Genomic DNA, 56,731 nt, shown 5'->3' on the forward strand with positions numbered 1-56,731 from the left:
GCGCTGGCGGTGCACAAGCAGATGGGCTGGGACACGTCGAAGGTGAACGTGAACGGCGGGGCGATCGCGATCGGTCATCCGATCGGCGCGTCGGGCTGCCGGATCCTGGTGACGCTGCTGCACGAGATGGTCAAGCGCGATGCGAAGCGCGGGCTGGCGTCGCTGTGCATCGGCGGCGGGATGGGCGTCGCGCTCGCGGTCGAGCGTCCGTGATCGGCCAACCGTGATCGGCGGTTCGTAACCGGCCGTTCGCCACAGGCGAACCGGATCCGTGCGCCGGCCGATTGCAGCTTCGGCCGGCGTCACGTGAAGTCAGAGGGGGCCTTCGGCAGCTCTCGAAACCAAAAATGGAGTGAGATTTATGTCTCAGCGAATTGCGTACGTAACGGGCGGGATGGGCGGCATCGGCACCAGCATCTGCCAGCGCCTGTCGAAAGACGGCTTCAAGGTGGTCGCAGGGTGTGGCCCGAACTCGCCGCGCCGGGTGAAATGGCTCGAGGACCAGAAGGCGCTCGGGTACGACTTCATCGCGTCGGAAGGCAACGTCGGCGACTGGGACTCGACCAAGGAAGCGTTCGACAAGGTCAAGGCGGAAGTCGGCGAGATCGACGTGCTGGTCAACAACGCGGGCATCACGCGCGACGTCGTGTTCCGCAAGATGACGCATGAAGACTGGACCGCCGTGATCGACACCAACCTGACGAGCCTGTTCAACGTGACGAAGCAGGTGATCGACGGAATGGTCGAACGTGGCTGGGGCCGCATCATCAACATTTCGTCGGTGAACGGCCAGAAGGGGCAGTTCGGCCAGACCAACTATTCGACCGCGAAGGCCGGCATTCACGGCTTCACGATGGCGCTCGCGCAGGAAGTCGCGACGAAGGGCGTGACGGTCAATACCGTGTCGCCCGGCTACATCGGCACGGACATGGTGAAGGCGATCCGTCCGGACGTGCTCGAGAAGATCGTCGCGACGATTCCGGTGCGGCGTCTCGGCGCGCCGGAGGAAATCGGCTCGATCGTCGCGTGGCTCGCATCGAACGATTCGGGCTTCGCGACGGGCGCCGACTTCTCGCTGAACGGCGGCCTGCACATGGGCTGAGCGCCCGGGCTGCGCGGGCCGGATGCCGCGCAGCCGGGCGTTTTCCGAAGGCCCCCGCCTCCCGGACCCGGGAGGCGGGGATTCGTCACTTGCGCTACGCTGCACTCAAAGGCGTTACATGACTACTACAAAGAAGACGGCCGAACGGCTCATCAAGAAGTACCCGAACCGCCGGCTCTACGATACCGAGACAAGCACGTACATTACGCTCACCGACGTGAAGCAGCTCGTGCTCGAGCAGGAGGATTTCAAGGTCGTCGACGCGAAATCCAACGAAGACCTGACGCGCAGCATCCTCCTGCAGATCATCCTCGAGGAGGAGAGCGGTGGCGTGCCGATGTTCTCGTCGTCGATGCTGTCGCAGATCATCCGTTTCTACGGTCATGCGATGCAGGGCATGATGGGCACGTACCTGGAAAAGAACATCCAGGCATTCATCGACATCCAGAACAAGCTCGCGGATCAATCGAAGAACCTCTACGAAGGCAACGCGATGAATCCGGAAGTCTGGTCGCAGTTCATGAACATGCAGGCGCCGATGATGCAAGGGATGATGACGAGCTACATCGAGCAGTCGAAGAACATGTTCGTGCAGATGCAGGAGCAGATGCAGAACCAGGCGAAGTCGATGTTCAGCACGTTCCCGTTCAAGCAGCCCGGCGCATCGGAGCCCGAAAAGAAGTAACGGAATCGCGGCAGGCCGGCCGGGGCGGCGCGAGCCGTCGGGGCGTCGGCGCCGCGAAGCGGGCGGCCGGTCGCTATCGTGCATTCGGCCAGGACGAAGCGTGGCTGCCGCTTGCCGGAAAAGATGGCCGACGGTCGTCCGGGATCGTCGGCACCGAATGCCCGTGCCGGGCAGGCACGGACATCGTCGTCGTCCAGTCGATCGAGATCCCGTCCATACGAATGAAAGCCAGGTCGCACCGCGCGTGACGGTGCGCGTTCGTGCCCGCGCGGACGCTTGCCTGGCGTACCATAAGCGGCGCTGCACGGCGATGCGCGAAATGCGCTGGCGGTTCCCGCGCATGGTGAGAGGTCCGATGCCGCATCGATGCGGGCGGCCGAGAAAAACAAACCGACTGAGAGAGAGCATGCGAGGGATTCGAACGGCATCGACCGGCAGGCTGGCCGGTCTTGCTGCGATGTTTATGATGGGTGTCGGCCTGGCCGTGCCGGGCTTTGCGATGGATTGCGCGAAAGCCGTCCAGCCGATCGAGAAGCGCATTTGCGCGAGCCCCGCGCTGCGCGCGGCCGATGCGCGGATGAATGCGGCCTATGCGGGCGTGCTACAGGCCGCGCCGGACGCCGCCGTCCGCGACATGCTGGTGCGCAGCCAGCGCCGCTGGCTCGCCGCGCGCAACAAACGACTCGATACCGATTACGACGGCCATCGGCTGGCAGTCGACGAAGTGCGCAAGGCCTTCGATCGGCGCACCGCCGTGCTGGCCGACCGATCGGATGAAGGGCTGATCGCGCGCGCACTGGCCGAGCGGCAGTGGCTCGCGAAATACAGCGGCGGCCCGCTGGCCGGCTTCGATGCCAATTGCGATTTCATTCCCGACGATGCGAGCGGCGCGCATGTTTCTTATGCGTGTTTCGGCGCGATTCATGTGCAACATCATGCGCGGGTGTGCAGCCAAAGCGAGGACTGGGCGACCGGCGCGGTCTATCAGTACCGCCTGGTGAGCGCGGCCGACGACGGGAAGGTGCATCCGGTGGCGTTCTGCGAAGCGCAAGGCACGCATGCATGCGACAGCGGCAGCGCGCAGGCGGGATGGGTGCGGGCTGCGGCGTCCGGTGGCGAGAACCGTACGCCGGCGCCGGTGGCGGGCCTGCCGCAGCTCGACGCCGAATTGTGGCCGCTCGGAGAGGGCGGCGATGCCGCGTGGTTCGATCGGTGTCTGAAGGCGCCGGTGTTTCCGGATGCGGATGCGCACTGACGCGCGGCGTTTCGAGTTCGGGTACGACCTGCTATCCGAATCGACGGGCTGGGTGCTGCGGCGCCGGGGACTGGCGCCGCAGGGTCATCGGTGCGGGTGACCGCGACGCGTTCCGTCGTTGCTCAGTGTGCCGAACCGAAATCCTGATCGTCGTCCGACGGAGGAAGGTCGAGCACGAGCTTGACGGCACTGTAGTTCGCTTTAAGTGAAAACACGCGACCGATCACGAGAAATGTCTGGCGCGAGTTATCGAGTTCGACGAAATCGCCGGGTTGCGGCACGTGTGCGCCTTGGTCGTAGGAAAAGCTGGTGCTGGTCTGCTCGCCGATGGCTTCTGCGGCGTGCTCGGTGAATTCGATTGTGATGTGGGTGGTCATGCGAGGCCCGTTGGGTCGATTGGGGAGAGCGGATGCCGCATTTTCGCATAGCGGCTGCGCTAATTCGGGGCGATTCTTGTAGGATTGCGCGCGCGCCCCTGTCCGACGTGCCGCCGATGGTAAGCAGACGACCGGTCGGCCCGGAGTGAAAGGGACGCATCAAGCGCCCCGTCTTTGTCGGCTGTCCATCGAGCTGCATGCTCGAACTGCCGATCGACGTTGCCCGCTGGTCGCTCATTTTGGCTCGCCGCCCCTAAATCGCTGTAAACTCACGCTTTTGCTGCCACGCCCCCACATTCCAGATGTCCCAATCCCCCAAAGTAGGGTTCGTATCCCTCGGGTGCCCGAAAGCGCTCGTCGATTCCGAACAGATCATCACGCAACTGCGCGCCGAAGGTTATGAAATCTCCGGCACCTACGACGGCGCCGACCTCGTCGTCGTGAACACCTGCGGCTTCATCGACGAAGCGGTGCAGGAAAGCCTCGACGCGATCGGCGAAGCGCTGACCGAGAACGGCAAGGTGATCGTCACCGGCTGCCTCGGCGCGAAGTCGAGTGCCAGCGGCTCGAACCTGATCGAGGAAGTCCACCCGAAGGTGCTCGCCGTCACCGGCCCGCACGCGGTGGGCGAAGTGATGCAGGCCGTGCATTCGCACCTGCCGAAGCCGCACGACCCGTTCGTCGACCTCGTGCCCGCGGCCGGCATCAAGCTCACGCCGCGTCACTACGCATACCTGAAGATCTCCGAAGGCTGCAACCACCGTTGCACGTTCTGCATCATCCCGTCGATGCGCGGCGACCTCGTGTCGCGCCCGGTCGCCGAAGTGATGCTGGAAGCCGAGAACCTGTTCAAGTCGGGCGTGAAGGAACTGCTCGTGATCTCGCAGGACACGAGCGCTTACGGCGTCGACGTGAAGTACCGCACGGGCTTCTGGAACGGCAAGCCGATCAAGACGCGCATGACCGACCTGGTCGCCGCGCTCGGCGAACTCGCCGCGCAGTACGGCGCGTGGGTGCGGCTGCACTACGTGTATCCGTATCCGAGCGTCGACGAAGTGATTCCGCTGATGGCCGAAGGTCCGTTCAAGGGCCACGTGCTGCCGTATCTCGACGTGCCGTTCCAGCACGCGCACCCGGAAGTGCTGAAGCGCATGAAGCGTCCGGCGAACGCCGAGAAGGTGCTCGAGCGCGTGCAGAAGTGGCGCGAGATCTGCCCGGACCTGACGATCCGCAGCACGTTCATCGCGGGCTTCCCCGGCGAGACGGAAGCGCAGTTCGAGACGCTGCTCGACTTCGTCCGCGAAGCGGAGCTCGATCGCGTCGGCTGTTTCGCGTATTCGCCGGTCGAAGGCGCGACCGCGAACGACCTGGACGGCGCGTTGCCGGACGAGGTCCGCGAGGAACGTCGCGCGCGCTTCATGGAAGTGGCCGAGGAAGTGTCGGCGAACCGCATGCGGCGCAAGGTCGGCAAGACGCTCAAGGTGCTGATCGACGAAGTCGGCGAAGAAGGCGGCATCGGCCGTACGGCAGCCGATGCGCCGGAGATCGACGGTGTCGTCTATGTCGAGCCGGCGGCGAAGGCATCGAAGCGCTACAAGGTCGGCGATTTCGTGTCCGTGAAGATCACGGGCGCCGACGGCCACGATCTGTGGGGCGAGGTGTAAGCGATGGCCGCTGCATTTCCGGAGATCCTCGCGCTCGGCGAGGCGATGATCGAATTCAACCAGTCGCAGCCGGGGCGCCCTGAATTCCTGCAGGGCTTCGGCGGCGACACGTCGAACTTCTGCATCGCAGCGGCGCGCCAGGGCGCGTCGACGGGCTTCGTGTCGGCGATCGGCGATGATCCGTTCGGCCGCCTGCTGGCCGACATGTGGGCGGCGGAGCAGGTCGACACGACGTACGTACGCATCGACCGCACGGCGCCGACCGGCGTGTATTTCGTCACGCACGGCATCGATGGCCACCAGTTCGACTATCTGCGTGCGGGCTCGGCTGCGAGCCGCTATGCGGTGGGCGACCTGCCGCTCGACGCGCTCGCGGCCGCGAAGGCCGTGCACTTGTCGGGCATCAGTCTTGCGATCGGCACGGCCCCGTGCGACGCGGCATTCGCGGCGATCGACCACGCGCGTCGCCACGGCGCGAAGGTCAGCTTCGACACGAACCTGCGCCTGAAGCTGTGGCCGCTGCCGCGTGCCCGCGCGGTGATGCGCGAGGCGCTGCGCCAGACGGACATCTGTCTGCCGAGCTGGGACGACGTCACGGCGCTCACGGGCGCGAACGATCGCGACGCGATCGTCGACGCGATGCTCGAGCACGGGCCGCAGGTCGTCGCGCTGAAGCTCGGCAAGGAAGGCGCATATGTCGCGACGCCGCATGAGCGGCGCGTCGTGCCGGGCTTCGCGGTCGATGCCGTCGACGCGACCGGCGCCGGTGACTGTTTCGGCGGCGCGTTCGTCGCGCGGATCGTCGCCGGCGACGATCCGTTCGCGGCCGCGCGTTATGCGAACGCGGCGGCGGCGCTGTCGACGACCGGTTACGGCGCGGTCGCGCCGATTCCGCACCGCGCTGCGGTGGAAAGCCTGATGCAGGGCTGACGCGAAACGCGTACGCCGACGACGCAGTCGCAGCGCAGGCTTGCGCGGCGACGCAAGAGCCGGGTTGCGACCTGGCACGGTCCGCGATGGTCGGGCGAATCTGAAGCAAGGAGCAACACAAGGTGGGTCGATATTCGGAATGGCAACGGGCGCTCGTCGTCGCGGGTGCGCTGTTAGCGGGCATCGCGATGCCGGCGGCGGTCGAGGCGCAGGGGGTTGCACCCGGCGTGCAGCAGGATGAACCGGCGCCGGCGCGGCCGCTGAAGCCGAATCCCGAGTTCGCCCGCCTGCCGCGCTACGAAGGCACGCTCGGCGACCGGCCGATCGTCGTGCATCTCGGCCCCAAGACGGACGAGGAAGGCGTGCACGGCGAATACCAGTTCGCCGACACGGGCGAGGTCGTGCTGCTCGCGGGCGACCGCGACGGCGATACGCTCGAGATCGAGGAGTCGAACGACGGCACGAACATCACCGGCGTGTGGATCGGCCGTTTCGACGCGACGGGCGACCTGAAGGCCGACCGGATGAATTCGGACGAATCGGATCCGCAACCGGTCGTGCTGCGTCTGGCGCCGGGCAAACGCGCGGCGCTGCAGGTGCGCGACGGCCGCGTGCACGAAATCGAGACGGTGGGCGGCATCGTCAATCTGCGCACCGACGACTGAGCGCACGCTGGCTTGGTGTGCGCGGCGCGCACTGTACCGGGCCAAGCGCGCCGATTTTGGCTACTCTAGCGACATATTCCGCAACCGAACGGCCTCGTGCCCGGCCTCCAGTCATGACCGCATCCACTCCCAAGCGCGCGCTGCAAACCCGCATCGTTCAACCCGACGACGTCATTCCGGAAGGCTTTCGTTCGTTCGTGCCGCCGGTCGCGCGCGCGTCGACGGTCGTGTTCCCCGATCTCGCGACGATGCGCGCGCTGGTCTGGCACGACGACAACCAGTGGCGCTACGGGCTGCACGCGACGCCGACGTCGCTCGCGCTCGCGCAGCGGCTCGCCGAGATCGAGGGCGGCACGCACGCGCTGCTGCAGCCGTCGGGCCTCGCGGCGATCATGAACGTCTATTTCGGGATCGTGAAAGCGGGCGACGACGTGCTGATTCCGCACAACGTGTACGGCCCGAACGCCGATTTCGGCAAGTGGCTGGCGCACGATTTCGGCATCACCGCGCGTTTTTACGACCCGTTGATCGGCGCCGGCATCGCCGAGCTGATCCAGCCGAACACGCGGCTGATCTGGATCGAGGCGCCGGGCTCGGTGACGATGGAAGTGCCCGACGTGCAGGCGATCACGGCGGCCGCGAAGGCGCGCGGCATCGTCACCGCGATCGACAACACCTTTTCGGCGGGCCTCGCGTTCAAGCCGTTCGAGCACGGCGTCGACATTTCGGTGCAGGCGCTGACCAAGTACCAGTCGGGCGGCAGCGACGTGCTGATGGGCGCGACGATCACCGCGAACGCGGAGCTGCACGCGAAGCTGAAGCTCGCGCGGATGCGCTGCGGGATCGGCGTGTCGGTCGACGATTGCTCGCTCGTGCTGCGCAGCCTGCCGAGCATGCAGGTGCGCTTCGACGCGCACGGCAAGAGCGCGCTCGCGCTCGCGCAATGGCTGAAGGCGCGGCCGGAGATTGCGGCGGTGCTGCATCCGCAGATCGCCGACTGCCCGGGGCACGCGTCGTTCATGCGCGATTTCACCGGCGCGGGCGGGCTGTTCTCGGTGGTGTTCGACGCACGCTACAGCGCGGAGCAGGTCGACCGTTTCGTCGAGTCGCTCGAGCTGTTCGCGATCGGCTGGAGCTGGGGCGGCGCGTGCAGCCTCGCGATGCCTTACGACGTCGCGTCGATGCGTCCGGACTGGCCGCATCGCGGCACGCTGGTGCGTTTCTACGTCGGTCTGGAAGACGAAACCGATTTGCGTGCGGACATCGAGCGCGCGATGCAGGCCGCACTCGGCTGATCGCCGGCCGGCAACGTCCGGCGCAAAAACGAAACGCCGGCGCGATGCCTTGTCGCGCCGGCGTTTCTCATTGACGGTGCGGCCGGATCAGAACAGTCGCAGCAGCCCGTCGAGGCCGACATGGTCGAACGCGACCGTCGCCGCATCGCGCACGACGGGCTTCGCGTGGAACGCGACCGACAGCCCGGCTTCGGCCATCATCTTCAGATCGTTCGAGCCGTCGCCCATCGCGATCGCGCGGCGCGGCTCGAGGCCGAGCGACGCGCACGTCTCGCGCAGCAGGCGCGCCTTCACGTCGGCGTTGACGATCTCGCCGAGCACCTTGCCGGTGAGCTTGCCGTCGACGATCTCGAGCGTGTTCGCATGCGCGTAGTCGATGCCGAGGCGCGCCTTCAGCCGCTCGGTGAAGAACGTGAAGCCGCCCGACACGAGCAGCGTCTTCATGCCGGCAGCCTTCACGCCGGCCAGCATCGTCTCGGCGCCCGGCGACAGTTGCAGCCGTTCTTCGTACACGCGCTCGAGCGCGTGCGCGTCGAGCCCGGCCAGCAGCGCGACGCGGCGCGTGAGGCTTTCGTTGAAATCGCGGATCTCGCCGCGCATCGACGCTTCGGTGATCTCCGCGACCTGCGTTTTCAGCCCGCAGAAATCGGCGATCTCGTCGATGCATTCGATCGTGATCAGCGTCGAATCCATGTCCATCACCGCGAGCCCGAAATCGCCGAGCGTGAGGCCGGCCTCGACGAACCCGAAGTCGAGCGCATGCGTGCCGCAGTACGCGTCGATGTCGAGGCGCTGCGCCGGGCTCGCGTTTTCGACGCGCAACGCGTGATCGTCGGTCTGCACGATGCGGGTGCCGCGCGACAGCGCGAGCAGCGGTTTGTGGTGGGCGTCCGACAGCGGCGCAAGACTCTGGATGACGAGATTGTGGGTCATGACGAGTGGTTGGAAGACGAATGAATGACGTGCGCGGCCCGCGGGCGGCCGCCTGCGAACGCGGCCCCGTGCGGCTGCAGGCCGTTGCGTCGCGAACGCGCCATTGTAGCCGGTTGGCCGGGACGGGCGATCGCGGCAGGGACGAATCCTGAGGCCGGACTCGAACCGGCACGCCCGCAGCGCGAACCGGACGCCGCCGACTATCGTCCGTTCGCGCGATCCCAGTACGGCGGATCGCCGAAATGCTCGGCCAGGAATGCGATGAACGCGAGCGTTTTCAGCGGCACGTGTGCGCGGCTCGGATAGACGGCCCAGATCGCGACGTCTTCCGCGAACGGGTAATCGTCGAGCACGGTGACGAGCACGCCGTTCGCGAGCAGCGGGCCGACGTCCCAGGTCGACTTGATCGCGATCCCGAAGCCGTCGACGAGCGCTTCGCGGATCGCTTCGCCGTTGCTCGCGGCGAGCCGGCCGCCGACCCGCACCGTGAGCGGACCTTGCGGCGTCGCGAACGACCAGTCGCGCTGGTCGCCGAGGATCACGCATTCGTGCTGCGTCAGGTCGGTCGGGTGGCGCGGCGTGCCGCGTTCGGCGAGATAGGCGGGCGAGCAGCACAGCACGCGGCGGTTGGCGGCGAGCTTGCGGGCGACGAGCGTCGAATCCTTCAGCGCGCCGAGGCGGACCGCGACGTCGTAGCCGTCGTCGACCAGATCGACGATCTCGTCGGACAGCCGCAGATCGAGCGACACGGACGGATAGCGGCGCAGGAACGCCGGAATCACCGGCGCGACGTGCTGGCGGCCGAACGACGACGACATCGACACCTTCAGCCGCCCGTACGGCTCGCTGCGGCCGCGGCCGACCGACGCACGCGCGGCATCGGCGGCCGCGAGCAGCGCGTCGGCGCGCGCCATGAAGACTTCGCCGTCCTGCGTGAGGCTGATGCGGCGCGTGGTGCGGTGCAGCAGCCGCGCACCGAGCTGGCGTTCGAGCTGCGCGATGCGTGCGCTCGCGACGGCGGCCGACACGCCGAATTCGCGCCCGGCCGCGCTGACGTTCGCGAGCAGTGCCGCGCGCACGAACAGCGCGACGTCGAGCAGGTCGAGCGGCTTGTCGGGCGCCGAAATGGGAGCAGACGTCATTATTCTGGAATTCCTGAAAATGTTTCAGGAAATATAGCGGTTTTCTCGAATGATCGGGTTGCCTACGATGGCACGCATGGAGGTTGCGCCGCAGCCTGCCGGATTTCCTGAAAGGAGTATCGAGATGAAAGCCGTTGGATTGACCCGTTATCTGCCGATCGACGACCCGCAAGCGCTGCTCGACGTCGAACTGCCGCAGCCCGTGCCGGGCCCGCGCGATCTGCTCGTGAAGGTCGAGGCGATTTCCGTGAACCCGGTCGACACCAAGGTGCGTGCGCCGAAGCCGCAGATCGAGGAGACGCCGCGCGTGCTCGGCTGGGATGCGGCCGGCACGGTCGTCGCGGTCGGCGCCGACGTCACGCTGTTCCGGCCCGGCGACGAAGTGTTCTACGCGGGCAGCATCACGCGGCCCGGCGCGAACAGCGAATTTCACGCGGTCGACGAGCGGATCGCCGCGCTGAAGCCGCGCACGCTCGACTTCGCGGCGGCGGCCGCGCTGCCGCTCACCGCACTGACCGCGTGGGAAGCGCTGTTCGACCGGTTGCGCGTGTCGCCGCAGGGCGCGGACGCGGGCAAGTCGGTGCTGATCATCGGCGGCGCGGGCGGTGTGGGCTCGATTGCGATCCAGCTCGCGAAGACGCTCGGCAAGCTGCACGTGATCGCGACCGCTTCGCGGCCGGCGTCGGCCGAATGGGTGCGCGCGCTGGGCGCGGACGCGGTGGTCGACCATTTCGGCGATCTGCCGGCACAATTGCGCGAGGTCGGCCATCCGAGCGTCGACTACGTGCTGATCTTCAACGACACCGACCATCATTTCCCGGCCGCCGCGGAAGTCATCCGGCCGCAGGGCGGCATTTGCACGATCGTCGAGAACGCGAAGCCGGTGCCGGTCGAATTGCTGAAGGCGAAGAGCGCCGCGTTTCACTGGGAATTCATGTTCACGCGTGCGATGTTCGAGACGCCGGACATGATCGAGCAGCACAAGATCCTGAGCGAGGTGGCGCGGCTCGTCGACGGCGGCACGCTGCGCACGACGCTCGGCGAACAGCTCGGCACGATCAATGCCGAGAACGTGCGGCGCGCGCACCGGATGCTCGAGGGCGGGCGCGCGATCGGCAAGCTCGTATTGAGCGGGTTCTGAGCCGGCGGGACGCGTAAGGTTGCGGCGCCGCGAACGCAAGCGGGGTAACACCCGATGCGTTTGCGGCGCATTGCATCCCGCTTGGCGGTAGACTGGCAGCGCATCATGCATCGAAAACCGCGCGGCACGCGCGTGCCGCCGCATTACAAGGAGGTCAGCATGAGCCAACGCAGCTTGTCGGTTGCCGCATCGTGGTCGGTCGTGTTCGCGGCGGCGTGCGTCAGCGCGAGCGTATTCGCGGCGCCGCCGGTCAAGGGCAGCCTGAAGGGCGGCGGTACGGGACAGCTCGAATACACCGTCAAGGTCGACTCGAAGACCTTCGGCAATACGCAGGAGACCCGCAAGATCCGCTCGGGCGAGACGGACGATTTCAACTGGAAGTCGGTGCCGCCGAGCGGTGCCGTTGCGATGCCGGACGGCTGCCCGAACGCCGACAACCTGCCGCGCGACGCGAACGGCGCGATGGTGCGGCAGACCCAGGTGCGGCTCGCGCCGTCGGTCGACGCAAAGGGTGTCGCCAACGTGCAGTTGAGCTTCCAGGCGGCCGCGCCGAAGGGCACGCGCAGCGTGACGGCCGGCGGCAAGTCGCTGCAGTGCCCGGACGTCGCGTCGGTGAGCCAGGTGAAGTGGGTGTCGATTCCGACCAATGGCGGGTCGAAGTCCGTGACGATGAGCGACGGCACCAAGGTGACGGTGTCGATCAAGCATTGAGCGGCGCGCGCGGGCCGGCGTTTCGTCCGGTGCGCGCGCAACCGGTTCGACGGGCGGAACGAGCAGGGCGGCACGCGAGCAGCTCCGCCGTGCCGCCGTTGCAATGTATCCGCTGCCGGCTCCGAGGCGCGGCGCCGCGACCGTGCAACGGCGACGCGTGGCGTCATGCGGATGTCACGTCATGCTCGCGCGCATCCTGTCCGTCCGGTCATGACATCCCGGTGAAAACTTCGCATGCGCGCGCTGCCGCCGCGCGTCAGTGCGTGCGCTCTTCGAGCCGCGACGCGAGAAAGCGGTGATCGGCCGAGAACAGCCGGCGATAGGTCATCAGCACCGCGCCGACGGTGCCGAGCGCGGACGCCGCGGCGATCAGGAACATGATCACGATCTGGTAGCGCACGGCCTGCAGCGGCGATTGGCCGGCCAGCACCTGGCCCGTCATCATGCCCGGCAGGCTCACGACGCCGACTACCGCCATCTGGTTCAGCGTCGGCAGCATGCCCGCGCGCACGGCCTGGCGGGCGGCGTCCTGCGCGGCTTCCCAGCGCGTCGCGCCCAGCGCGAGCGCGGTTTCGACACGATCGCGGCGCGCGGTGAGTTCCTCCATCATCCGCTCGACGCCGAGCGAGACGCCCGTCAGCGTATTGCCGAGAATCATCCCGAGGATCGGGATCGCGTATTGCGGCGCGAACCACGGATGGATGCGGATCACGACGAACAGGCCGACCGCCGCGACGAACCAGCTGCTGAACCAGATCGACGCGATGCTGTCGATGCGTTGGCCGCGGTACGTGCGCTTGCCGCGCCCCGCGCCGGCGAAACCGGCGATCAGCGTCATCAGCGCGGTGAGCGGCAGCACGACGTACCAGTGCGGATGGCCGAACACCCAGCCGAGCACGTAGCCGATCGCGAGCAACTGCACGACGGTGCGCACCGCCGCGAGCGCGAGCTTGCGGCCGAGGCCGAGCGACAGCGCCGCCGAGATCGCGCCGTTGACGGCGACGAGCGCGGCGGCGATGCCGACGTCCACCAGACTCAGGTCCTGAAGGGCGGGGCTCATCGCGCGATCTCCGTCGGGTTGGCCGCGTGCAATACGCCGGCCTGCATCACGAGCCGTGTCGTGCCGATCCGCGCGGCTTGGGCCGGATCGTGCGAGATCCACATGTATGCGCGTGCGTCGGGCGCCGCGTCGAACCACGCGCCGACGAGCGCTTCGATCGCGCGTGCCGATTCGGGATCGAGCGCGGAGGTCGGCTCGTCGAGCAGCAGCACGTCGGGATCGAGCTGCAGCACGCGCAACAGCGCGGCGATCTGCGCCTCGCCGCCGGACAGGTCGCTCGCGCGTTTGTCGAGAAAGCCGGCGCCGCGGCCGGCCTGCGCGGCGAGCGCTTCGGCGCGCGCGCGATCGAACGCGACGTCGCGATAGATCGCGAGCGAGTACGGGTAGCGCAACTGCGACTCGACGGTGCCGTCCATTTGCGCGGGGCGCTGGCGGACATAGGCGACGCTGCGCCGGTAGCGCGGAATCGCGCTGCGCCGGATCCGGCGGCCACGCCACAGGAGGTGGCCGCCGTCGAGCGGATCGAGTAGCGCGAGGGCGCGCAGCAACACGCTCTTGCCCGATCCGGAGGGTCCGGTGACAGCAATTCGCGATCCCGCGGCGAGGCTGAGATCGGTGGGGGCGAGCAGCGTCTTGCCGCTGCTGGCGTCGCGCCGCGTGATGTGCTGCGCGTCGATGAGGCCGGTGGGGGAGGTCATGTCACAAATGAAAAAAAGCGTTAATGGCGCCGAAAGGCCGCCATGTCGTGCGTCATAATACCGATCGAAAAGCCGCAGCTGTCGTGCGCCGTTCGTCCACGCAAGCGGCCCGGCATGGTGTGGCAACACTTCAGAACAACAACGGAACCGCCATGACGCTAACCCGAGCCATCGGCAAATCGGCTGCATGGGTCGTCGGTATCGTCGCGGTGCTCATCGCGGCGGCCGGCGTCTTTCTTTTCACGTTCGACTGGAACCGCGCGAAACCGTGGGTCAACGAACAGGTGAGTGCCGCACTCGGCCGCCCGTTCGCGATCAACGGCGATCTCAAGGTCGGCTGGCGTCGCCCCGATGGCGAAACCGGCTGGCGCGCATGGGTGCCCTGGCCGAGCTTCTCCGCCACGCAACTCGAGATCGGCAATCCCGACTGGGCGAAGGCGCCCAAGTTCGTCACGCTCGATGCCGCGCACTTCGATCTCGCGATCCTGCCGCTGCTTGCGCATGAAATCGTCATCCCGTCGATCGACGTCGTGAATCCCGCCGTCGATCTCGAGCGGCGCGCGGACGGCAGCAATACGTGGACCTTCCAGTTCAAGCAGTCGTCGCAGCCTTCGCGGTGGAAGGTGCGGCTCGACAGCTTCGGGTTCGCGAAGGGCACCGTCACGTATCGCGACGCGATCACGAAGGCCGATCTGACCGTCGCGATCGATACGCTCGGTCAGCCGATCCCGCTCGGCGACGTGCTGAAGGAACAGGAACAGACGTCGCGCGCGGCGTCGGCGCAGCGCGTGGGCAAGCATGGCGCGGCGCAACTGGGCGCGAAGGCCGATGCGCAAGCCGCGTCGGGGGCGAGCGCGGCCGCGGCCTCGGGCGCGTCGGCCGCGCGTGTCGTTGTGTCGGCCGCTTCCGGTTCGTCGGGGTTGCCCGCTGCGTCCGCGCCTGCCACGCCTTCCGCTTCGGCGGCCGCTGCCGCGTCCGGCGCCAGCGGCGCGACGGCACCCGCGAAGCCGTCCGGCCCGACCTATGCCTTCGGGCTGAAGGTCGACGGCCGTTACAAGAACGTGCCGATCAGCGGCACCGGCAAGGTCGGCGGCGTGCTCGCGATCCAGGATGCGTCGCGGCCGTTCCCGCTGCAGGCCGACGTGAAGGCCGGCGATACGCGGCTCGCGATCGTCGGCACACTGACCGATCCGATGCATCTCGCGGCGCTCGACCTGCGGCTGTGGCTGCAGGGCACGTCGATGTCGCATCTTTATCAGCTCACCGGCATCACGCTGCCCGATACGCCGCCTTACGCAACCGAAGGGCGCTTGATCGGCAACTTCAAGCCGCATGCGAGCACCTTCCGCTACGAGAACTTCAACGGCCGCGTCGGCGGCAGCGACCTCGGCGGCACGCTCGTCTGGGCGCAGCGCGCGCCGCGGCCGAAGCTGTCGGGCGAACTCGTGTCGAACCTGCTGCAGTTCTCCGATCTCGCGCCCGTGATCGGTGCGGATACGGCCGCGAGCAAGGCGAAGCGCGGCGACACGACGCGCCAGCCGCCCGATCGCGTGCTGCCGGTGGAGACGTTCCGCACCGAACGCTGGAGCGCGATCGATGCGGACGTGAAGTTCACCGGCCGCAAGCTGATCAAGAGCCCGCAGTTGCCGATCACCAACCTGTACACGCACATCCTGATGCAGGACGGCGTGCTGTCGTTCGAGCCGCTGCAGTTCGGCGTCGCGGGCGGCACACTCGCGACGAACGCGCATCTCGACGGCAGTCGCACGCCGCTCAAGGGCCGCTTCAAGCTGGTCGCACGGCATCTGAAGCTCAAGCAGCTGTTCCCGACGCAGAAGGTGATGCAGACGGCGTTCGGCGAAATCAACGGCGACGCGTCGCTGTCGGCAACCGGCAATTCGCCGGCCGCGCTCGCGGCGACGTCGACCGGCGAAGTGAAGGCGCTGATCACCAACGGCCGCATCAGCCGCTTGCTGATGGAGGCGGCGGGGTTGAACGTCGCGAACGTCGTCTACGAGAAGCTGTTCGGCAACCGCGACGTCAACATCAATTGCGCGGCGATCGATTTCGTGGCGACCGACGGCATGCTCGACCCGAAGGTCTTCGCGCTCGATACCGACGATGCGCTGATCAACGTCGACGGCCCGATCAACCTGCGCGACGAATCGCTCGACCTGAAGGTCCATCCGCACACGAAGGGCTTCCGGATCTTCTCGCTGCGCTCGCCGTTGTATGCGAAGGGCACGTTCAAGAACCCGAAGGTCGGCGTCGATGCGGGCGCGCTCGCGCTGCGCGCCGGCGCGATGGTCGGGCTCGGGCTGATCAACCCGTTCGCGGCGCTGATTCCGCTGATCGCGCCGAGCAACAACCGCGACGTGCCGTGCTCGGAACTGTTCGGGCAGATGAAGGCGCAGGCGGCGCAGAAGGCGGCCAGCAAGGCCGGCAAGTGACGCGCGTCAGCGGCCCGCGCGCGCCCACAGCAACACGGCGTCGACCTCGCGGCCGTCGATCCGCACCGGCGCGACGGTGCCGAGCTGCAGACGATCGCCGTCGAGCATGACGGCCCGCTGCTGGACGTCGCCGATCCAGTTCGGGAACAGGCTGACGTCCATTGCGTGGGTCAGCGTGCCGTCGTCGGCGACCTGAAAGGGGCCGGAGTAGGCGATATAGCCGCGCGCGGCGGCCGCGCATTCGTCGTCGGTGCCGCCCTGAAGATCGCCGTTTGTGTAGCGCGGCCGGCCGGCGGCCATGAGCTGGGCCGACATGTAGCCGTCCGGCGTATAGAGGATCCAGCCGCGCACGTCGCGGCCGAGCGGATAGGCGGACGGGCTGCCGTCGCACGGGCGGATTTCGTAGGACACGAGGCGCCATGCGCCTACGAGTCGTTCGCGAAGCTGGCTGGCGAGCATGCGGGATTCCGGTGAGACGGCGGTGAGGCGCGTGCCGTCGTGTGGATGGGCCGCCGGGCGGCGAGGCGGAGGGCCTGGAAAGGGCCGCCGGGGCGGTGCGGTCGGCAGTTTCGCCGACACCTGCTAAAATACACGGTTTTCCGTCGATTTCTCTCTTAACGGGACCTGCCGTGCTTTCTACTGCCAACATCACGATGCAATTCGGGCCGAAGCCCTTGTTCGAGAATATCTCGGTCAAATTCGGCGAGGGCAACCGCTACGGTCTGATCGGCGCGAACGGCTGTGGCAAGTCGACCTTCATGAAGATCCTCGGCGGCGACCTCGAGCCGAGCGCCGGCAACGTCGCGCTGGAGCCGAACGTCCGCCTGGGCAAGCTGCGCCAGGACCAGTTCGCGTACGAAGACGTGCGCGTGCTCGACGTCGTGATGATGGGCCACACCGAGATGTGGGCCGCGATGACCGAGCGCGACGCGATCTACGCGAACCCGGAAGCGACCGACGACGACTACATGCACGCGGCCGAGCTCGAAGGCAAGTTCGCCGAATACGGCGGCTACGACGCCGAGGCGCGCGCGGGCGCGCTGCTGCTCGGCATCGGCATCGAGGAGAAGTTCCACAACGGCACGATGGCCGACGTCGCGCCGGGCTGGAAGCTGCGCGTGCTGCTCGCGCAGGCGCTGTTCTCGAAGCCGGACGTGCTGCTGCTCGACGAACCGACCAACAACCTCGACATCAACTCGATCCGTTGGCTCGAGCACACGCTCAACGAGTACAACTCGACGATGATCATCATCTCGCACGATCGTCACTTCCTGAACTCGGTGTGCACGCACATGGCCGACATGGACTACGGCACGCTGAAGGTCTGGCCGGGCAACTACGACGACTACATGCTCGCATCGGCGCAGGCGCGCGAGCGCCAGGCCGCGGCGAACGCACGTGCGAAGGAGCGCGTGGCCGAACTGCAGGATTTCGTGCGCCGCTTCTCGGCGAACAAGTCGAAGGCGCGGCAGGCCACCAGTCGCGCGAAGCAGATCGACAAGATCAAGATCGAGGAATTCAAGCCGTCGTCGCGGCAGAACCCGTTCATCCGCTTCGAGTTCGAGAAGAAGCTGCACAATGTCGCGGTGGTCGCCGAAGAGATCACGAAGAAGTACGAGCGCACGATCTTCCAGAACTTCAACCTGTCGGTGCAGCCGGGCGAGCGCATCGCGATCATCGGCGAGAACGGCGCGGGCAAGACGACGCTGCTGCGCTCGCTGCTCGGCGCGCTGCCGCTCGATCACGGCACGGTGAAGTGGTCCGAGAACGCGAACGTCGGCTACATGCCGCAGGACACGTACGAGGAATTTCCGGACGACATCACGCTGATGGACTGGATCGACCAGTACCGCAAGGACGGCGACGACGAAACGATGGTGCGCGGCACGCTGGGCCGTCTGCTGTTCTCGTCGGACGACATCAAGAAGTCGGTGAAGGTGCTGTCGGGCGGCGAGAAGGGCCGCATGATCTGGGGCAAGCTGATGCTCGGCCGCCACAACGTGCTGCTGATGGACGAGCCGACCAACCACATGGACATGGAATCGATCGAGTCGCTGCAGATCGCGCTCGAGCAGTTCGAAGGCACGCTGATTTTCGTGTCGCACGACCGCGAATTCGTGAGCGGGCTGGCGAACCGGATCATCGAAGTGCGTACGGACGGCACGCTGTTCGACTTCGGCGGGAATTACGAGGAGTTCCTGACGAGTCAGGGGCAGGAGTAAGTGTCCTGAGGTTTCGTCCGGCCGTGGGTCCAGGTCAGGAGTCGCTGCACCCGGCGAACCGCCAGAAGCGCGACAGGCCCGCATCGACAGCAATGTCGATGCGGGCTTTTTCATATCCGCTGCGGCAAAACCTGCCACGCCGCGCATTCCCGTTTCCTCTGTTCAATCGACTTCAGGTAAATTACCCACCCGACACCGCCCATCATTCCCCATTTCGCCCCGGAGCCGCTCTCGATGCAGGACCATCCTCTCCCGCTCGACCTGTCCGGCCTTGCGCCCAGCCTCTACGCGCAGGGCACCGAGGAGGGCATCCTGTCGCGTCTGATGGAGCGGATTGCGCCGACCAATCGCTTCTGCGTCGATATCGGCGCGAGCGACGGCCTGCGCAACAGCAACACCGCGCGGTTGCTGCGCGAGCAGGATTGGTCCGGCGTACTCGTGGAAGGCAGCGCATACCGGTTCGGCAAGCTTGCCGCGCACTACGCGGGCGTGGAGCGCGTTCGTCTGCATCACGATCGCGTGCAGCCCGACACGGTTGACCCACTGCTCGCCGATGCGAACGTACCGACCGACTTCGATCTGCTGTCGATCGACATCGACGGCAACGATTACTGGGTGTGGCGCGGCCTGCAATCGTTCCGGCCGCGCATCGTCGTGATCGAATACAACCCGTACTACACGCCGCCCGAGCGCTGGGTCATGTGCTTCAATCCCGACCACGAATGGGACGGTTCGACCTATTACGGCGCGAGCCTCGAATCGCTCGTTCGTCTCGGCAGGCAGAAGGGCTATGAACTCGTCTGCTGCGACGACATGGGCAACAACGCGTTCTTCGTGCGGCACGACCTGTATCCGCTGCTCGGCATCGAGAACAACGATCCGTCGGTGTTGTTCCGGCCGGCGATGTACAAGCTGCGCTACGTCGGACACAACACGTTTCTGACCGGTCATCCGTATCGGCACGGGCCGGCCGAGCACATCTGAATGGATTCGCTCGCCGTCACCTTCGACGAGATTCGCGATGCCTATGGGCTCGGTCGCGGCGGGGAGCCGACGCAGGTCAGCGAACGGGTATGGCACCTGCCGACCAGCGGCGGCGCGGGCGTGGCAGTCAAGCTTTATGCATGCGAACACCATGCGCGTGCGGTCAAGGAAGCCGCTGTCCTCGCACATCTGCAAGCGCATGGCGATGCGCGTTTCCATGTGCAGACGCTCGAGCGCACGACGTCCGGCGCATTGCTGTGGTCGGGGCAGCATTCGCACGCGATGCTGACGCGCTGGGAAGCCGGGCAATTCAAAACCTACGATACGTTCTCGCCAACCGAATGGGACGCACTCGGCGCGAGTCTGGCCGCGTTGCACCTGAGCCTCGAATCACTGCATCTGCCGTCGCGCGATACGATCCGCGCGCGGTTGACCTCGATCGATGCGGACGCGGTGCGCCGCAGTCTGCGGGATGCACTCGATCGAGCGAATGCGGGTGCCACCGCCGCCGCGAACCTGCGCTGCTATGTCGATCTCGCACTGCGCATGCTCGATCGCTACTATCCGGGCAGCATCGATGCGTTTCCGGCCGACGATCCGCAGCACCCGATCCACAACGACTACAACCAGTTCAACTATCTGTTCACCGGCAAGCTGCCGCCGCTGATCCTCGACTGGGAGGCGTCGATCGGCGCGCCTCGCGAATACGAGCTGGTGCGATGCCTGAATCATTTGCCGCTGGAAGCGCCGCACCTCGCGGAAGCGTTCGTGCGCGCCTACCGGCGCGTGCGGCCGCCGAACCTGGCACACATCGCATGGGCGGTCGATGCCGCTTGCCTGCAGCACGCGCTCAAGCTGTGGATCGTGCAAGGCTGGCTCGACGATCCGTCGCGCTTCGAGTCGCACCTGAACGGTGCGGTGACGATGGCGTCGGCGATGGTGGACGCGCGCGGCCATCTGGTCGATTTCTTTTCCCGTTGCGTGGAAGCAGGAAGCTGATGTGAGTGCGAATCCGAACAAGATCCCGAATCCGCCAAGAGCCGGCGAGCGACAGCACGTGTTTCCACCGCCGCTGGATCGCGATTACCGCGTCGAGGACGGGCGCGTCCAGACGCGCTCGCTGGAAGCGCATATCGTCGATCACTGCAACCTGACCTGCGCGGAATGCTGTTCGCTGTCGCCGCTTTTGCCCGAATGGTATGCACGCCCCGAATCGATCGAGGCCGATCTGCGCAAGGCCGCGAAGGTGCTGCGCCCGCGGATGTTCAAGCTGGTCGGCGGCGAACCGTTGCTGCATCCGGCGCTCGTTGAACTCGTCGAACGCGTGCGCGGCACCGGCATCGCGCCCGTGATCTCGGTCACGACGAACGGCCTGAAGCTCGGCGAGATGCCCGACGCATTCTGGCAAGCGGTGGATGCGCTGACGATCTCGCGCTATCCGAAGCCGGCGCTCTCCGCCGATCTGGTCGCGCACGTCGAGCATCAGGCCGCGCGCTTCGACGTGCGCCTGAACTGGAAGGTGCAGGATGTGTTCACGACGATGAACCGCGTCCAGCCCGGCACGGATCGCGACGAAGCTGGACGCCTTTATCGCGATTGCTGGATCCGCGAGCGCTGCCATATGATTCGCGACGGCATGTTCTACACGTGCACGCGTCCCGCGCATTTCCATACGCTGTACAAGGGCGAGAAGGATTTCCAGGCCGACGGCCTGCCGTTGCTCGACGATGCGGGCATGCTCGACGCGATGCTGGCCTATCTGCAACGCGAGACGCCGCTCGAAGCCTGCCTGCATTGTCAGGGCGGCAGCGCGCCGGTGGCGCCGCATCGCATCCTCAAACGCATTGAAGTGAACACCTTGAAGGCTCGTTATCCATGATCGTCGGCACGCGCGACCCGTTCGGTTTCGATCGTCTGCACTACCATCCGCGCAGCGGCGTGTCGGCGTCCGGCATCCGCGCCGTATTGCGGGCGTCGGGTCAACCGGCCGGCGCGCCGGACGCGGCCGCCATCGCGGGATACCTGAGCGGCGAGCGCCTCGTCGGCCGCACCGTGCTGCGCGACGTGCTCGCGGTGCCGCCTGGCCATGCACTGATCCGGTCGCTGCAAGGGCTGACGGTGCAGCCGGCGCCCGAGCGGCCGCAGCATGCCGATCTCGACACCGTGCTGCGCGCGTCGCTGCAGCGCGCGCTCGACAGCGGCAAGCGCGTCGCACTGGCGCTGAGCGGCGGGCTCGATTCGGCGCTGCTGCTCGCATTGCTGCGCGAACTCGGCGCGTTGGGGCACGTGACGGCCTACGTCCTCGCGACCGACATGCCCGATTACTGCGAACGCGATGCGGCGCTCGAACTGGCCGCGCTGATGCAGGCGAACGTGAAGGTCGTACGCGCGAACGAGGCCGATTTCGTCGCGGCGCTGCCGAGAACGACCCATGCGGTCGAGGAGCCGATGTTCAACCTGCATCCGGTCGCGAAGCTGCTGCTGGCCGATGCGATGGCGGCGGATGGCGTCGAGGTGGCGATTACCGGCGACGGCGCGGATCAGGTATTGCGCCGCGACCTGTCGGCCAACTATCTGCCGCTGTGCCACGCGTTGTTCGACGCCGCGTCGGTCGACCTGCATCCGCCGTTCGTCGACCCCGCCGTCGTCGCGCATTTGACGAGCGTCGCGCCCGATCCGAACAAGCAGTGCCTGCGCGATCTCGGTGCGCGCCTGAACCTGCCGGACCGTCTCGTGCATGGCCCCAAGCGCGGACGGCTCGCACCGGCAATGGATCTCGCGACGCTGCTCGATCGCGACCGCACGCACGCGTTGGCCGACACGCTCGGCCTGGCCGTGCCCGCTTTGCAGACGGATACCGAGCGCGTGTTGTGGACGACGCTGACACTGATTCTCGATCATCTCGATCGCCTTCATCCCGATGCTGCGCATCGCCCGACCTGAGCCGCTCATGAAACGCATCCTGTTCTGCGTGGTGCCCGAGAAGGGCCACGTCAATCCCTGCATCGGCCCGGCCCAGCATCTGCGCGCCGCCGGTTGCGACGTCGCGTTCTATGCGCCGGCCGACATCAGCGAACAGCTCGACGGCGCCGGCGACTTCGCGTTCGTCGGGCCGCGCGAGACGCCCGAACGCCACGACCTGTCGCGCGGCGCGAGTTTCGCCGCGAACATTCGCGACGCCGACTGGCTGCGGCACTGGATCCGCACACTGCTGATCGACCTCGCGCCCGCGCAGGTGGACGGCATCCGCGCGGTGCTGCGCGAATGGCAGCCCGACGTGGTCGTGATCGATCCGCTGCTCTATGCCGCGGCGATTGCCGCCGAACAGGAAGGGCTGCCGTGGGTCTCGATGTCCAATTCGCTGAATCCGGTGCTGCCGGACGATCTGGATTCGGAACTGCTGCGCACGGTGCGATGGCTGGAACCGGAACGCACGCGGCTGTTCGCGCGCTACGGCCTCGACGCGCGCTTTCGCGGTTGCGACGTGCTGTCGCCGCACCTGACGCTCGCGTTCACGACCGACGCGCTGGTCGGCGCGCCGCCGCCCGGCGTCGAACTGGTCGGCCCCGCGATGCCGTCGGGCCCGCGCGGCGACGAGACGGCGTTCCCGTGGGAACGCGTCGATGCGGATCGCCCGCTCGTCTATATGTCGCTCGGCAGCCAGCTTTACTACCATCCGGCGCTGTTTGCGAAGGTGATCGAGGCGACGCGCGCGACGTCCGCGCAACTGGTGCTGTCGGTCGGCGAGTTGGTCGATTCGGATCTGCTGCCGGCCGGCGACGAACGCGTGATCGCGGTACGTTACGCGCCGCAACTGGCGCTGCTGCGACACACGCACGCGTTCGTCAGCCACGGCGGCGCGAATTCGGTGATGGAGTCGCTCGCGTGCGGCGTGCCGATGCTGCTGTCGCCGTTCTGCAACGACCAGTTCCATTCGGCGTACTTCGTCGAGCGGGCCGGCGCGGGCTGCGTGCTCGATCTGCAGCAGGCCGGCGTCGTGGAAATCGTCGACGCGCTCGAGCGTCTGTTGCGCCCGGGATCGTTGCGCGAGCAGGCGGCGCGGATCCGCGACAGCTATGCCGCGCGCGACGGCTCCGCGCAGGCCGCCCGCCTGATCAGCGCACTCGCTTCAGGAAGCCGCCTGGCGACAGCGTCATGAGTACGCGGTCCTCGATGTCGTGATCGACGTCGAACCGTTCGTCGCGGGCCAGAAATTCGCGTGTGGCCGTGGCCGGGTTGTTGCCCCGGCCGTACGGCTTGCCGTCGAACATCGACTCGGGCAGGTATTCCATGATGGTGTCCATCACGATCGCGTAGCTGCCGGGCGTCACGAACGGCGCATAGCATTCGAGTTCGCGCAGCACGTGCGCATGCGTATGCGTGAGATCGAGGATCGCCATCACGCGTGCGCCGTCACCGATCTGCGCGCGCACCGAGGCGAGCGTGTCGGCCGCGCACGATTCGCCTTCGATCAGCACCATGCGGTGGGCGAGCCGGTGCGCGTGCAGGCGCTGCCTGACCTTGTCGCGCAGGCGCGGTTCGATCGCGACGACGCGGCCCGGGTTGCCCGCCAGCTCGAGCATCGACGCGGTGAACACCACGCCGCCGCCCGCGGCGATGCCGGTCTGGACGATGCAGTCGGGGCGCTCGCGCCAGATCAGTTCCTGCAGCGCGAGCATGTCGCCGGGCAGATGGAAGAAGCGCTCGCCGAGCCAGCGGGTCTGGAACAGATGGCCGAATTCGGCGGCGCGCGTCAGCCATTCGACGTTGATGTCCCGCATGCGGGCCGAAGGACGCTCTGACATGGTCAATGCAACGAATAGGAGTGACGTGAAGACGCTGGAACCGTGGCTACAGCGGCACTGGAACATCGGGCCGGCGCGCCTGCGGGCGCTGGCGTCGGGCCATACTAACAAAACGTATCTCGTCGAATGCGATGCGGGGCGCACGGTGCTGCGCGTGTCGTGGGCCGGCAAGCCGGTCGGGCAGTTACGACGCGAGGCGTCGATACTCGGCCGTCTCGCCGATGCGCGCATGGCGTCGAAGCTGCCCGCGCTGCCTCGGCTACGGCCGACCGTCGATGCGCAAACAGGCGTGCGGACGTGCGACGGAAGCTGGCTGCATCTGTTCGAGCATATCGACGGCCGTCCCGGCTTGCCGGACGACCCGCACGCTGGGGCGACCGATGCGATGCGCACGCTCGCGCATCTGCATACGGCACTGGCCGCGATCCCCGCGAGCGAAGCGGCGCCGCTGGCGTGGTTGTCCGCACGTCATGCGCGTGTGGCGGCGCGCGCGATGCCGTCGCTGCCGAGCGACCTGCGCGACGCTTACGACACGGTGATCCGGCGGATCGGCGCGCATCTCGACGCAGCGTCGTCGTGGCTCACGGGGCAGGTGCATTGGCTGCACGGCGACTATCACGCGGGCAACCTGCTGTATGTCGGCAACGCGGTGAACGGCGTGCTGGATTTCGACGATGTGGGGCAGGGGGCGCAATGGCTCGAGGCGGCCTTTGCGTCGTTCGCGCTGTCGCGCGATGCGGGCCGGGACGACTGCTTCGTATTCGACCGTGCGCGATGGGCGGCCTGCCTGCAGGTTTATGCGGCGACGCGGGCCGAGGCGGCGCCCGAATGGCTGCGCGACAACCGCGAGCCGTTGATGGCGCTGTTCTGCGCGGACCAGACGCTGATCCATCTCGAAGCCGCGCAGCGCGGCCTATGGATGCCGGGGCCGGGCATCGGATTCCTCGGCGGCTGGCGTCAGTTGCTCGACGGGGCGCGGCCCGCGGATTAGCCGGCCGTCGCGTCAGCGCTGCCGGTTCAGGAACAGCCGTACGGCTTCGACCGTGTTGGGCCGCGCGTCGCCGTGCCGCGATCCGTCGTGCAGGCAGAACAGCACGTCGCGATGCTGCGCCGCGCAGGCGTCGACGTGCGCGCACATCGCGTCGAACAGCGCCTGCGGCGATGGCGCCGGCCGCTGCCAGTCGTCCAGTATCGCGGTCCAGCCTGTGTGTTCGCGTTGCAGGCGCGCGAGCACGGCGGCGCGCTCGTCCTGCGGCAGCAATCCGTACGGAAGACGCAGCGGGATCGCGTCCGGCGCGGCGAGGCCGGCGCGGCGGTAGACGTCGCGAATCAGCGCATCGGTCGTGTGGATTTCGTCGATCAGTGCGACGTCCGCGAGCGCTCCCGGCCGCGCATGCGAATGGGTGTGATTGCCGAGCCGATGGCCTTCGCGCGCGATTCTCGTCGCGACGTCGAGCGCGCCCGCCAGGTGCTTGCCGAGCACGAAGAAGGTCGCCGCGCACGATGCATCGCGCAGCACGTCGAGCAACGCGGGCGTAGACGGGCCGGGGCCGTCGTCGAAACTGAGGTGAATGGAGGTCATCGGTCGCCGGGGCCGCTCACTGAACCGGGTCGATGGCCAGCGGGCACGTGCCGACCGGACGCAGCCGGGTGCCGGTCCATTCATGGAAGAACCGGGCCGCGTTCGCGTTGCCGTCGCCGCAATCGTCGTCGAAGCAGCCGGCGACGATCAACGGCCTGCTGCCGGCACGGAAGTCGACGCGCTCCTCGTCGTTGCCCATCACGCCCGAGACGGCCTTCACGCCGGGTGTCGTGTACGTCGCGCTAGTGTCCTCGTCGACGATCGCGACATTTCGGCAATCCGTTCCGCAATCCCGGATCGCGATGCGGTCGTGACCGGCAAAATTGGCCGGTTGCGCGAATTCGTCACGGATGACGGTGCGATACAGGTGCGCTTCGTCGCAGGCGAACCGGGGCGACGCGGCCGGTTTGCGCGGCGCGCGGGCGGCGGCCGGTGCCGGATAGCGGTCGAACGAAGGCGACGCGCAGGCCGCGGCCGCCGTGGCTGCGGATGCGGTACCGGCGGTACCGGCGCCGGCCATCAGCGCGCTCGATGCGCCGGCGATCGGCAGAAGTCGATGGGCAAGCGCCACGCGAGTGTCCTTCATGTGCGAGGTTGATGTCGGGTCGCAGCGGCCGAACGGTCGGCGACGACGATTCTATGACGCTTCGCGCGGGCCGGCGAGACGGAATGGCGGTCGCACGCCTGTCGAGCCGGCGAGGCCGCGCGCAATCGCGCGTCAAGCATTGTCAAATCGCCGCGATATCACGATGCCTGACGTTTCATGCGGCTCCGGAGGCTGTCATGCCGCGGTCGATTGAGTATCCTTGGATGCGAATCGCGGTACTCACGCAGTCACAACCGGGAGGCTTTACATGAATGCACGTCTTTACCGCGCGACCGTTGCCGGCGCGCTGATCGGATTGCTCGCGCCGTTTTCGGTCGCGCATGCGCAACTGGGCGACGTCCTGAAGCAGGTCGGCGGTGGCGGCGATTCGGGCGGCAGCGCGGGCGGGGCGCTGGGCAACCTCGGCGGACTCGGTGGCGCACTGACGGGCGGCGGCGGTGCGTCGCTGATGCCGGGCAGCACCGGCAACGTCGCGGGCCTGCTGCAGTTCTGCATCCAGAACAACTATCTCGGCGGCGCAACAGGCGGCGGCGCGGCGTCGGTGAAGGACGCGCTGATGGGCAAGCTCGGCGGCAACGCGTCGTCCGACAGCGGCTATACGAGCGGCGCGAGCGGGATCCTCGACGCAGGCAACGGCAGCAAGCTCGACCTGAGCGGCGGCGGCCTGAAGCAGCAGGTGACCAAGCAGGTTTGCGACAAGGTGCTGACGCAGGCCAAGTCGCTGCTGTAAACGCATCGGCACGCATCGCGCGTGCCGGCGCCGGGGGCGGTGCGCACGCACCGAACCCCGGCGATCATTCCGGCCGTGACGTTCGTCGCGGCGAAAAGCGCGTCGCGCTCGGCGATGCCGCGCCCCGTCGCACGGGCGGCCCTCGTGCGGCTCAATCGGCCAGCCGCTTGTCCGCGAGCGCCTTGCAGCAGTCCTCGTACACCCATTGCACGAGTTTGGCCCGATAGTCGAGATCGTCGGTATCGACGATTTCCTCGACCGCGTCGCGCGCCCACGACGCGTCGACGAACCCCGCATGCCGCTTCGCGATGTCCTGCGCGAGCGCCGCGAGCCGGGCGACCGCGAGCCAGTCGGCCTGGCGGTGATGACGGTCGAGCCAGCGGTGGGCGGCCTGGACCTGGAACGCGGCGTCCGGCCACGATTCGTTGAGGTAAAACGCGCCGAGGTTGCCGCAGGTGAGCCAGCAAAGCAGCTCCAGGCGGTCTTGCGAGCCGAGGGTATGGGATGCGTCGGACATGGCAGCGCTCACGAAGTGCGTCGATTCCGGGCGGCGCCGGCCGCAACGGGCCGATGCCGATAATAAAAACATAGCACGATGCAGGCCCGGCCGCGCACCCTGGCGGATGCCGACGTGGCGGCGACCCGACGAATGCGTTGCCGGCCACGCGCGGCGAGCGGCGGACAGCGGACAGCGGACAGCGGACGGCGGAGCACCGGCGTGACGGCGTGACGGCGCTCCGACGCGACGGCGCCCGGTCCTTTCGAACGGCTGTCATTCGTCACACCAGTCACCGGAACGCTCGCTAGAATGTCGGCTTCCCTGGAGGCGGAACACGATGAAAATCTACGACCAGTTCTACATCGACGGCGCATGGCGCAAACCGGCCGGCACCGGCACGATCGACGTGATCGATTCGGGCACCGAAGCCGTGATCGGCCGGATTCCCGAGGGCGTCGCGTCCGACGCGCAGGACGCGATCCGCGCGGCGCGCGCGGCCTTCGACGCATGGGCGGCCACGCCGGCCGCGACGCGCGCGGGTTACCTGCGCAAGATCGTCGAGCATCTGCAGGCGCGCAGCGAGGAACTCGCGCAGTCGATCACCGGCGAAGTCGGCATGCCGATCAAGCTGTCGCGCGCGATCCAGGTCGGCGGCCCGATCTACAACTGGAAGGCGTACGCGAAGCTCGCCGAATCGTTCGAATTCGAGGCGCAGGTCGGCAATTCGCTGGTGGTGCGCGAGCCGGTCGGCGTCGTCGCGGCGATCACGCCGTGGAACTACCCGCTCAACCAGATCACGCTGAAGGTCGCGCCGGCACTCGCGGCCGGCTGCACGGTCGTGCTGAAGCCATCCGAAGTCGCGCCGCTCAACGCGTTCATGCTCGCCGAAGCGATCCACGCGGCCGGGCTGCCGGCCGGCGTGTTCAACCTCGTGTGCGGGTACGGCCCGGTCGTCGGCGAGGTGCTGGCGACCGATCCGGACGTCGACATGGTGTCGTTCACCGGCTCGACGCGCGCGGGCAAGCGCGTGGCCGAGCTGGCGGCCGCGAGCGTCAAGCGCGTCGCGCTGGAACTGGGCGGCAAGTCGGCGTCGGTGATCCTCGACGATGCCGATTTCGCGACGGCGGTGAAGGGCACGGTCAACGCGTGCTACCTGAACGCCGGCCAGACCTGCTCGGCGCATACGCGGATGCTGGTGCCGGAAGCCCGCTACGACGAAGCGCGCGAGATCGCGAAGGCCGCGGCCGAAGCGTACGTCGCGGGCGACCCGCGGCAGGAGACGACGCGCCTCGGCGCGCTGGCGTCGGCCGCGCAGCAGCAGCGCGTGCAGGCGTACATCCAGCGCGGGATCGACGAAGGCGCGGAACTCGTGACGGGCGGCACCGGTTTGCCGGAAGGGCTCGCGAAAGGCTTCTTCGTGAAGCCAACCGTGTTCGGCCGCGTCGATCCGAAATCGACGATCGCGCAGGAAGAGATCTTCGGGCCGGTGCTGTCGATCATCACGTATCGCGATGAAGACGAGGCCGTGCGGATCGCGAACGATTCGCCGTACGGGCTCGGCGGCGCGGTGTGGGCCGGCAGCGACGAACGGGCGATGCGCGTCGCGCGCCGCATCCGCACGGGGCAGGTGGACATCAACGGCGGTACGTGGAACGGCGCCGCGCCGTTCGGCGGCTTCAAGCAGTCGGGGCACGGCCGCGAGAACGGCGTGTACGGGCTCGAAGAGTATCTCGAATACAAGTCGATGCAACTGAAGCCGGCGAAGCCGGCCTGAGCGCCGCTCGCGGCCCGAACCGGAAACGGCACGTTCGCGTGCCGTTTTTTATTGACGGCCGTCAAGGTGCGCGGCGGTGGATCGTCGATCATCGCGATTCCGATGTTCCGACGAGGTTTCAGATGACCGTACGCACTTCCTTTCCGCCGCTGACGATTCGCGGCCGCACCTTGCTGCCCGTCGTGCAGGGCGGCATGGGCGTCGGCATCTCCGCGCACCGGCTGGCGGGCAGCGTCGCGCGCGAAGGCGCGGTCGGCACGATCGCGAGCATCGACCTGCGGCACCATCATGCGGATCTGCTCGCGCGTTGCCGCGCGCAACCCGATCGCGCGACGCTCGAAGCGGCGAACCTCGACGCGCTCGCGCGCGAGATCCGTCTCGCGAAGACCTACGGCGAAGGGCGCGGGATGATCGCGGTCAACGTGATGAAGGCGGTGAGCGCGCATGCGGATTACGTGCGGGTCGCGTGCGACGAGGGCGCGGACGCGATCGTGATGGGCGCGGGCCTGCCGCTCGATCTGCCCGACCTCACGCAAGGGTGCGACATCGCGCTGATTCCGATCCTGTCGGACAGCCGCGGGATCGCGCTGGTACTGAAGAAATGGATGAAGAAGGGGCGCCTGCCCGATGCGATCGTGATCGAGCATCCGGCGCACGCGGGCGGGCACCTCGGCGTCACGCAGATCGACGACATGCATGACGGCCGTTTCGATTTCGCGCGCGTGCTCGACGAAACCGAACAGGTGATGGCGTCGCTCGGTCTCGCCCGCGACACGATCCCGCTGATCGTGGCCGGCGGGATCAACAGTCACGACACGGTGCGCGCGGCGTTCGCGGCCGGCGCGAACGGCGTGCAGGTCGGGACGCCGTTCGCGGTGACGGAAGAGAGCGATGCGCATCCGCAATTCAAGCGCGTGCTCGCCGATGCGACGCCCGACGACATCGTCGAATTCGTCAGCGTGACGGGGCTGCCGGCACGTGCGGTGAAGACGCCGTGGCTCGATCGTTACCTGCGCAACGAGACGCGCATTCGCGACAAGCTCGGCGCGCTGAAGCAGCGCTGTCCGACCGCGCTCGAATGCCTGAGCGTATGCGGGCTGCGCGACGGCATCGAGAAATTCGGCCACTTCTGCATCGATACGCGGCTCGCGGCCGCGCTGCGCGGCGACGTCGCGAACGGACTGTTCTTCCGCGGCCGCGAAGCGTTGCCGTTCGGCCGTGCGATCCGCAGCGTGCGCGATCTGCTCGAGCTGCTGCTGACGGGCAGTGCGACCGAGCCTGCGGCAAACCGTCCCACGTTTACGCTGGCTTGACCAATATCAAGATGGCGAAAAGACCCTATTGGGAGAATGGTAACCATTCTTTGGGGGTCCGTACCATGCATAAAACGATTCGAACTTGTGTCACCGCAGCCGCCGTCTTGGCCGGCATCGTCGCGATGCCGTCGCTGTCGCACGCGGCGTCGCCGGGCGACGGCATCAACCAGGGCGACGTACTGGTCCGGCTGCGCGCGATCAGCATCCAGCCGAACGAGCGCGCGAGCGATACGCTCGGCGCAATCAACACGGGCGTGAACAACGCAATCGTGCCCGAGCTCGACTTCACGTACATGATCCGCGACTACCTCGGCGTCGAGCTGATCCTCGGCACGTCGCGGCATCAACTAACGTCGAGCCTCGGCAATCTCGGCGGCGTGGGCGTGCTGCCGCCGACGCTGCTGCTGCAGTATCACTTCAACCATGCGGGCAAGGTGCGGCCGTACGTCGGCGCCGGGTTGAACTACACGTACTTCTACAACAACGGGCTCAACGTCGGCGGAGAGGGCGTATCGATCAACAAGAGCAGCTTCGGCCCCGCGCTGCAGTTCGGCGTGGACGTGCAGCTGACGAAGAAGGTGTTCATGAACGTCGACGTGAAGAAGATCTGGATGAGCACCGATGCGACGCTCGGCGACAAGGGCATCGGCACGCTGCACATCGATCCGCTGATCGTCGGCGTGGGCGTCGGGATGAAGTTCTAGACGCGACGGAAAGAACAGAGTTGGGGTTGGCGGCATGGCGGTCGGCATGCCGCTCTTTTTTTGCGCGGCGGATTTACAGCTTGTCGTACTGGAAGCGCATCGCGGTGCCTTCGCGCGCGATGCGCTCCCATACCGCGCGCTTTTCGTCGTCGCTCAGGAACACCCAGTTCGAGACTTCGGCGGCCGTGCGGCCGCAGCCCTTGCAGACTTCGTCGAAGAGCGTCGAGCACACGCCGATGCAGGGGCTGTCGGGGAGGTCGTGAAGATTGGATGCCATCGGGAGGGTTCGCGCAGTTGAATCGTCAGCCGCCATTTTAATGCATCGCGGCGGCCCGGCCGGCCGCCGACGCTGGCGGGTCGCCCGGCGCGGCGGCGGGACGGGCCGGCCGTGTTCGCCGGGCGGGCGTACCCGCCATGCGGGCGCAGGTTCGTCGCCGTGCGTCTTTCCCGGTGGACAGCCGCCGATTACCCGATAGAATTCCCCCGGAACGCCCCGCCGCACGGGCAGTCCGATCGGCCGGCAGCGGGAATCTGTTCCGTTTGCGCGACACCGGCATGATTTTTTTGTGACGGGGCGCGAATGATGGTAGTTTTCGGGGTTTTCGAGGGGCGGCGCGCCAGAATGCGCCGCCATGACGAGGCAGACGGCAGCCGGGCAACGCGTCCGGCCGAAGGGAGAACGGGATGAAAGCAAAGGTAGTGGGCCGGTTCGCGGCGCTCGCGCTGTGCGTGGGTGCATCGGCGGCAGCGGCGAAGGATACGCAGCTCAATATCTATAACTGGTCGGACTACATTGCGAAGGACACGATCCCGAACTTCGAGAAGCAGGCGGGCGTCAAGGTCCGCTACGACAACTACGACAGCGACGACACGCTGCAGGCGAAGCTGCTGACGGGCAGCTCGGGCTACGACATCGTCGTGCCGACCAGCAACTACGCGGGCAAGCAGATCGCCGCCGGCATCTTCGCGCCGCTCGACAAGTCGAAGCTGCCGAACCTCAAGTATCTCGATCCGCAACTGATGGCGCTCGTCGCCGGCGCGGATCCGGGCAACAAGTACTCGGTGCCCTGGGCATACGGCACGACCGGTCTCGCGTACAACCTGACGAAGGCGCAGCAGGCGCTCGGCAAGGTGCCGCTCGACAACTGGGACATCCTGTTCAAGCCGGAAAACCTCTCGAAACTGAAGACCTGCGGCGTGTCGGTGCTCGACGCGCCCGACCAGATGTTCGCGGCGGCGCTGCACTACATCGGCAAGGATCCGATGAGCACGAACCCGGCCGACTACAAGGCCGCGATGGACGTGCTGAAGAAGATCCGTCCGTACATCACGCAATTCAACTCGTCGGGCTACATCAACGACCTGGTCGGCGGCGACATCTGCTTCGCGTTCGGCTGGTCGGGCGACGTCGTGATCGCGAAGCATCGCGCGATCGAGGCGAAGAAGCCGTACAAGATCGAGTACTACATTCCGAAGGGCGGTGCGCCGGTGTGGTTCGACGTGATGGCGATCCCGAAGGATGCGAAGAACAAGGAAGCCGCGCTGCAGTGGATCAACTACATCGAGGATCCGAAGGTGCACGCGGCGATCACCAACGCGGTGTACTACCCGAGCGCCAACGCGGAGGCACGCAAGTACGTGCGCCCCGACGTCGCGAACGACCCGGCGGTCTACCCGCCGGCCGACGTCGTGAAGACGCTGTTCCTGCTCAAGCCGCTGCCGCCTGAAATCCAGCGTCTGCAGACGCGTCTGTGGACCGAGCTGAAGTCGGGCCGCTGACGCGAGCCGAAGTGAACCCGCAGTCATGAAGCCCCTGGTGCCCCCGGGGGCTTTGTTCGTCTAACGCAGGAGAGAAGCAGCACATCATGAATAGCCAGTCGGGCGCGCCGGTCGCGGGCGCGCCGTTCTCCGTTCCTTCCTCCGGCGCCGATGCGCGCGCCGAGAACTTTGTCCAGATCGTCGACGTCGTCAAGAAATTCGGCGACACCGAAGCCGTGCGCAGCGTCAACCTGACCGTGCGCCAGGGCGAGCTGTTCGCGCTGCTCGGCAGCTCGGGCTGCGGCAAGTCGACGTTGCTGCGGATGCTCGCGGGCCTCGAGACGGTCACGTCGGGCAAGATCCTGATCGACGGCGAGGACCTCGCGCAGATGCCGCCGTACAAGCGGCCCGTGAACATGATGTTCCAGTCGTATGCGCTGTTCCCGCACATGTCGGTCGAGTCGAACGTCGCGTTCGGGCTCAAGCAGGAAGGCACGCCGAAGGCCGAGCTGAAGGCGCGCGTCGCTTCCGCGCTCGAGCTCGTGCAGATGGGCAAGTATGCGAAGCGCAAGCCGCACCAGTTGTCCGGCGGCCAGCAGCAGCGCGTCGCGCTCGCGCGTTCGCTCGTCAAGCGTCCGAAACTGCTGCTGCTCGACGAGCCGATGTCGGCGCTCGACAAGCAGATCCGCCAGCGCACGCAGATCGAGCTCGTCAACATCCTGAACAAGGTCGGCGTCACCTGCATCATGGTCACGCACGACCAGGAAGAGGCGATGACGATGGCGAACCGCATCGCCGTGATGAGCGAAGGCCAGATCGTGCAGATCGGCTCGCCGAACGAAGTGTACGAATATCCGAACAGCCGCTTCTCGGCCGAATTCATCGGCTCGACGAACCTGTTCGACGGCGTGACGGTCGAGGACGAACCCGATCACGTGTACATCGAATCGCCGGAACTGCCGAGCCGGCTGTACGTGAGTCACGGGATCTCGGGCCCGCTCGGCATGCCGGTCACGGTGTCGGTGCGTCCCGAGCGGATCGCACTCACGCGCAAGCCGCCCGAAGGCGCGTTCAACTGGGCGCGCGGCCGGATCGGCAACGTCGCGTACATGGGCGGCTATTCGCTGTATCACGTGAAGCTCGACGCGGGCAAGACGGTGATCGCGAACGTGTCGAGCCTCGCGATTTCCGAACTCGACACGCCGGCGCTCGGCGATGAGATCTACGTGCGCTGGAGCGCGACCGCCGGCGTGGTGCTGACGTCATGAACGCGTTCAAGTCCCTGCTCGAGTGGCCGGTGCGGCGCTTCAACCTGACGGGCGCCACGGCGGTCGTCGCCGGGCCGTTCACGTGGCTCGTGCTGTTCTTCCTCGTGCCGTTCGTGCTGGTCGTGAAGATCAGCTTCGCGGAGCTGCAGCTCGGCATCCCGCCGTATACGGAGCTCGCGTCGTACGCGGACGGCGTCGTGCACATCGCGCTGAACCTGTCGCACTACGCGTTCCTGCTCACGGACAGCCTGTATTTCGCGACCTACGTGAATTCGGTGTGGGTCGCCGCGATCACGACGCTGCTGTGCCTGCTGCTCGGCTATCCGATGGCGTACTACATCGCGCGCTCGAACCCGGCTACCCGCAACCTGCTGATGATGGGGGTGATGCTGCCGTTCTGGACGTCGTTCCTGATTCGCGTGTACGCATGGATCGGGATCCTGAAGAACAACGGGCTCCTGAACAACTTCCTGATGTGGATCGGGCTCACCCATACGCCGATCGAGCTGTACCGCACGAACTACGCGGTGTATATCGGGATGGTGTATTCGTACCTGCCGTTCCTCGTGATGCCGCTCTACGCGCACCTCGTGAAGATGGACCTGCGCCTGCTCGAAGCCGCGTACGACCTCGGCGCGAAGCCGTGGAAAGCGTTCGTGCAGATCACGCTGCCGCTGTCGAAGAACGGGATCATCGCGGGCTGCCTGCTGGTGTTCATCCCGGCGGTCGGCGAGTACGTGATTCCGGAGCTGCTCGGCGGCGCGAATACGCTGATGATCGGCCGCGTGATGTGGAACGAGTTCTTCAACAACGCGGACTGGCCGATGGCGTCGGCCGTGACCTGCGCGATGGTGTTGCTGCTGCTCGTGCCGATGGCGATGTTCCAGCACTTCCAGGCGAAGGAACAGGGAGGCCGTCGATGAAACCGAATCGCTACCTGCAGTTCGCGGCGCTGTTCGTCGGCTTCGCCTTCCTGTACATCCCGATCATCAGCCTGATCGTCTATTCGTTCAACGAGTCGAAGCTCGTCACCGTGTGGTCGGGCTTCTCGTTCCGCTGGTATGCGGCGCTCGTCGAGGACGACGAGCTGCTGGCGGCCGCATGGCTGTCGCTGAAGATCGGCGTGCTGACCGCGTTCGCGTCGGTGTTCATCGGCACGTGGGCCGGCTTCGTGCTCGCGCGGATGGGGCGTTTTCGCGGCTTCGCGCTGTTCAGCGGGATGATCAACGCGCCGCTCGTGATTCCCGAGGTGATCCAGGGGATCTCGCTGCTGCTGCTGTTCATCGAGCTCGCGAAGTGGATCGGCTGGCCGGCCGAGCGCGGCGTGTTCACGATCTGGCTCGGCCACGTGATGCTGTGCATTTCGTACGTCGCGATCATCGTGCAGTCGCGCGTGCGCGAGCTGAATCCGTCGCTGGAAGAAGCCGCGCTCGATCTCGGCGCGACGCCGCTGAAGGTGTTCTTCACGATCACGCTGCCGCTGATCTCGCAGGCGCTGATCGCGGGCTGGCTGCTGTCGTTCACGCTGTCGATCGACGACCTCGTGCTGTCGGCGTTCCTGTCGGGCCCCGGCTCGACGACGCTGCCGCTCGTCGTGTTCTCGCGCGTACGCCTCGGCCTGAACCCGGAGATGAACGCGCTCGCGACGCTGTTCATCATCGCGGTGACGGCCGGCGTCGTGATCGCGAACTTCGTGATGCTGCGTCAGGAACGCAAGCGGATGGCGGGGTTCGCGGCCTGACGGTCCGGCGGCTGCCGCCGTGAAAAACGCCCGGTGCCGACGACGAGTCGGGCCGGGCGTTTCGTTTGGCGGCGCGTGACGATCGCCGGCCCGTCGTCGGCGTTCACGCGCCGAAGGCCGCCTTGGCCAGCAACCCCAGCGCGACGCACACGAGCACGGCCGCGAAGCCGGCCTGCACGTGCCGCGCGGCGAGGCGGCGCGACGCGCCGCGGCCGGCGGCCATGCCGAGCGCGGTCGCGACGGTGAACCACAGCGTCACGTCGAGCGGCGCGCGCGTGCCCGACGCGAGCGTCGCGAGCACGCCGCCGGTGCCGACCAGCGCGATCACCATCAGCGACGTCGCGACCACCCCATGCATCGACACGTTCGTGAACTTGCGCAGCATCGGCACGATCACGAAGCCGCCGCCGACGCCGAGCAACCCGGTCATCAAGCCCGTGACCGCGCCGGTCGACGCGAGCGCGATGCCCACGGGCCACGACCACACGAGCCGGCCCGTATCGGGATTCACGCGGCCGACGCACAGCGGCGACGCGTCGGCATCGGCCGGCTGCCGCCGCAGCGCCTGTCGCAGCAGGCGGCCGGCGACGACGAGCATCGTCAGCGCGAACAGCGTGAGCAGCAGGCGCTGCGGCAGCACGTGCGCGAGCCGGACGCCGAGCGTGGTCAGCGGCACGCCGGCCACGGCCATCAGCAGCGCCGCGCGATAGCGCACGAGCCCGCGGCGGAAGCCTTCGAGCGTGCCGAGCGCGGCACTGCCCGCGACCGCGACGAGTGCGACGGGGGTGGCCTGCTGCATCGGCCAGCTCATCCCGACGACGAGCGCAGGCACCGCGAGAATGCCGCCGCCGGCGCCGGTCAGGCCGAGCACGGCGCCGACGAAGCCGCCCAGTACGAGGGAAATCAGCATGACGTCATCGCGCTCCGGTCAACGTGCGATCGCGGGCTTCGCGAGCCATTCGCGGCCCTTGAGCATCGCCTTCCAGTAGAGCGGCGGCAGCACGCGCTCCTTGAGCAGCCACGCGAGCCGCGACGGCCGCTTGCCGTCGATCAGCCATGCGGGGAAGGTCGGGGCGACCTTGCCGCCGTACAGGAATTCGGCGAGCACGATCTTGCCGCGCTCGACGGTGAGCGGGCACGAGCCGTAGCCGTCGTATGCGGCGTCGCCCCGTGCGAGGCCGAGCGATGCGAGCAGGTTGTGCGCGACGACGGGCGCCTGCTTGCGGGCGGCCGCGGCCGTTTTCGCGTTGGTCGTGTTGGTGACGTCGCCGAGCGCGTAGATGTCCGGAAACCGTTTGTGCCGCAGCGTCGCCGGATCGACGTCGATCCAGCCGGCCGCGTCGGCGAGCAGGCTCGCGCGCACGAAGTCTGGCGCCTTCTGCGGCGGCACGACGTGGATCATGTCGAACGAACGCTCGACGGTTTCCTTGCCGCCGTCCGGCAGCGCGCGCGAGAACGTCGCCCGGCGCGCGGGCCCGTCGATCGCGACGAGGTCGTGACCGAACGACAGCGCGATGTCGTAGCTTTTCACGTATTCCATCAGCGCGGGCACGTAATCGGCGACGCCGAACAGCGCGCCGCCCGCATTCAGGAATTCGACGTTCGCGGCGTCGAGGCGCCCGGTGCGTCGCCAGTGGTCGCACGACAGGTACATCGCCTTTTGCGGTGCGCCCGCACACTTGATCGGCATCGGCGGCTGCGTGAACAGCGCATTGCCGCCGCGGAACGCGCGCACGAGCTCCCACGTGTACGGCGCGAGATCGTAGCGGTAGTTCGACGTGACGCCGTTGCGGCCGAGCGTGTCGGCGAGGCCGTCGATGGCGTGCCAGTCGAGCTTGAGCCCCGGGCACACGACGAGCCTGCGATAACCGATGCGTCGGCCGCCGTCGAGCACGACCGCGTGCGCATCGGGCTCGAAGCCCACGACCGCGGCCCGGATTCGCTGCACGCCGCGCGGCAGCACGTCGGTCATCGGCCGCGCGGTGGTGCCGGGCTGGAACACGCCTGCGCCGACCATCGTCCAGCCGGGCTGGTAATAGTGAACGTCGGCGGGATCGATCGCCGCGATGTCGAGCGACGCGGCGCGCGCGAGCAGGCTCGACGCGACCGCGATGCCGGCCGCACCGGCGCCGACGATCACGATGTCGTGCCGCGCATCCACGGCCGGCGCCGGCTTGCTGATGCCCGCCGCGTGAAGCGCGGGCACGTCGGCCGCCGCGATCTGCGGCGCGACCGACTGCGCGTCGGTCAGCTTGCGAATGGTCATGTCGGGGTTCTCCGGAGGGGGCGGGGCGCGCGGCTCAGATCGCGTCGAGCGGGATCTTCAGGTAGCGCACGCCGTTGTTTTCGGGCTCGGGCAGATGGCCGGCGCGCATATTGACCTGCACGGACGGCAGCATCAGCACGGGCATGTCGAGCGTCGCGTCGCGCGCGGTGCGCATCGCGACGAAATCGTCCTCGGTCACGCCGTCCTTCACGTGCACGTTCGCGCGGCGCTGCTCGGCGACGGTCGTCACGAACTGCACGTCGCGGCCGCCCGGCTGGTAGTCGTGGCACAGGTACAGGCGCGTGTCGGGCGGCAGCGCGAGTACACGCGCGATCGAGCGGTACAGCGTGCGCGCGTCGCCGCCCGGGAAGTCGCAGCGGGCCGTGCCGTAGTCGGGCATGAACAGCGTGTCGCCGACGAACGCCGCGCGCTGCGTCGCGTCGTCCACGCAGTAGGTCATGCACGCGGGCGTGTGGCCCGGCGTGTGCAGCGCGCGGATCGTCAATGCGCCGAGCGCGAGCGTGTCGCCGTCGTCGACGAGCCGGTCGAACTGACGGCCGTCTTCCGCGAAGCCGGGGCCCGCGTTGAACAGTGTGCCGAACACGTGCTGCACGCGGCGCACGTGCGAGCCGATCGCGATCTGGCCGCCGACCTGCGTTTTCAGGTACGGTGCGGCCGACAGGTGGTCGGCGTGCACATGCGTTTCCAACAGCCAGTGCACGGTCGCGCCGAGCTCGGCGACACGTGCGATCAGCCGGTCGGCGCTGACGGTGCGGGTGCGGCCGGATTTCGGGTCGTAGTCGAGCACGCTGTCGATCAGTGCGCACGCGCGGCTCGCCGTATCGAGCAGGAGATAGCTGACGGTGTGGGTCGCCGGGTCGAAAAAGCCTTCGACCGACAGGGCGGGGGCGTTGCTCACGGGGTGTCCTCGATCGGGTTCAGCATCTGCAATCGCGATCTTCATTTCAAGAAGCGTGCCAGCGTGCGGCGCGGCACCGGCCGATGCGACAGGGACTTGATTCGGCTCGGGTTTTCGGTGCGCCGGCGGTCTCGCGCGGGCGGCGGCGACATGCGGTGGCGGACCGGGACTGCCACTACTGGCAGTGTCGTGGCAGAATTGGCAGTCAGCCTGGCAGCCCGTCCGGGTGCCTCTTCGCCGAGCGAGCCTCCGCATGAATCCGCACGACACCATTCCGATCGTTCCTGCCCAGCGCCGCGACGCAATGCCGGATGTCCGCGCGCTCGTCGCGTATCTCGAGCAGGACCCGCAGCCAACGATCGTGGTCGATCCCGCCTACCGCATCCTCGCGGCGAACGATGCGTACCGGCGCCAGTTCGGCGTGGCCGGCGTCGAGCATGTGGGTCGGCACTGTTTCCAGGTGTCGCATCACTACGACGTGCCGTGCGACCAGGCCGGCGAGCATTGCCCGATGAAGCAGGCGCTCGAATCGCGCGGGCTGAACCGCGTGCTGCACATCCACCACACGCCGCGCGGCCCCGAGCATGTCGACGTCGAGCTGCGGCCGATCTTCGACGCGGACGGCAACGTGATCGCGTACGTCGAGCGGCTGACGACGGTGCGCAGCGCGTCCGCGCAGCCGAGCGCGGAAGGGCTCGTCGGCGGCGCCGACGCGTTCAACGCGGCGCTCGGCGCGCTGCAGCGCGTCGCGCCGTCGACGCTGCCGGTGCTGCTGCTCGGCGAATCGGGCACCGGCAAGGAGCTGTTCGCCCGCGCGCTGCACGAGGCGAGCGATCGCGCGATGGGGCCGTTCGTCGTCGTCGATTGCTCGGGGATCGCCGAGACGCTGTTCGAGAGCGAACTGTTCGGCTACGAGAAGGGCGCGTTCACGGGCGCGAACCAGCGCAAGCCGGGCCTCGTCGAAACCGCGCAGGGCGGCACGCTGTTTCTCGACGAGATCGGCGACGTGCCGCTGCCGATGCAGGTCAAGTTGCTGCGACTGATCGAATCGGGCACGTTCCGGCGCGTCGGCGGCGTCGAGGCGCTGCGCGCCGATTTCCGGCTCGTCGCGGCCACGCACAAGCCGCTGCGCGAGATGATCGAAGACGGCCGGTTCCGGCAGGACCTCTACTACCGGATCAACGCGTTTCCGATTCCGCTGCCGGCGCTGCGCGAACGGCGCGGCGACATCGCGCTGCTGGCCGAATCGATCCTGCGGCGGATCGCGAACGCGCGCGGCAACGCGGGCGACCCGAATGCGCGACCATTCGCGGCCCGACCATTCGTGCTGACCGAGCGTGCGCGGGCGTGCCTCGACGCGTATGCGTGGCCCGGCAACATCCGCGAGCTGCGCAACGTGCTCGAACGCGCGTGCCTGTTCGCCGACGACGGGACGATTCGCGTCGAACATCTGCCGGCCGAGCTCGTCGCGGCAGCGGCGGCGCCGCACGCGCAGGCGGTGGACGCGCGTGGCGTGTCGGATGCGGAGCTGGTCCGTATCGCGCGCGCGTTCGACGGCACGCGCAAGGCGCTCGCCGAGCAGCTCGGATTGAGCGAACGGACGCTGTACCGGCGGATGAAGGCGCTCGGCCTCGGCTCGCGCGAGCGCTGAGCGGGCCTGTCGCGCGCGGCACGCAGCGGCGCGCGGCTTTGCCGATCATGGCGCGTTCGTCTCCGGACACGCAGGGTACGTTGGCGGTACCGGCTGCCGATGGTGAAACGGGCGACAAGCAGGAAACCCGCTTGCCGCCCGCGCATCATGCGATCAGCGCACCGGCGCCAGCTGCGCCATCGCTTCGCGCACGAAACCGATCAGCGTGTCGTCGGCCCACGAATCCTTCGACAGCGCCGGCTCGTTCGCCAGCGCCGCGCGGAATTTCGCGTGCGTGGCCGGATCGTGGCCCGCATAGCTGCAGAACAGCTCGAGCCAGCGCTGCGCGAGCGCACGGCCTTGCGGCGAATCGGGCTGCACGCCCGATTCGACCGCGTCGCGCACGTCGGCCATCAGTTGCGGCCATTCCATCGAGCGTTCGCGGTAGTGCGCCCGCATGAAGCGAATCTCGTCCGGCTCGAGGTACTTCTCGAAGAGCCGCATCTTCGTTTCCGATGAAGCGCGCAGCACGTAGTCGCGCAACGCGGTCGAAATGCCGATCTTCGACTGCATCGACGGTTCTTGCTCGTGCATCAGGTTCAGCTTCGCGAGCAAGCGCGGATCGTTGTTCGTGTCGCGTACCAGCTGCGCCATCCAGCGCGCGGCGAGCGCACGGACGCGCTCGTCCTCGGCGGGCACGCCCGCTTCGTGCAGCGCCCGCACTTCGGCAACGAGCGCGATCCATTCGGCGTCGCCGGCCTGGCTCTTCTGGTACATCGGCAGGCGAGCGAGTTCTTCCTCGGAGAAATATTTGTCGTACACGGTCATCAACTCCAGTGTGGTGAGCCAATCGGCCAGTTCCGGCTCGGCGCCCGCCGCGAGCTGCGCATGCAGGCTCGCGAGCCGCTCGCGCAGCTGCGCGGTCTGCGCGAGCTGGCGGTCGAGCGACGCGATCTGTTTTGCGACGAGATCGACGAGCGGGGTGCCTGGCCGGTTCAGGTAATCGCCGATTTCGGCGAGCGACAGTCCGAAGCGACGCAGGGCCTGGATCTGGTGGAGCCGGGCGATGTCGTCGCGGTCGTACAGCCGGTAGCCGTTGTCGGCGCGCGCCGAAGGCGTCAGCAGACCGATTGCGTGATAGTGATGAAGCGTGCGGACGGTCAGCCCGGTGCGTTTCGCCAGTTCTCCCACTTTCAGCCGCATTGGTTCCTCCGTTCTATGCGCACACTGGAGTCTCGAACGTTACGCTACGTGAGGGTCAAGCGGAAGATCGGCGATCGGACGGCCGCGGCGGGGCGCCGCATGCACGTCCGATCGAAAGAGGCTTATTGCGCCGATGGGGCGGATTCGGGCGTGGCGGCGGCGCGCGCGTCCTTGCCGGCGGCGCCGGCGGTTTTACGGGATCCGTCGCCGTTGCCGGCCGGCGGCGTGCCCATCGCCTGGTAAAGCCGCGCAGTATCCGCGAACCGTGCGCCGGTCGCGCGAATCTCGTCGAGCCGCGCGTTGCGGTACTGCAACTCGCTCGCACGCGCGGCCGACGGCGGCAGCGCGCCGAGCCGCACGCGGGCGGCCGCGTCGTCGTAGGCGCCACGCGCGGACAGCGCGGCGCGCGACGACGCGTCGAGCGCCTGCGCGTCGTGCTCGAGCGCCGCGAGCGAATCGGCGACGTTCTGGAACGCGCCGAGCACTGCCTGCTTGTACTGGTCGACCGCGGCCTCGTAGGTCGCCTTCGCCGCGCGGCGCTGGGCGAGCAGCGCGCCGCCGTGGAAGATCGGCTGGCTCAGCGACGCGCCGACGTTCCAGATCGCGCCGGCGCCCGACAGCATCGTCGGCCAGCTGAAGCCGCCTTTGCCCATCGCCGCCGACAGCGACAGTTGCGGAAACATCTGCGCGGTCGCGAGGCCCACTTCGGCGGCGGCGGCCTTCAGCCCCGCGTCGGCGGCCTGGATGTCCGGGCGGCTTTGCAGCAGGTCCGACGGCACGACGACGGGCACCTGTTCGGGCAGGTGCAGATCGGCGAGCGCGAGATCGGCCGGCGGCCGGTCGGGCGTGCGGCCGACCAACACCGCGAGCGCATGCCTCGCCGAGTCGCGCTGCTGGCGCAGCGCGGGCAGGCTCGCCGCGAACGTGTCGGCGCTTTGCCGGGCATTGAGCGCGTCGCTGCGCGAAGCCGAACCGAGCGCATGGCGGCGCTCGGCGTCGTGCGCCTGGTCGTTCGCGAGCGCGACGAGCCGCTCGGTCGTCTCGATCTGCGCATCGAGCACCGCCACGGTGATCGACGCGGTCACGATGTTCGCGGCCAGCGCGCGCCGCGCGGATTCGAGCTGGAACGCGCTGACGTCGACGCGCTTCGCGAGCGCGCGGTTCGCGAAGCGCGACACGCCGAACAGGTCGACCGTGTAGCTCGCCTGTAGTTGCCCGACGAACGTGTCGTACAACAGCGTCTGCGCGCCGAGCGCGGGAATCGGTACGCCGAGCGCTCGCTGGCGTGCGGCCTGGCCGACCGCGTCGATCGACGGCAGCATCGAACTGCCGATCTGCCCGCGCAACTGTTCGCGCGCGGCATCCAGCGAATGCGACGCCGCACTCAGCGTCGGGCTGTTGCGCAGCCCTTCGTCGACGAGCGCGTTCAGCGCATCGGAACGGTACTGCTTCCACCAGTCCGGCACCGGCTGCGCGCCGACCTCGAACTGCTGCGCGACACCCAGCGCGGACACGGTCTGCTCGACTTGCGGCGCCGCGCCGTAGTGCGCGGGCGACGGCATCGCGGGCGGCTCGCCGCTCGGCGCGAACCACGCGCAGCCCGCGAGCGGGCCGGCGATGCTCGCCATCGCGAGCGCTCGCACGGCTTTGGTTTTCAGGGTCATCGATCGGTCCATGGTCAGGCTCCCGACGGCGCGGCCGGCGTGCTGCCGCCTGACGGCGGGCCGTCGTGCGGGTCGCGTTCGTCGCGCTTCACGCGGAACCACGTCGCGTACAGCGCAGGCAGGTAGAACAGCGTCAGCACGGTCGCGCTCGTGATGCCGCCCATCAGCGCGGTCGCCATCGGCCCGAAGAAGTTCGAGCGCAACAGCGGGATCAGCGCGAGCACGGCGGCCGCGGCCGTCAGCGTGATCGGCCGGAAACGCCGCACGGTCGCGCCGATGATCGCGTCGACGCGGCCGTGACCGACCGCGATGTCCTGCTCGATCTGATCGACGAGGATCACCGAGTTGCGCATGATGATCCCGAACATCGCGATCACGCCGAGCATCGCGACGAAGCCGAACGGCTGGCCGAACAGCAGCAGCGTCGCGACCACGCCGATCAGCCCGAGCGGAGCGGTCAGCACGACCATCAGCACGCGCGAGAAGCTCTGCAGCTGGATCATCAGCAGCGTGAACACGGCGATCGCCATCAGCGGCATCTGCGCGTTGATCGACGTCTGCGCCTTCGCGCTTTCCTCGACCGAACCGCCGATGTCGATCCGATAGCCGACCGGCAACTGCGCGCGCAGTGCGTTCAGGTTCGCGTCGACCGCATGCGTGACGTCGATGCCCTGTGCGCCGGCGCGCACGTCCGACTGCACGGTGATGGTCGGCTGGCGATCGCGCTCCCATACGACGCCGTATTCGAGCGTCGGCGTGAAGCGGCCGAGCGAGCCGAGCGGCACGGGGCCGTTCGGCGTCGGCAGCGCGAGGCCCGCGAGTTTCGCCGGATCGACGCGATCGGCCTGCGGCGCGCGCAGGTCGACGGCGATCAGCTTGTCGCGCTCGCGATACTGCGTGACGGTCGTGCCGGACAGCGTCATCGCGAGGAAGCTCGACACGTCCTGCGACGTGACGTTCAGCTCGCGCGCCTTCTTCTGGTCGAGCTCGAAGCGCACCGAGCGTTCGGCCGGCTCGTCCCAGTCGAACTGCACGTTGACCGTGCGCGCATCGCCGCGCATCGTCGCCGCGACCTTCTCGGCGATCGAGCGGACCGTCGCGATGCTGTCGCCGCTCACGCGGAACTGCACCGGATAGCCGACCGGTGGCCCGTTCTCGAGCCGCGACAGCCGCCAGCGCACCGCAGGAAACCTGTCGCGCAGCGTGGTTTCGAGCCAGGTCGCGAGCTTCTCGCGATCCTCGACCGATTTCGCGGTGATCACGAACTGCGCGAAGTTCGGCAGTTGCAGCTGCTGGTCGAGCGGCAGGTAGAAGCGCGGCGCGCCGCTGCCGACGAAGTTCACCGAATGATCGATCTCGGGGCGCTTGTCGAGCGCTTTCTCGAGACGCTCGGTCTCGCGCAGCGTCGCCGCGAACGACGCGCCTTCGGGCAGCCGCAGGTCGACCAGCAGCTCGGGCCGGTCGGAGCTCGGGAAGAACTGCTGCGGCACCAGCGAGAAGCCCATCATCGCCACGACGAAGAGGACGCCCGTGATCAGCAGCACGACGAAGCGCCGCTCGATGCACCAGTCGATCCAGCCGCGCAGCCGCCGGTAGAAGCGGGTGTCGTAGATGTCGTGCTCGTGATCGTCGGGCAGGTGCGCCTCGTGCGCGTGCCGCTTGCGCTCGGGCAGCATGTGGAAGCCCAGCAGCGGGATCAGCACGACGGCCGCGAACCACGACGCGATCAGCGCGATCGCCGACACCTCGAAGATCGAGCGCGTGTATTCGCCCGTGCTCGATTTCGCGAGCGCGATCGGCAGGAAGCCCGATACCGTGACGAGCGTGCCCGTCAGCATCGGGAAGGCGGTGCTGGTGTACGCGAACGCGGCGGCGCGCGCGCGGCTGTAGCCCTGTTCGAGCTTCACGGCCATCATCTCGACCGCGATGATCGCGTCGTCGACGAGCAGCCCGAGCGCGAGTACGAGCGTGCCGAGCGACACCTTGTGCAGCCCGATGTCGAACAGGTACATGAAGAGGGCCGTCACCGCGAGCACGACCGGGATCGAGATCACGACGACCATCCCGGTGCGCAGCCCGAGCGACACGAGGCTCACGACCAGCACGATCGCGACCGCTTCGGCGACGGCTTCGAGGAAGTCGTCGACCGAATGCGAGACCGCGTGCGGCATGCTCGACACCTCGGTCAGCTTGAGGCCGGCCGGCAGTTGCGCCTGCAGATCCTTCGATTCGGCGTCGAGCGCCTTGCCGAGCCGGATCACGTCGCCGCCCGGCTGCATCGTGACGCCGATGCCGAGCACGGCCTTGCCGTTGCTGCGCATCTGCGTGACGGCCGGATCGTCGTAGCCGCGCCTGACGGTGGCGAGATCGCCGAGCCGGAACGTGCGGCCGTTGATGCGAAGCAGCGTATCGGCGATCGCGCCGACGTTGTCGAACTGGCCGCTTGGCCGCACGAACACGCGATCGTCGGCGGTCGTCAGCACGCCGGCCGAAGAAACGTCGTTCTGCGCGTTGATCGCCTGCCCGAGCTGCTGCGGCGAGATGCCGAGGCGCGTGAGCTGCGCGTTGTTGACCTCGATGAAGATCCGCTGATCGGGGTCGCCGAAATAGTCGACCTTGCCGACGCCCGGCACGCGCAGCAGCACGGTGCGCAACTGGTCCGCGTAGTCGTGCAGTTGCGCGGGCGTGAAGCCGTCGCCCTCGAGCGTCCAGATGTTGGTGTAGACGTCGCCGAATTCGTCGTTGAAGAACGGGCCCTGTACGCCGGGCGGCAGTGTATAGCCGATGTCGCCTACCTTCTTGCGGATCTGGTACCAGGTCTCGGGCACGTCCTTCACCGGCGCCGAATCCTTCATCGTGAAGAAGATCAGCGATTCGCCGGGACGCGAATAGCTGCGCAGGAAGTCGATGGCTGGCGTTTCCTGCAGCTTGCGGCCGATCCGGTCGGTCACCTGTTCCTGTACCTGCCGCGCGCTCGCGCCGGGCCAGAAAGTGCGTATCACCATCACGCGGAACGTGAACGGCGGGTCTTCGGATTGCGCGAGCCGCGTGTACGCGAGGATGCCGGCGAGCGTCGCGAGTGCGATCAGGTAGACGACCAGCGCCTGGTGGCGCAGCGCCCATGCGGACAGGTTGAACCGGCCTTCTTCGTGGGAGACGCTCACGATGCGAAGTCCTCCGGGTGCAGCGGCGCGATCGCGCGCACCTTCTCGCCCGCGCTGACCGTATGCACGCCCTGCAGCACGACGCGCTCGCCCGGTTGCAGCCCGTGCGACACGGTGACGGTGCGCTCGTTGAAGCGCGCGACGTCGACGCGGCGCAGTTCGAGCGTGTCGTCCTTCGTGCGCACGACCCAGACGGCCGGTTGCGCGCCGTCGTGGAACAGCGCGGTCGCGGGCAGCGTGATCGGCTGCGTATCGGCGGCGGCCGGTGCGCCGTCGAACGCGACGTCCGCGGTCATCCCGAGCCGGATCGCCGGATCGGGCGCGCCGAGCGTGAGTTTCACGCGATAGGTGCGGCTTTGCGGATCGGCGGCCGGCGCGATTTCGCGCACCTTCGCGGCGAACCGGCGGCCCGGCAGCGACGGCAGCGTGACGGTGGCCGTATGACCGGGCGCGAGCGAGGCGAGCGCGGCTTCGGGCACGTCGCTGACCACGTCGACGTCGCCCGACCACGCGAGCTGGTAGACCGGCTGGCCGGCCGACACGTTCTGTCCGGTATCGGCCTGTTCGGCGGTGATGATGCCCGCATGATCGGCGACGAGCGTCGCGTAGCGGAGCTGGTTCTTCGCGAGCGCGAGCTGCTGCTGCGCCTGGTCGCGTTGCGCGAGCGCCGACGCGTAGCTGTTCTGGGTCTGTTCGAGCTGTGCGGTCGCGATCAGGTTTTCGCGGGCCTGCGCGCGATCGCGGTCGAGCTGCTGCTTCGCGAAGGCGAGGGTGTGCGTCGCGGCATCGAGTTGCGCCTGCGCGCTCGCGGCATTCTTCTCGGCGTCGGACGGATCGAGCAGCGCAACGACCTGGCCGACCTTCACCGTATCGCCGAGCCGGACCCGGCGCTCGATGATCTTGCCGGCGATGCGGAACGACAGCGGGGTGGCGTAGCGCGGCTGGATGTCGCCGGGCAGCGTGCGCGCGGCCGCGAGCGTGTCGGCCCGTGCGGGCAGCGCGACGACGGGGCGCGGGGCGGGCGGTGCGGATTCTTTCGGATGACAGGCGGCAAGGACGAGCGCGGCGCCGATCAGCAGCGCGGCGCGGGAACCGGAGCGATTCACGAAACCCCCAGGTGAGGTGGAGCGGTACGAAGCCGGCAAGCGCGGCGGGCGCTTGCCCCGAGCGGCGCCGGCACCGGCGCACGCGGACAGACGAACGACATCTTCGGAAACTGTGGCGAATTCTAATACAGACCTGTATTTGAATGCAAAGATGAATCTGAAAGGGAGGGGATGCTAGACTGCGCGTCATGAAACCACAGCGCTTAACTCGCGAGCAGAGCAGGGACCAGACGCGCGAACGTCTGCTGAAAGCCGCGCATCGAATTTTTCTGAAGAAAGGCTATGTGGCCGCGAGCGTCGAGGACGTCGCGGCGGCGGCTGGCTATACGCGCGGTGCGTTCTACTCGAATTTCCGCAGCAAGTCCGACCTGTTGCTGGAATTGCTGGAGCGCAATCACGCGGAGGTGCAGGCCGACTTCGAGGCGATTTTCGAAGGGGGCGGCACGCGCGAGCAGATGGAATCGATGGCGCTCGCGTATTACCGGACGCTGTTTCGCGACGACGAATACTCGCTGCTGTGGGGCGAGGCGAAGCTGCAGGCCGCGCGCGACGCGAAGTTCCGCGTGCGCTTCAACCAGTTCCTGCACGGCAAGCGCGTGCAGATGGCCGAATTCATCCAGCGCTTCGCCGAGCGGTCGGGCACGCCGCTGCTGCTGCCGGCCGACACGCTCGCGTTCGGGCTGATGTGCCTGTGCGACGGCGTGCAGTCGTACTACACGGCCGATCCGCAGCACGTGTCGGTCGACGCGGCGGAAGCGGTGCTCGCGGGATTCTTCGCGCGGGTGGTGCTGGGGCGTGCGCCGGACTGACGGCCGGCGCACGCCTGTCGCGATCTGCGGTGTTCAGTGCGGGGCGCCGGGCGGCACACGCAGCATGCGGGCCAGCGACGCCGCATAGTCGTGCGTCGGGTCCGAGATCGGCGACCGAACGACCGGGTGCGGATGCCCGAATGCTTCGACGAAGGTGTCGACGTGCGGAACGAGGCGCGCGCACAACGCGTCGGTTGCCGCATCGAGTTGCCGGTAGCCTGACGGGTCCATCACGCCTTCGCTGATCAGCCAGCCGCCGTGCCGCTGCGCACGATCGATCGCGAACAGCGCGGCGAGATCCCGCAGCAATGCGCGCGCCGGCTCGCTCGCGACCGCATCGGCCGCGGCGAGCGCGGCATCCAGCGCGAGATTCAGCCCGTAGGCCTCCGCCGCATCGCGCGCACGCGGCAACAGCGGATTCCAGACGTCCAGCGAATCGACGCCGCTTGCGGTCCGGTCGTCGACCTGATCGGCGAGCGAGCGGATCAGTCGGCGTTCGCGCGCCCGCAGTGCGGCGATTGCATCACGCGCTGGCGCGGGCCAGTTGCTTCCGCCTTCATCCGATCCGGCCGACGCGGCAGGCGCCGCCGCGAGCGTGCGCGCCGTGTCGAGCAGAATCAGGAAGTTGTTGCCGCCCGCGTCGTTGAACACGTGGCCGAGCCCCTGATAGTCGAGATACCGGTTGACGAGCAGATCGCCGGCCACCCCGCAACGCAGCCGGCATTCGGCGGCCACTTCCTCGGCGGCCCACGCGGTCAGCGCCTTGACGAGCGCGAGCTTGCGATTGGTGGAACTCCACGGCGCCCACATCATGAACGACGAAGCCGTGCGATCCGGCTGCGCGCGACCATGCAGCGCCAGCGCCCATTCGCGCGCGGCTTCGTTCGCGAAGCAGGTCATCACGTACGACGTCGCGAGCGCGCGCAGTAGCGCACGCTGCTGCGTGCTGTAGCGCATGAGAGACGTTTCGGGCGCGATGCGGGCCATGCTCGAGCGATGCGTCGAGTAACGCAGCGCCTGGGCGACGCAGGTGCGCGATACGGCGGCCAGCCCGATCGCGCCCATCGCCCACACGTTTTCCGGCGCGGTCAGCGTGCGGACGAGACGGCCGTTCGGGTCACCGAGCGGATCGTGGAACCGTCCGTCGGTGTCGATCGACGCGCCGTCGGCCAGCCACGCATCGAACGGGACTCGCACGCGATCGAAGCCGGCCAGGCCGTAATCGAACGGCACCAGCGGGATTTCGGCGGGCGCGGACAGGCGCACACCCGGCAGCGGGCCCTCGCGGGTGGACAAGTCCACCGCGAACGCGAAAACCCCGCAGTCGCGTTCGTCGACGATGACGCGTGCGCAGACGATACCGAGCTTGTCGAGATCGTTGACGCCGACGTTGGTGAACTTCAGCGCGCCATCGTCCGGCGTGTGCAGCACGAAGCTCCGGCTGGCGGCGTCGAAGCGCGCTTCGACGCGGGTGGCGAGCTGGCTGTTGCCGCCGCCGATTTCGGTGATCATGAACGCGCCGACCTTGCGGCCCGCCGCCAGTTCGCTCGCGTATTCCTGCGCACGGGCGTTGCCCTTGCCGAGTTCGACGAGTGAACCGATGCAGAGCCCGTAGTGGATCAGCGCGGCGATGCATAGCGACGGATCGTTGACGGCCGTCCATTCGGCGATCGCCGACAGCAGCGACGGGTCGGACAGGTTGCCGGCCGCGGCCGGCAACCTGCCGGCGAGCTTGACGAGGCGATCGTAGGTCGAGCGATGCAGGTCGACCGAATGCCGATCGAGCGGCTTGTCGAAGTCCGCGCTCGACAGCAACTGGATCAGCAGACGGCGATGGTCTGGCGTCGTGAGACCGGAAAGCGTATCGCGGATTTCATCGATTTCGGGTGCGATAGTCGGTCGGGCCGACGGTGATCCGGATATTCCGCCATTTTCCAGTTGGTATGCATTCATTGCAGGGCCCCCGTATGATTTAAATTGAATGGGAATGAATCGGTTTCGCGAGTCGGTGAATAAGTTCGCGCATCCGGCAGCGCGGCTTTAATGCTGCGATTCATGATGCCGGTCATGCTCAGGTCGATATAGATCGAATCCCGCCCGACCTGGCTGTGCTCGAGCACGGCCGGCATGTAATACGGTTTGGTGAAGCAGTCCGCCAGCGCGCGGGCGATATCGTCGGTATCCGTGTAGCGCCGACACGCGACGGCCGAATAGACTGGTACACGGAAGCGGTTGCGCGGCAATCGCGCGATCGCATCGTGGAACCGATCCGCGGCCGTCCACAGCGCGGGATGGTGAGCCGGATACGGAATCGGCAGCGAGTGCAGCTTGATACCTCGGCGGCTCGCAAATGCGGTCAACGTGTCGAGCGCCGTATGCGGGCCGCTGACGACCGTCTGTCGCGGCGCGTTGACGCACGCGAGCACCAGCCGCTCGTGGGCAATTTCGTCGAGGAGCGCCCGCGTATCGGTTTCCGACGCCGCGACCGCGGTCATGCCGCCGCGTCCCGCGAACGGCCGGAACGCGTCGTTGAGCGCGAGGACGGCACGCACGCCGTCGGCTACGGACCATACGCCCGAGCAGACGAGCGATCCGATTTCGCCGAGGCTCTGGCCGATGATCGCAACAGGCCGCACGTGCTGCCGTTCGAGGAAGCGGTGCACGCAGACCGCGGTGGCGAATGCCGACAGTTGCGGGATGCCGACGGGAACGGCGGCCGAGGCATTTCCAAGCAGCACGTTTCGCAGCAGCCGCGGCTCGTGATCGTAGGGCTCCTCGCGCAGTATGGCTTCGATGTCGTCGAGCGTCTCGTCGATGCATTCGCGGGCCGGCGGACTTCGCTCGTAAAGCGATTTCAACGCGGCGGACGGACTATCTCCCTGGCCCGGAATCACATAGATTGCGGGCGTGCTTGGATAGCTGGAACTGGTTTCCATTTTTCCCTCGTAACGGTTTTGAATCGATTGTTTTGCAGCGGAAGTTTGATTTTTGTAATTTTTAAATGCCTGACTGGTTTTCAATCGCTGCAACGACGAAGGATAGGTAATTTATTTTTTATTTTCTGGGTAGTCGACTCTATTGATTCGGGTGAAATGAAACAATGGAGCATTGATTTTCCGTGCAGGATTTTCCGGGCGAGAAAACGGAAATTCCGCTCGTGCAAATATTTTGAAACACGTGCACCGGTAGAGGCGGCGCGACGTCGGCGCGACGTCGGCGCGCGCCGGCCGAAACGGACGGGAGGAGGCGGGAAGCGTTGCGCGGGATGAGGGGCGGCACGGCCGCCGGTCAGCGCTCGCCGGTCATCCGCCGGTACGCGTCGAGCAGCGACGTCTTGTAGACGACGCCCGCGAGCGTCGGCTCGGCTTCGCTCTCGATCACCGGCAGCCGTTCGCCCTGGAACGCCATGAAGCGCTCGAGCGCGGTCGCGAGCGGCATGTCGGGCGTGAGCAGCGGAAACGGCGTATGCGCGTAGTGCGCGGCCGTCTTGTCGGTCGTGTCGCGCTTGTCGAGCAGGTCCGACGTGATGTCCTTCAGCGCGACCGCGCCGCGAAAGCGCCCGGCGTCGTCGGTCACGTACAGGTACTTCACCGGATATTCGAGAAACACGCGCGTCATGTCGGCGACGCTCGCGGTGAGCGGCACGACCGTCTGCGCGGGCTGGATCAGCTCGCGCATCTGCGTGGTGCGCAGGCGCTGCCGTTCCTGCGCGTCCTGGTAGTGGTGCAGCGTGATCTCGTACATCGACGTCGTGCCCGTCGCGCGCGCGACGAAATACGCGAACACGCACGACACCAGCAGCGGCAGCACGACCTGATAGCTCAGCGTCATCTCGAAGATCATCAGGATCGCCATCAGCGGCGCCTGCGTGGCGCCCGCCATGAACGCGCCCATCCCGACGATCGCGTACGCGAAATACGCGGACGTATGGCCCGGCCACAGCGCGTCCATCGCGAGCCCGAACAGCGAGCCGAACACGGCGCCGACGAACAGCGTCGGCGTGAACACGCCGCCGATCGCGCCCGAGCCGGCCGTCGCGGCGGTCGCGATCACCTTGAACACGAGTACCGCGACGAGCGCCTGCCAGGTCCACGGCGAATGGAGGATGTGGTTCACGACGCTGTAGCCGTTGCCCCACACGTCGGGAATCCACACCGAGATCACGCCGACGACGAGGCCGCCGAGCGCGAGCCGCACGGGCAGCGGTACAGGCAGCCGCTTGAACTGCGCTTTCGACGCGTCGAGCAGATGCAGGAACTGCGGCGCCAGCACGCCGCATAGCGTGCCGAGCACGACGAACAGCAGCACCTCGGGGCCCGTCACGGCCGGAAACACCGGCATCTCGTACGGCGGCCGGTAGCCGGCGAATTCGCGCATCACGATGTTCGCGACGACCGACGCGACGACCATCGGCCCGAAGCTCTCCATCGCGATCGTGCCGAGCACGATTTCCGACACGAAGAACGCGCCGGCGATCGGTGCGTTGTAAGCGGACGTGATGCCGGCCGCCGCGCCGCAAGCGACCAGCAGGCGCAGGCGCGGCGGGTCGAAGTGCGCGAAGCGGCCGACGAGCGATGCGGCGAGCGCCGCGAGCTGCACCATCGGCCCTTCGCGGCCGATCGAGCCGCCGCTGCCGATCGTCAGCAGCGACGACAGGCTGCGCCACAGGCTCTGCCGCACCGGTACGACGCCGTTGCCGAGCGCGACCGATTCCATGTAGTCGGTCTTGGCGGCCTGCCGGTCGCCGCGCGTCGCGAGCAGCAGCACGCAGCCGGCAAGGAAGCCGCCCGCGGCCGGCATCCAGAACCGCACGTACCACGGCAAGCGCTTCGCCATCTGCACGAAGCTGCCGCTGTGCCCCGAGATCAGGTGCTGCATCAGGTCGATGCCTTCGCGGAACGCCATCGTGGCAAAGGCGCCGCCGACGCCGACGATGGCCGACCAGATCAGCATCGTATGGGCGTCCGACAGGCGGAACAGCGTTTGGGCGCGAGTGCGCAGCTTCAGCAGAAACGAGAGCACGGCTGAAAGGGGGCGATGGAAAACGACGCGAAGCATAGCACTGCGCCGCGCCCGCGGGACCTTCCCGTCGGGCGCGGCGCGCGAACCGTCACGGACGTGCGGCTCAGCCAAGCCAGTGCTGCACGGCCCAGGTGATCCCGTAGCCGCCGGCGATCAGCCACACGTACAGGATCAGGCCGGTCATCAGCGCACGCGGGCCGGCTGCGCGGATCTGCGCGACACGCGTTTCGATGCCGAGTGCGGTCATGGCCATCGTCAGCGCGAAGGTGTCGAGCACGTTCAGCGTATGTGTGACGTCCGCAGGCAGCACGTTCAGCGAATTGACGATCACGAAGCCGAGGAAGCCGAGCGCGAACCAGGGAACCGCCACCTTGCGCCTGGCTTGCGCGCCGCCGGCCGCGTCGCGGGCCGAGCGCGCCGAACGGGCGAGCCACCAGCCGAGCGCGAGCAGCACCGGCACCAGCAGCATCACGCGCGTCATCTTCACGATCGTCGCGACGTGCGCGACCTGCGGGCTGATGTCGCTCGCCGCGCCGACCACCTGCGCGACTTCGTGGATCGTGCCGCCGAAGAACAGGCCGAGGCCGGCCGGATCGAGGTTCAGCAAGCCGGCGTGATAGGCGACCGGGTACAGGAACATCGACAGCGTGCCGAACAGCACGACGCTGCCCACGGCCATCGCGCTCTGGTGCGGCTTCGACTGCAGCGTCGACTCGAACGCGAGCACGGCGGCCGCGCCGCAGATCGCGCTGCCGGCGGCGGTCAGCAGCGCGGCGTCGCGATCGAGCTTCATCAGCTTCATGCCGACCCAGGTGCCGATCGCGAGCGTGCTGACGACGATCAGCACCGACACCGCGAGGCCCGGCAGCCCGACCTGCGCGATTTCCTGCAGGCTCACGCGCAACCCGAAGAACGCGACCGCGATGCGCAGCAGCTTGCGTGCGGAGAAATCGACACCGGCCGCCCAGCTGGCCGGCATGCCGTCGCGCAGGCCGTTGCCGTACAACGCCCCGGCGACGATGCCGACGATCAGCGGCGACAGGCCGAGCCCCTCGATCGCGGGAAGCTGGGACAGGCTCGTGACGGCGGCGGCGAACAGCGCGACGAACAGCACGCCGTTCAACTGGCCGCGCATCGACGGCGCGGCATGGCTGAGAGGGGGAGTCGGGGCAGTGGGCATGGAGGCACCGTGATGGAGCGTGTGGCGATGGTGTAATCCTAATTTCGTTATATCGATATGAAAAATTGTGATTTGTGACGTAAACTATCCGGAAAGCCGATAATTCATCCTCATGACCCCGGATCAACTGATAACGTTCGCCGCCGTCGCCGAGCATCTGAACATCAGCCGCGCCGCCGTGGCGCTGCATCTGTCGCAGCCGGCCGTGTCGGGCCAGTTGCGGCTGCTGCAGGACGAGTTCGGCGAGCCGCTGTACCAGCGCGACGGCCGCGGCGTCCGCCTGACGCCGGTCGGCGAGCAACTCGCGCAATACGCGAGGGTGCAGCGCGACACGTTCGCGCAGGCGCGTGCGTTTCGAGACGCGATACGCGGGCTGGAGGCCGGCACGCTGCGTATCGGCGCGAGCACGACGCCCGCGAGCTACCTGCTGCCGTATCTGATCGCGGCGTTCCAGCCGCGCGCGCCGCGCGTGTCGATCCAGACGATGAGCGGCAATACGGCCGACGTGGTCGCGGCGCTGCCGTCGCTCGACATCGCGCTGATCGAAGGGCCGCCCGGCGAGGCGTTGCCGCCGGGCACGGCCGTGCACGCGTGGCACGAGGACGAGATCGTCGCGATCGTGCCGGCCGGCCATCCGCTCGCGGCGCCCGGCTACGACGCCGGCGTGACGCTCGACGCGCTCGCCGCGCATCCGCTCGTGCTGCGCGAGGCGGGTTCCGCCGTGCGGCAGCTCGTCGAGCGCGCGTTCGCGCATGGCGGCGCGCCGATGCGCGTCGCGTTCGAGATCGCGGGGGTAGAGGCGGTGAAGGAGGCCGTGCGCGCAGGGATGGGCGTCGGGTTCGTGTCCGCGATGTCGCTGCGTCACGAGGATGCTGCGCTCGTGCCGCGCTCGCTGGCGCCCGCGCCGCTCACGCGGCATTTCTCCATCCTCGTGCCGCATGGTGGCGCACCGTCGCGGGTCGCCGCGCAATTCCTCGAAATGAGTCTCGCGCAGGACCTCGCGTAGGCGCTCGCAGTCGTGCCGGGAACACGCGTTGCATACGGTTGCGCGCGCATTCGCGCGACGAAACGGCCTTAGGGATTTCCTCTATGGCGTGGGTCCGACGCGAGGCGCACCATCCGTCTCAAGCAAATGGAACCGGTTCCATTCCGGTTGAAAAAGGGCAACATGGCAGACATCGTGATCGTGGCGAGCGCATTCGGGATGGACCGGGTGCGCCAGGAGGGCCACAGTGCATTCATCGCCACCGTGGCGGCATCCGGGGCGGCCGGTTTCGAGGTGCGGCGCGAGTTGTTCGCGTCGGACGACGACACGGCGCCCGGCGCGCTGGCCGTGCTCGGTGCGCAGATCGCCGGCCACGGGCTATGGTCGGTCTATTCGACCCCGGACTCGCTGTACACCGAAACGGGGGCGCTCGATGCCAACGCACTGCGCGACGCGCTCGCGCAAGCCGACGCGCTCGGCGCGCGCTTCGTGAAATTCCAGCTCGGCGGCTTCGCCGGCGATGCGCATGCGGCCGAGATCGTCGCGCTGTCGCGCGGCGCGCGGGCCCGCGTGGTGGTCGAGAACGGCCAGCTCGAGGTCGGCGGCGCGTTCGCGCAGTTCCGCGGGCTGTTCGACGCGTTGTCCGACGCCGGCATGCCCGATGCGCTCGGCATGACGTTCGACA

At 67.7% G+C, this 56,731-nt stretch carries 50 protein-coding genes and 2 pseudogenes (1 of these 52 cut by a window edge); 30 read left to right on the top strand and 22 right to left on the bottom strand.

The window, feature by feature from the left end; all coding sequences use genetic code 11:
* The 4 genes and pseudogenes from WS61_RS00775 to WS61_RS00790 all read left to right on the top strand — a co-directional run.
* A pseudogene (locus tag WS61_RS00775) lies at positions 1–213 on the top strand (acetyl-CoA C-acetyltransferase); the annotation flags it as partial.
* A 148-nt stretch (positions 214–361) separates the two neighbouring features.
* The gene (locus tag WS61_RS00780) at positions 362–1,102 is read left to right on the top strand and encodes a 3-ketoacyl-ACP reductase (RefSeq protein ID WP_034207422.1); all 741 of its coding nucleotides are present in this window, start codon (positions 362–364) and stop codon (positions 1,100–1,102) included.
* 118 nt (positions 1,103–1,220) lie between these two features.
* Positions 1,221–1,787, top strand: a complete 567-nt coding sequence (gene phaR, locus WS61_RS00785; protein WP_006485265.1) for a polyhydroxyalkanoate synthesis repressor PhaR — start codon at positions 1,221–1,223, stop codon at positions 1,785–1,787.
* 244 nt (positions 1,788–2,031) lie between these two features.
* Entirely contained in the window at positions 2,032–3,042 is a 1,011-nt protein-coding gene (locus tag WS61_RS00790) for a lysozyme inhibitor LprI family protein (RefSeq protein ID WP_257126073.1), read from the top strand.
* Positions 3,043–3,164: 122 nt separating this feature from the next.
* Here WS61_RS00790 and WS61_RS00795 read toward each other — a convergent pair whose 3' ends face one another.
* Positions 3,165–3,419: a hypothetical protein gene (locus WS61_RS00795; RefSeq protein WP_059498821.1), complete on the bottom strand. Its 255-nt coding sequence runs from the start codon at positions 3,417–3,419 to the stop codon at positions 3,165–3,167.
* A gap of 302 nt (positions 3,420–3,721) precedes the next feature.
* Here WS61_RS00795 and rimO point away from each other — a divergent pair, with 302 nt between their 5' ends.
* The 4 genes from rimO (at position 3,722) to WS61_RS00815 (ending at position 7,973) form a co-directional block, all read left to right on the top strand.
* Positions 3,722–5,083: a 30S ribosomal protein S12 methylthiotransferase RimO gene (rimO, locus tag WS61_RS00800; protein WP_059498822.1), complete on the top strand. Its 1,362-nt coding sequence runs from the start codon at positions 3,722–3,724 to the stop codon at positions 5,081–5,083.
* A 3-nt stretch (positions 5,084–5,086) separates the two neighbouring features.
* Positions 5,087–6,013: a sugar kinase gene (locus WS61_RS00805; RefSeq protein WP_059498823.1), complete on the top strand. Its 927-nt coding sequence runs from the start codon at positions 5,087–5,089 to the stop codon at positions 6,011–6,013.
* Positions 6,014–6,135: 122 nt separating this feature from the next.
* Complete coding sequence (locus tag WS61_RS00810; protein WP_059498824.1) at positions 6,136–6,678, top strand: hypothetical protein; 543 nt, start codon at positions 6,136–6,138, stop codon at positions 6,676–6,678.
* A 113-nt stretch (positions 6,679–6,791) separates the two neighbouring features.
* On the top strand, positions 6,792–7,973 hold the full coding sequence (locus WS61_RS00815; protein ID WP_059498825.1) for a cystathionine beta-lyase: 1,182 nt from the start codon (positions 6,792–6,794) through the stop codon (positions 7,971–7,973).
* 87 nt (positions 7,974–8,060) lie between these two features.
* Here WS61_RS00815 and serB read toward each other — a convergent pair whose 3' ends face one another.
* Both serB and WS61_RS00825 read right to left on the bottom strand, forming a co-directional pair.
* On the bottom strand, positions 8,061–8,906 hold the full coding sequence (gene serB, locus WS61_RS00820; RefSeq protein ID WP_059498826.1) for a phosphoserine phosphatase SerB: 846 nt from the start codon (positions 8,904–8,906) through the stop codon (positions 8,061–8,063).
* 200 nt (positions 8,907–9,106) lie between these two features.
* Positions 9,107–10,048, bottom strand: coding sequence for a LysR family transcriptional regulator (locus tag WS61_RS00825; RefSeq protein ID WP_059498827.1), 942 nt, complete (start codon positions 10,046–10,048; stop codon positions 9,107–9,109).
* Between the two features lie 124 nt (positions 10,049–10,172).
* Between WS61_RS00825 and WS61_RS00830 the strand changes: the two genes are divergently transcribed.
* Both WS61_RS00830 and WS61_RS00835 read left to right on the top strand, forming a co-directional pair.
* Entirely contained in the window at positions 10,173–11,189 is a 1,017-nt protein-coding gene (locus WS61_RS00830; RefSeq protein WP_059498828.1) for a zinc-binding alcohol dehydrogenase family protein, read from the top strand.
* Positions 11,190–11,348: 159 nt separating this feature from the next.
* Positions 11,349–11,900, top strand: a complete 552-nt coding sequence (locus WS61_RS00835) for a DUF6013 family protein (RefSeq protein WP_059499079.1) — start codon at positions 11,349–11,351, stop codon at positions 11,898–11,900.
* 256 nt (positions 11,901–12,156) lie between these two features.
* On the opposite strand, the gene fetB is transcribed toward WS61_RS00835, so the two are convergent.
* Positions 12,157–12,960: an iron export ABC transporter permease subunit FetB gene (gene fetB, locus WS61_RS00840; RefSeq protein WP_027784553.1), complete on the bottom strand. Its 804-nt coding sequence runs from the start codon at positions 12,958–12,960 to the stop codon at positions 12,157–12,159.
* The gene (locus WS61_RS00845) at positions 12,957–13,658 is read right to left on the bottom strand and encodes an ATP-binding cassette domain-containing protein (RefSeq protein WP_059498829.1); all 702 of its coding nucleotides are present in this window, start codon (positions 13,656–13,658) and stop codon (positions 12,957–12,959) included. Before WS61_RS00845 ends, fetB begins: the two co-directional genes overlap by 4 nt.
* Before the next feature lie 152 nt (positions 13,659–13,810).
* Here WS61_RS00845 and WS61_RS00850 point away from each other — a divergent pair, with 152 nt between their 5' ends.
* A complete protein-coding gene (locus WS61_RS00850) occupies positions 13,811–16,108 on the top strand; it encodes an AsmA family protein (protein WP_059498830.1) in 2,298 nt (765 codons plus the stop codon).
* Positions 16,109–16,114: 6 nt separating this feature from the next.
* Here WS61_RS00850 and WS61_RS00855 read toward each other — a convergent pair whose 3' ends face one another.
* Positions 16,115–16,567, bottom strand: a complete 453-nt coding sequence (locus WS61_RS00855) for a lipocalin-like domain-containing protein (RefSeq protein WP_059498831.1) — start codon at positions 16,565–16,567, stop codon at positions 16,115–16,117.
* Positions 16,568–16,737: 170 nt separating this feature from the next.
* Here WS61_RS00855 and WS61_RS00860 point away from each other — a divergent pair, with 170 nt between their 5' ends.
* From WS61_RS00860 to WS61_RS00885, 6 genes are all read left to right on the top strand, one after another.
* Positions 16,738–18,330, top strand: coding sequence for an ABC-F family ATPase (locus tag WS61_RS00860; RefSeq protein ID WP_059498832.1), 1,593 nt, complete (start codon positions 16,738–16,740; stop codon positions 18,328–18,330).
* A 234-nt stretch (positions 18,331–18,564) separates the two neighbouring features.
* Complete coding sequence (locus WS61_RS00865) at positions 18,565–19,314, top strand: FkbM family methyltransferase (RefSeq protein ID WP_059498833.1); 750 nt, start codon at positions 18,565–18,567, stop codon at positions 19,312–19,314.
* Entirely contained in the window at positions 19,315–20,313 is a 999-nt protein-coding gene (locus WS61_RS00870; RefSeq protein ID WP_059498834.1) for a phosphotransferase enzyme family protein, read from the top strand.
* 1 nt (position 20,314) lies between these two features.
* Positions 20,315–21,193 (top strand): 4Fe-4S cluster-binding domain-containing protein, encoded by an 879-nt coding sequence (locus WS61_RS00875; protein WP_059498835.1) that lies wholly within the window; start codon positions 20,315–20,317, stop codon positions 21,191–21,193.
* Positions 21,190–22,257 carry an asparagine synthase-related protein gene (locus tag WS61_RS00880; protein WP_059498836.1) on the top strand — a complete coding sequence of 356 codons (1,068 nt, stop codon included), beginning with the start codon at positions 21,190–21,192 and terminating at the stop codon, positions 22,255–22,257. The genes WS61_RS00875 and WS61_RS00880 overlap by 4 nt, the downstream gene beginning before the upstream one ends.
* A gap of 7 nt (positions 22,258–22,264) precedes the next feature.
* Complete coding sequence (locus WS61_RS00885) at positions 22,265–23,473, top strand: glycosyltransferase (protein WP_059498837.1); 1,209 nt, start codon at positions 22,265–22,267, stop codon at positions 23,471–23,473.
* Here the strand turns inward: WS61_RS00885 and WS61_RS00890 are convergent.
* Positions 23,430–24,119 carry a cephalosporin hydroxylase family protein gene (locus WS61_RS00890; protein WP_059498838.1) on the bottom strand — a complete coding sequence of 230 codons (690 nt, stop codon included), beginning with the start codon at positions 24,117–24,119 and terminating at the stop codon, positions 23,430–23,432. The genes WS61_RS00885 and WS61_RS00890 overlap by 44 nt on opposite strands.
* Before the next feature lie 25 nt (positions 24,120–24,144).
* On the opposite strand from WS61_RS00890, the gene WS61_RS00895 reads away from it, so the two are divergent.
* Positions 24,145–25,110 (top strand): phosphotransferase enzyme family protein, encoded by a 966-nt coding sequence (locus tag WS61_RS00895; protein WP_059498839.1) that lies wholly within the window; start codon positions 24,145–24,147, stop codon positions 25,108–25,110.
* A gap of 12 nt (positions 25,111–25,122) precedes the next feature.
* On the opposite strand, the gene WS61_RS00900 is transcribed toward WS61_RS00895, so the two are convergent.
* On the bottom strand, positions 25,123–25,701 hold the full coding sequence (locus tag WS61_RS00900; RefSeq protein WP_059498840.1) for a polysaccharide deacetylase family protein: 579 nt from the start codon (positions 25,699–25,701) through the stop codon (positions 25,123–25,125).
* A gap of 16 nt (positions 25,702–25,717) precedes the next feature.
* The gene (locus WS61_RS00905) at positions 25,718–26,272 is read right to left on the bottom strand and encodes a hypothetical protein (protein ID WP_179949646.1); all 555 of its coding nucleotides are present in this window, start codon (positions 26,270–26,272) and stop codon (positions 25,718–25,720) included.
* 283 nt (positions 26,273–26,555) lie between these two features.
* Between WS61_RS00905 and WS61_RS00910 the strand changes: the two genes are divergently transcribed.
* Entirely contained in the window at positions 26,556–27,038 is a 483-nt protein-coding gene (locus WS61_RS00910; protein ID WP_059498841.1) for a DUF2501 domain-containing protein, read from the top strand.
* A 151-nt stretch (positions 27,039–27,189) separates the two neighbouring features.
* Here the strand turns inward: WS61_RS00910 and WS61_RS00915 are convergent, their stop codons facing one another.
* On the bottom strand, positions 27,190–27,555 hold the full coding sequence (locus WS61_RS00915; protein WP_027784520.1) for a hypothetical protein: 366 nt from the start codon (positions 27,553–27,555) through the stop codon (positions 27,190–27,192).
* Positions 27,556–27,874: 319 nt separating this feature from the next.
* On the opposite strand from WS61_RS00915, the gene WS61_RS00920 reads away from it, so the two are divergent.
* From WS61_RS00920 to WS61_RS00930, 3 genes are all read left to right on the top strand, one after another.
* Entirely contained in the window at positions 27,875–29,311 is a 1,437-nt protein-coding gene (locus WS61_RS00920) for an aldehyde dehydrogenase family protein (protein ID WP_059498842.1), read from the top strand.
* Between the two features lie 122 nt (positions 29,312–29,433).
* Positions 29,434–30,624 (top strand): nitronate monooxygenase family protein, encoded by a 1,191-nt coding sequence (locus tag WS61_RS00925; RefSeq protein ID WP_059498843.1) that lies wholly within the window; start codon positions 29,434–29,436, stop codon positions 30,622–30,624.
* 65 nt (positions 30,625–30,689) lie between these two features.
* Complete coding sequence (locus WS61_RS00930; RefSeq protein ID WP_059498844.1) at positions 30,690–31,331, top strand: OmpW family protein; 642 nt, start codon at positions 30,690–30,692, stop codon at positions 31,329–31,331.
* 73 nt (positions 31,332–31,404) lie between these two features.
* On the opposite strand, the gene WS61_RS00935 is transcribed toward WS61_RS00930, so the two are convergent.
* Positions 31,405–31,608, bottom strand: a complete 204-nt coding sequence (locus tag WS61_RS00935; RefSeq protein ID WP_059498845.1) for a DUF1289 domain-containing protein — start codon at positions 31,606–31,608, stop codon at positions 31,405–31,407.
* A gap of 407 nt (positions 31,609–32,015) precedes the next feature.
* On the opposite strand from WS61_RS00935, the gene WS61_RS00940 reads away from it, so the two are divergent.
* The 4 genes from WS61_RS00940 to WS61_RS00955 all read left to right on the top strand — a co-directional run bounded on the left by WS61_RS00940 (position 32,016) and on the right by WS61_RS00955 (position 36,098).
* On the top strand, positions 32,016–33,110 hold the full coding sequence (locus tag WS61_RS00940) for a polyamine ABC transporter substrate-binding protein (RefSeq protein WP_059498846.1): 1,095 nt from the start codon (positions 32,016–32,018) through the stop codon (positions 33,108–33,110).
* A gap of 86 nt (positions 33,111–33,196) precedes the next feature.
* The gene (locus WS61_RS00945; protein ID WP_059498847.1) at positions 33,197–34,357 is read left to right on the top strand and encodes an ABC transporter ATP-binding protein; all 1,161 of its coding nucleotides are present in this window, start codon (positions 33,197–33,199) and stop codon (positions 34,355–34,357) included.
* Positions 34,354–35,280: an ABC transporter permease subunit gene (locus tag WS61_RS00950; RefSeq protein ID WP_059498848.1), complete on the top strand. Its 927-nt coding sequence runs from the start codon at positions 34,354–34,356 to the stop codon at positions 35,278–35,280. The genes WS61_RS00945 and WS61_RS00950 overlap by 4 nt, the downstream gene beginning before the upstream one ends.
* Positions 35,277–36,098 carry an ABC transporter permease subunit gene (locus WS61_RS00955; RefSeq protein ID WP_059498849.1) on the top strand — a complete coding sequence of 274 codons (822 nt, stop codon included), beginning with the start codon at positions 35,277–35,279 and terminating at the stop codon, positions 36,096–36,098. Before WS61_RS00950 ends, WS61_RS00955 begins: the two co-directional genes overlap by 4 nt.
* 103 nt (positions 36,099–36,201) lie before the next feature.
* On the opposite strand, the gene WS61_RS00960 is transcribed toward WS61_RS00955, so the two are convergent.
* The 3 genes and pseudogenes from WS61_RS00960 to WS61_RS00970 all read right to left on the bottom strand — a co-directional run bounded on the left by WS61_RS00960 (position 36,202) and on the right by WS61_RS00970 (position 39,283).
* Positions 36,202–37,008, bottom strand: coding sequence for a sulfite exporter TauE/SafE family protein (locus tag WS61_RS00960; protein WP_059498850.1), 807 nt, complete (start codon positions 37,006–37,008; stop codon positions 36,202–36,204).
* Between the two features lie 18 nt (positions 37,009–37,026).
* Positions 37,027–38,259 (bottom strand): annotated as a pseudogene (locus tag WS61_RS00965) (FAD/NAD(P)-binding oxidoreductase); the annotation flags it as partial.
* Between the two features lie 139 nt (positions 38,260–38,398).
* Positions 38,399–39,283, bottom strand: coding sequence for an MBL fold metallo-hydrolase (locus WS61_RS00970; RefSeq protein ID WP_059498852.1), 885 nt, complete (start codon positions 39,281–39,283; stop codon positions 38,399–38,401).
* A 253-nt stretch (positions 39,284–39,536) separates the two neighbouring features.
* Between WS61_RS00970 and WS61_RS00975 the strand changes: the two genes are divergently transcribed.
* Entirely contained in the window at positions 39,537–40,934 is a 1,398-nt protein-coding gene (locus WS61_RS00975; protein ID WP_059498853.1) for a sigma-54-dependent Fis family transcriptional regulator, read from the top strand.
* 153 nt (positions 40,935–41,087) lie between these two features.
* Here the strand turns inward: WS61_RS00975 and WS61_RS00980 are convergent, their stop codons facing one another.
* From WS61_RS00980 to WS61_RS00995, 4 genes are all read right to left on the bottom strand, one after another.
* A complete protein-coding gene (locus WS61_RS00980; protein WP_059498854.1) occupies positions 41,088–42,116 on the bottom strand; it encodes a MerR family transcriptional regulator in 1,029 nt (342 codons plus the stop codon).
* 122 nt (positions 42,117–42,238) lie between these two features.
* Entirely contained in the window at positions 42,239–43,792 is a 1,554-nt protein-coding gene (locus tag WS61_RS00985; RefSeq protein WP_059498855.1) for an efflux transporter outer membrane subunit, read from the bottom strand.
* 2 nt (positions 43,793–43,794) lie between these two features.
* Positions 43,795–46,944, bottom strand: coding sequence for an efflux RND transporter permease subunit (locus tag WS61_RS00990; protein ID WP_059498856.1), 3,150 nt, complete (start codon positions 46,942–46,944; stop codon positions 43,795–43,797).
* Positions 46,941–48,050, bottom strand: a complete 1,110-nt coding sequence (locus tag WS61_RS00995; RefSeq protein ID WP_059498857.1) for an efflux RND transporter periplasmic adaptor subunit — start codon at positions 48,048–48,050, stop codon at positions 46,941–46,943. The genes WS61_RS00990 and WS61_RS00995 overlap by 4 nt, the downstream gene beginning before the upstream one ends.
* 188 nt (positions 48,051–48,238) lie before the next feature.
* Between WS61_RS00995 and WS61_RS01000 the strand changes: the two genes are divergently transcribed.
* On the top strand, positions 48,239–48,859 hold the full coding sequence (locus WS61_RS01000; protein ID WP_059498858.1) for a TetR/AcrR family transcriptional regulator: 621 nt from the start codon (positions 48,239–48,241) through the stop codon (positions 48,857–48,859).
* Positions 48,860–48,892: 33 nt separating this feature from the next.
* On the opposite strand, the gene WS61_RS01005 is transcribed toward WS61_RS01000, so the two are convergent.
* The 4 genes from WS61_RS01005 to WS61_RS01020 all read right to left on the bottom strand — a co-directional run bounded on the left by WS61_RS01005 (position 48,893) and on the right by WS61_RS01020 (position 55,061).
* A complete protein-coding gene (locus tag WS61_RS01005) occupies positions 48,893–50,812 on the bottom strand; it encodes an acyl-CoA dehydrogenase (protein WP_095211547.1) in 1,920 nt (639 codons plus the stop codon).
* The gene (locus WS61_RS01010; RefSeq protein ID WP_157692662.1) at positions 50,809–51,879 is read right to left on the bottom strand and encodes an ACP S-malonyltransferase; all 1,071 of its coding nucleotides are present in this window, start codon (positions 51,877–51,879) and stop codon (positions 50,809–50,811) included. The genes WS61_RS01005 and WS61_RS01010 overlap by 4 nt, the downstream gene beginning before the upstream one ends.
* 268 nt (positions 51,880–52,147) lie before the next feature.
* Positions 52,148–53,881 carry a ClcB-like voltage-gated chloride channel protein gene (locus WS61_RS01015; RefSeq protein ID WP_218919449.1) on the bottom strand — a complete coding sequence of 578 codons (1,734 nt, stop codon included), beginning with the start codon at positions 53,879–53,881 and terminating at the stop codon, positions 52,148–52,150.
* A 103-nt stretch (positions 53,882–53,984) separates the two neighbouring features.
* Positions 53,985–55,061 carry a YeiH family protein gene (locus WS61_RS01020; RefSeq protein WP_059498862.1) on the bottom strand — a complete coding sequence of 359 codons (1,077 nt, stop codon included), beginning with the start codon at positions 55,059–55,061 and terminating at the stop codon, positions 53,985–53,987.
* Between the two features lie 112 nt (positions 55,062–55,173).
* Here WS61_RS01020 and WS61_RS01025 point away from each other — a divergent pair, with 112 nt between their 5' ends.
* Together WS61_RS01025 and WS61_RS01030 are read left to right on the top strand one after the other, a co-directional pair.
* The gene (locus WS61_RS01025; protein ID WP_059498863.1) at positions 55,174–56,067 is read left to right on the top strand and encodes a LysR family transcriptional regulator; all 894 of its coding nucleotides are present in this window, start codon (positions 55,174–55,176) and stop codon (positions 56,065–56,067) included.
* Positions 56,068–56,229: 162 nt separating this feature from the next.
* Positions 56,230–56,731 carry the 5' portion of a sugar phosphate isomerase/epimerase gene (locus WS61_RS01030; protein ID WP_059498864.1) on the top strand. Its footprint extends 263 nt past the window's final position, so the window shows 502 of its 765 coding nt (coding positions 1–502); it begins with the start codon at positions 56,230–56,232; its stop codon lies off the right edge, out of view.

The organism is Burkholderia sp. ABCPW 11 (assembly GCF_001523445.1).
Classification (GTDB): Bacteria; Pseudomonadota; Gammaproteobacteria; order Burkholderiales; family Burkholderiaceae; genus Burkholderia.

Excerpts from the sequence above, each read along its gene's own strand:
- WS61_RS00780 (WP_034207422.1), top strand. The coding sequence starts at position 362 with ATGTCTCAGCGAATTGCGTACGTAACGGGCGGGATGGGCGGCATCGGC.
- phaR (WP_006485265.1), top strand. The coding sequence starts at position 1,221 with ATGACTACTACAAAGAAGACGGCCGAACGGCTCATCAAGAAGTACCCG.
- WS61_RS00795 (WP_059498821.1), bottom strand. The coding sequence starts at position 3,419 with ATGACCACCCACATCACAATCGAATTCACCGAGCACGCCGCAGAAGCC.
- rimO (WP_059498822.1), top strand. The coding sequence starts at position 3,722 with ATGTCCCAATCCCCCAAAGTAGGGTTCGTATCCCTCGGGTGCCCGAAA.
- WS61_RS00805 (WP_059498823.1), top strand. The coding sequence starts at position 5,087 with ATGGCCGCTGCATTTCCGGAGATCCTCGCGCTCGGCGAGGCGATGATC.
- WS61_RS00815 (WP_059498825.1), top strand. The coding sequence starts at position 6,792 with ATGACCGCATCCACTCCCAAGCGCGCGCTGCAAACCCGCATCGTTCAA.
- serB (WP_059498826.1), bottom strand. The coding sequence starts at position 8,906 with ATGACCCACAATCTCGTCATCCAGAGTCTTGCGCCGCTGTCGGACGCC.
- WS61_RS00825 (WP_059498827.1), bottom strand. The coding sequence starts at position 10,048 with ATGACGTCTGCTCCCATTTCGGCGCCCGACAAGCCGCTCGACCTGCTC.
- WS61_RS00830 (WP_059498828.1), top strand. The coding sequence starts at position 10,173 with ATGAAAGCCGTTGGATTGACCCGTTATCTGCCGATCGACGACCCGCAA.
- WS61_RS00835 (WP_059499079.1), top strand. The coding sequence starts at position 11,349 with ATGAGCCAACGCAGCTTGTCGGTTGCCGCATCGTGGTCGGTCGTGTTC.
- fetB (WP_027784553.1), bottom strand. The coding sequence starts at position 12,960 with ATGAGCCCCGCCCTTCAGGACCTGAGTCTGGTGGACGTCGGCATCGCC.
- WS61_RS00845 (WP_059498829.1), bottom strand. The coding sequence starts at position 13,658 with ATGACCTCCCCCACCGGCCTCATCGACGCGCAGCACATCACGCGGCGC.
- WS61_RS00850 (WP_059498830.1), top strand. The coding sequence starts at position 13,811 with ATGACGCTAACCCGAGCCATCGGCAAATCGGCTGCATGGGTCGTCGGT.
- WS61_RS00855 (WP_059498831.1), bottom strand. The coding sequence starts at position 16,567 with ATGCTCGCCAGCCAGCTTCGCGAACGACTCGTAGGCGCATGGCGCCTC.
- WS61_RS00865 (WP_059498833.1), top strand. The coding sequence starts at position 18,565 with ATGCAGGACCATCCTCTCCCGCTCGACCTGTCCGGCCTTGCGCCCAGC.
- WS61_RS00870 (WP_059498834.1), top strand. The coding sequence starts at position 19,315 with ATGGATTCGCTCGCCGTCACCTTCGACGAGATTCGCGATGCCTATGGG.
- WS61_RS00880 (WP_059498836.1), top strand. The coding sequence starts at position 21,190 with ATGATCGTCGGCACGCGCGACCCGTTCGGTTTCGATCGTCTGCACTAC.
- WS61_RS00885 (WP_059498837.1), top strand. The coding sequence starts at position 22,265 with ATGAAACGCATCCTGTTCTGCGTGGTGCCCGAGAAGGGCCACGTCAAT.
- WS61_RS00890 (WP_059498838.1), bottom strand. The coding sequence starts at position 24,119 with ATGTCAGAGCGTCCTTCGGCCCGCATGCGGGACATCAACGTCGAATGG.
- WS61_RS00900 (WP_059498840.1), bottom strand. The coding sequence starts at position 25,701 with ATGACCTCCATTCACCTCAGTTTCGACGACGGCCCCGGCCCGTCTACG.
- WS61_RS00910 (WP_059498841.1), top strand. The coding sequence starts at position 26,556 with ATGAATGCACGTCTTTACCGCGCGACCGTTGCCGGCGCGCTGATCGGA.
- WS61_RS00915 (WP_027784520.1), bottom strand. The coding sequence starts at position 27,555 with ATGTCCGACGCATCCCATACCCTCGGCTCGCAAGACCGCCTGGAGCTG.
- WS61_RS00920 (WP_059498842.1), top strand. The coding sequence starts at position 27,875 with ATGAAAATCTACGACCAGTTCTACATCGACGGCGCATGGCGCAAACCG.
- WS61_RS00925 (WP_059498843.1), top strand. The coding sequence starts at position 29,434 with ATGACCGTACGCACTTCCTTTCCGCCGCTGACGATTCGCGGCCGCACC.
- WS61_RS00930 (WP_059498844.1), top strand. The coding sequence starts at position 30,690 with ATGCATAAAACGATTCGAACTTGTGTCACCGCAGCCGCCGTCTTGGCC.
- WS61_RS00935 (WP_059498845.1), bottom strand. The coding sequence starts at position 31,608 with ATGGCATCCAATCTTCACGACCTCCCCGACAGCCCCTGCATCGGCGTG.
- WS61_RS00940 (WP_059498846.1), top strand. The coding sequence starts at position 32,016 with ATGAAAGCAAAGGTAGTGGGCCGGTTCGCGGCGCTCGCGCTGTGCGTG.
- WS61_RS00945 (WP_059498847.1), top strand. The coding sequence starts at position 33,197 with ATGAATAGCCAGTCGGGCGCGCCGGTCGCGGGCGCGCCGTTCTCCGTT.
- WS61_RS00950 (WP_059498848.1), top strand. The coding sequence starts at position 34,354 with ATGAACGCGTTCAAGTCCCTGCTCGAGTGGCCGGTGCGGCGCTTCAAC.
- WS61_RS00955 (WP_059498849.1), top strand. The coding sequence starts at position 35,277 with ATGAAACCGAATCGCTACCTGCAGTTCGCGGCGCTGTTCGTCGGCTTC.
- WS61_RS00960 (WP_059498850.1), bottom strand. The coding sequence starts at position 37,008 with ATGCTGATTTCCCTCGTACTGGGCGGCTTCGTCGGCGCCGTGCTCGGC.
- WS61_RS00975 (WP_059498853.1), top strand. The coding sequence starts at position 39,537 with ATGAATCCGCACGACACCATTCCGATCGTTCCTGCCCAGCGCCGCGAC.
- WS61_RS00980 (WP_059498854.1), bottom strand. The coding sequence starts at position 42,116 with ATGCGGCTGAAAGTGGGAGAACTGGCGAAACGCACCGGGCTGACCGTC.
- WS61_RS00985 (WP_059498855.1), bottom strand. The coding sequence starts at position 43,792 with ATGGACCGATCGATGACCCTGAAAACCAAAGCCGTGCGAGCGCTCGCG.
- WS61_RS01000 (WP_059498858.1), top strand. The coding sequence starts at position 48,239 with ATGAAACCACAGCGCTTAACTCGCGAGCAGAGCAGGGACCAGACGCGC.
- WS61_RS01005 (WP_095211547.1), bottom strand. The coding sequence starts at position 50,812 with ATGAATGCATACCAACTGGAAAATGGCGGAATATCCGGATCACCGTCG.
- WS61_RS01020 (WP_059498862.1), bottom strand. The coding sequence starts at position 55,061 with ATGCCCACTGCCCCGACTCCCCCTCTCAGCCATGCCGCGCCGTCGATG.
- WS61_RS01025 (WP_059498863.1), top strand. The coding sequence starts at position 55,174 with ATGACCCCGGATCAACTGATAACGTTCGCCGCCGTCGCCGAGCATCTG.